This window comes from Paraburkholderia sp. GAS41 (assembly GCF_050436545.1).
Classification (GTDB): Bacteria; Pseudomonadota; Gammaproteobacteria; order Burkholderiales; family Burkholderiaceae; genus Paraburkholderia.
The window spans coordinates 114,122-162,369 of the sequence record NZ_JBNDMK010000019.1 but is presented as its reverse complement, the minus strand read 5'-3'; the positions used below and the strand labels follow the sequence as shown (position 1 = coordinate 162,369).

Below are 48,248 nucleotides of genomic sequence, written 5' to 3'. Positions count from 1 at the left end.
ACGCCGATGATAGTGCGGATTACCCGTGTGAAAGTAGGTAATCGTCAGGCTCCCTAGCAGCAACAGAAACCCCACCCCACAAGGTGGGGTTTCTGTGTTTACGCGCCAGAAAACAACCCATTCCTTCATCCCTCATCAAGATTCGTTTCTTCACAACGCAAGCTGGATGACCCCGCATGTTGCCAGCGTCCCGCTCCAAAGTAGATCAAAGTTGAGCCACTTGGTGCGCAGGCCGGCTACGCCGAAGTGGTCAAAAACGGCTAGCGCGATCACCCCGGTCGTCAAAAGCATTGCTGCGCTGTGCACACACAAAGCGGCCGCTGCAAGCGTAGCGGTCGATCCGCCGCTTGCGGATGCCCCCATCGCGTTGGGCAGCGCACTGCATATTGGCATGAGCGCGGGAATCAACATGAGGCCGGCGCCATGCGAACCTGCCATCGCAAACGACCAAACCGTCAGACCGGCAAAGCCAGTTTGCATGCCGACCAATGGCCGCATTCGATGTCCGCGCACGGCGTGCCATGCCGCCCAACCAATCAGCAAGGCGCCGCACATCCGATTCAGTATCGTGTGATCGACCACCATCCTCAGCGATAGCCCCGCCATCAACATGCTACCGGCAGCGAGTGCATGCCCCAGCGCGATCGGCACGAGCGAGAGCAAAACCACCCGGCGGCTACGTCGATATAAACCAAGGGCAACCGCGAACAACCATCCCATGGCCGGATTGAGGCCATGAAACGTTCCGAGTGCGGCTACTACGAGCCATGTCCACCATGACGAGGTCGGCAGAGTCATGCTGATCAGGGGTAGCAGTACGAATCGGATGAGCAGTCACCGCCTTGCAGACGAATCTGATGCGGTCTATGACCTTCGGGCCAGGCGAGGAAAAACTTGTCGTCGAAGGTGAGTCCGCCATCCGGTCCTGCATCCAGTTTGACCATCCAGCCATCAATGCCTTCCGGATAGAACTGCGTGTCGACCGCCCCGTAAAGCGAGTTCGTGAAGTAGATCCGCTTACCGTCGCGGCTGACTTCGACCATCTGCGGACCGCCGTTGAGCGCTCCGTTCGACGCGCCCGGATGCGTCGCCCGTGAAACGATGCCGCCGAGCCGCACTTTCCCCACCAGTTTCGGCGCGAACGGGTCGGACACATCGTATTGCAGCATGTCACCCGTGCCCCAGCAGGATACATAGAGAAAGCGATCGTCCATTGATAGATCAATGTCGCTCACCAGCGGCGGCACGGCACCGAACGATTTGAGTATGGGCGGCAGCAACGCGGGGTCGGCAGGCTCGGCCGGAATATCGATGATCTTGCGCACGGCCCACGTGTTCTTGTCGCGATACCAGGTCCAGATGGACGACGACAGGTCCTTCAGACTAATCACACAATTGACGAAACCATACGGCTTGGTCGGGTCGTGCGCCGGCCGCAGTTCAAAGACCAGCTGATATTCCGGTCCGAAGTCGATTTCCTGCAGATGCTTGCGGCGCGTGAAATCCCAGAAATGCAAGCGGCGGCCATACCGTGCTCCCAGAAGCACTTCCGGAATCAAGCCGTTTTCAAACGTATCCGGCGTGCCCCATTCGCTGGTCACGAGCGTGTCGTAGCCAAGGTGCCACCAGCCGTCGTAGGCCAACTGTTGTGGTCCGCGGTCGACTTCCCAACGGCCGAGCGGCTCGAAGCTCGTCGGATCGAGCAGGAAAATGCCACCCGGCGCACCACCGTCGACGCTCCCGAGCGCGGTCACGTAGATACCGCCTGGACCGCAGTGCACGGTATGCGGACGCGTATAGCCGGTGCGGCTCGCGATCGTCTCCGGTTCGATTACCTTGATGATGGTCGGATTCAGCGAGTCGGGTTTCGTATCGAGGATATAGATCCGCGAGGAGCGCAACCCTGGCACGACCAGGTAACGCCGCTCGGTATGCGGGTGCGGCGCGTTTGGGCAAAGGCATGAGGAACAGGCGTTCCAGCCGAAGTGATGCAGTTCGTCGTCCGAGTGCGGCATCGAAACGTTGCCGACGATACGCGCGTAGTCCGGGGAGGCGGGGTCGACATCGACCACGGCAATCGCATCCGGCCGAATGCGATCGGGATCGAACGCCGCAACATAAGCGAGCTTTTCGGGCGGCGCCTGCGATGCAAGGCGCGGTGACGGGTAAAAACTCGGGTCCGGCGTCCAGATGCCCATGATGTTCCTCCTCCGTATCGGTGCAAATTGCGAATCGGGGCGGTACAACTAGCCAACAAGAACTGTAGTTGCTTTAAATCTGGCGCAAAGTTAATTCCGGAATAAGCATATTCTCGACCGACGTGATTAAAGCCAGTTACAAGGCAATACGGACGACCGATACCTCAAGCTTCATACCCCAACGCATTGCAGGTCAACGCTCCAGCGGCCGGTCCGCTTCGACGATCGGGCCGCTGTGCGTCGCCGCCAGCCCGTCAATCGGATCGACCTGTGCCATTTCAGCGAGCCACGCCTCATCGCGGGCAATGACCTTCGGCATATGCGCGCGCAAGAATTCGACCCATGTGCGTGTCTTGGCGTCGATAAACTTGCGCGAGGGATAGAGCGCATAAATGTTCATCTGCTGCAGCGTGAATTCCGGCAGAACCCGCACCATCGACCCGTCGCGCAGCCCGTCGATTGCGGCATAGAGCGGCAGCGTGCCGATGCCCATGCCCTCGCGAATTGCCACCACCAGCGACTCCGCGATATTCACCTGCACCGACCCGCTGACTTCCATCAACTCAGTGCCGTTGGGGCCTTCGAGCAGCCAATCGTTGGCGGGAAAGGCCGGTGTCTGCAGGATCAGACATTCATGCTGCGCGAGGTCGCGAGGTTGCTTCGGCGCCGCATGCGCGCGCAGATAGGCAGGCGATGCACACAGGATGTTGAACGTAGCGCCCAGAAGGAGCGACACGAGATCCGAATTCGGCAAGCTCGAGGCCGTGACCACCGACACATCGCTGCTGCCTTCGAACAGGTCCGGCATACGTTGCGACAGCGTCAATTCGACGGTGACTTCCGGATAAAGCGCGCGATAACGTGAAATCGCCGGCAGCACGTAATGTTGACCGATGCTCGCGAAGCTGTGCATGCGCAGCGCCCCGGTAGGGCGTTCGTGCGCGCAACTCGCTTCTTCTTCCGCTGTGTCCACGTCAGCGAGAATCTGCCGGCAACGCTTCAGGTAGCGTTCGCCGGCAGTCGTCAGGGCGAGGCGCCGGGTCGAGCGGTTCATCAGGCGGGTACGCAGATGGGCTTCGAGTTCTGACACGGCTCGTGACATCGCGCCGGTCGTCGAATTAAGCGACTGCGCGGCGGCCGTAAAGCTGCCGGCTTCCACCACGCGTGCGAACACGCGCATATTTTGTAGCGTATCCATCAGTCCTTCTGGTTCGACATGTTCGAGTGAAGGCCGCTATTGTCCGCCCGTCGCGCAACATGATTGTTGTTCGATCTGCAATGGACGTTCCTGACCTGTGCCATTAATGTGCGCCCCCCAGGCTCCTACAATCGGGCCCTTGCCAGCCGGTCCGTGCAATGTCACCTCCGGCGTTCTTTCCAGTTTGAACAATAGTACGGGTCGTGGTTTTGTTTGCATGAAACGCCAGCATCTGCTCCAGCGAACGTCTCACCTGCATCGGCCATGGACACCGGCGTTGCGGGCGACCGCGGCAGCCGCCCGTGACTGGGCGACGGGCGACGGCCTCGTCTGGCTTCACCTGTTCAAGACGGTGTGCGCGGCGCTGCTTGCCCTGGGTATTGCCATGCTGCTGCAACTGCAGCAGCCGCGCACCGCCATGACGACGGTATTCGTACTGATGCAGCCGTTCAGCGGCATGGTGCTCGCCAAAAGCTTTTATCGGATCATCGGAACGGCGGCGGGAACCATCGCCGCGCTCGCGCTGGGGGCGATTCTCGTGCAGCAGCCTGAGCTCTACATGCTTGGGCTGACATGCTGGATAGGTGCCTGTATTGCGGCGGCGGTCCGGTATCGGCATTTTCAGTGGTATGGGTTCGTGCTGGCGGGTTACACCGCTGCCCTGATCGGCATTCCGACGGTGATGGAACCGAACAGTCTGTTTCTTGGCGCGCTCACGCGTGCCGCGGAGGTCGCAGTCGGCATTGTCTGTTCGAGCGCCGTCAGCGCGTTGATCGTGCCCCAAAGGTCGAGCCTCCTGCTGCAACGCGCCTTGCGCGACAGGTGTCTGGATATTACTGCGTTCGCCGCGCAGGTGCTGGCGGGTGCGGTCGAGCGGGGCGTGTTCGAGGGACGTTTTGCCGACCTCGTCGATGGGATTGTGGGCTTCGAGGCGAGCCGCAGCTTCGCCGCTTTCGAAGACCCGGGCATGCGGTCGCGCAGCCGGCAACTGGCACGCCTGAACAGTGAGTTCATGGATGTTTGCGCCCGCCTGCACGCCTTGCATCAACTGCTGAAACGACTAAACGGTGGCGGCCCGAGCCCGATTGTTGACGCAACGACCCCATATTTCGAGGAACTGTCGGGCATATTGGCGCGCGTGAATGCGCAGACTATCAACGCTTCGCATGCAGCGCGCGCGGCCGTCCACTTGCGGATCTTTCAGGCCATGCTGCCGCGTCGCATGCGGCAGACGCGTGAGCCACTGCGCGCTTTGGAGCCGGACATGCTGGCCGACTTCGATACTTCGGCCGAGCTGCTCTATCGCTTCGTGGGCGAGTTCATCCGTTATACGGAGACCTATGCATCGCTTGGGGAACGTACGCCTGGCAAGGAGCGGCAGACCGTTCGCTACGTCAGTACAACGAATGGCTTCGTGATCGGGTTCACGTTCCTGCGCACGGTGGTCGTCATGGCGATTGTCGGCGGGTTCTGGATCGAAACCAACTGGCCGAGCGGCGGGCTCGCAGTCATCGGCGCGGCGCTCGCGTGTGCATTGACGTCGACCGCGCCGAATGCCTCGAAGATGACACTGCAGATGGCCATTGGCGCAGTCTTCGCCTTGGTGGTGGGCTATCTGTTCACCTGCTATGTGTATCCGAACATCGACGGCTTTCCGCTGCTGTGCGCAACGCTCGCGCCTGTGCTGGCATTCGGCGGGTTCATGGCGATGCGCCCGGGCATGGCTGGCTACGGCGTGGGCTTTTCGGTGTTTTTCTGCTTGCTGGCCGGCCCCGACAACGTCGTGAGTTACCAGCCCGATCTCCTGATCAACAACGGCATGGCCATCGTGGCGGCGATGCTGGTCGCGGCCTTGGCGTTTGCCGTGATTTTCCCTGCGCAGATGCCGTGGCTGGTCGACAGGATCAAAGGCAGCTTGCGATCTCAGGTCGGGCTCGCCTGCAAGGGCGAATTACGTGGACGGAGTCAATATTTTCAGTCGAGTACTTACGATCTGATGGCGCAGTTGCGCGTGCTGCTGACGAAGCGCTCGCGCCAGCATCGCGAGGCATTGCGATGGATGCTCGTCACGCTCGAAGTAGGGCATGCGGTGATCGACCTGCGTAACGAAGCGGTTCACGCGGACTATGCGCAGGCATTGCAGCCGCGCTGGAACGCTTGCCTTGAGCAGATGAATAGCGATATCGCAGAGTTGTTCCAGCAGCCGCAGCCGCGCCGCCTGGAGCGCGTGCTGGCGTCGGTACGCGAGATGATCGCGGCGGCGCAGGCGCTGCTCGAAATCGTCCACGCAGAGCGCGAGCGCCGACATGATCTGCAGCGCATGCTCGGTTGCCTGCATTTCATTCGTACCGCCTTGCTCGATAAAGACGCGCCGTTCAACGCGCGCTAATCAATACCGGGTTCGATCCCTCTGCCAGTTGGAACAATGCCTTCCAGATGCGGCCGTTTATCCGTCCGCATTCCGGCCATATAGTTCGATCACTGCCTCGCAATCCTCCAAGCGGATTGCCCACGAGGCGCGATCGTCAGTGTCGAAATTGCCGGAGAAAACAGAATGAAAGTGTTAAAGATGGTCCTGATTGCCTGCTCCCTGTCCGCGGTGGCTGTGGCGGCTCAAGCACAAACCGCGGCGCCCGTGGGCGACGTACAACAGGTCGCGCAAGACCAGCAGCAATACCACGCGCAACCCTCGCGCGATGCCGCTCAGAAAGACCGCGCCGCTGTGCGGGCGAAAAGGGCAGCGGAGTGCGTCGGCCCGGTGAGCTTCTGCAACGTGTTCTTCGGCAGCTAGGAAACGCGTTCTGCGGTCGTTGATCTGTAGTGCGATCTATTCCTTGCAGGTGCGGCTCTTGTCGCGGGACACACCTACAAGGTGCGGCAAACTGACGCCTCATCCGGTCTCGTAGAAAACGTACGCGTGGCCAGGCTGGAGGGTTGTTCATGGAGAGAGGTGAATAGCATGTACGAAGACCGGATTCGTTGTGCCGCAGTACGCGGAAAAGTCACCTCGGCTGCTGCCGCGGCCTCGCTGATTCATGACGGTATGCGCGTAGGCGCGAGCGGCTTCACGCGCGCCGGCGACGCGAAAGCGGTGCCCATTGCGTTGGCCGAGCGGGCTCGTCAGGAGGACAAACCATTGCGCATCACGTTGATGACCGGCGCTTCGCTAGGCCACGACGTGGACCGCGCGCTGACCGAGGCGGGCGTACTGGCGCGGCGTCTGCCGTTTCAGGTAGACAAGACGTTGCGTGACGCCATCAATCGCGGTGAAGTGATGTTCGTCGATCAGCACCTCTCCGAAACGGTGGAGATGCTGCGCGCCAACCAGCTCGGCAAACTCGATGTCGCCATTATCGAAGCGATGGCGATCACGGAAACCGGCGGCATCGTCCCTACTACGTCTGTAGGCAACTCGGCGAGCTTCGCGATACTCGCCGACAAGGTCATCGTCGAGATCAATCTTGCGCAACCGCTGGCGCTCGAAGGGCTGCACGACATCTGGATCCCCGCTCACCGTCCGAACCGTGAACCACTGCCAATCGTTCATCCGCGCGACCGGGTCGGCACCACGGCCATCCAGATTCCGCCCGAGAAAATTGCCGCGATCGTGATAACGAACAAGCCGGACAGCACGTCGACCGTTTTGCCTGCGGACGAAGAAACCGAGCAGATCGCCGGCCATCTGATCGAATTTCTGCAGCACGAAGTATCTCGCGGCCGTATGCCGGCGCGACTGCCGCCGTTGCAGGCGGGCATTGGCACGATTGCTAATGCGGTGCTGGCCGGCTTTGTCAGATCACCATTCGAAGCGTTCGAAATCTATTCGGAAGTGCTGCAAGACTCGACGTTCGACCTGATGGATGCGGGCAAGGTCACCTTCGCATCGGGCGCGTCGATTACGCTGTCGGACGCGCGGCACGCGCAGGTGTTTTGCAATCTCGACCTTTACCGCGATCGTCTCGTGTTGCGCCCGCAAGAGGTCAGTAACCACCCCGAAGTCATCCGCCGCCTGGGTTTGCTTGCACTGAATACTGCGCTTGAATTCGACATTTACGGCAACGTCAATTCCACCCATGTAGGCGGGACACACATGATGAACGGGATTGGCGGCTCCGGCGATTTCGCGCGCAATGCGTCGTGCGCGATCTTCGCGACGAAGTCGATTGCAAAAGGCGGACGCATTTCAAGCATTGTGCCGATGGTGCCGCATTGCGACCACAATGAGCACGACGTGGACGTGGTGGTCACGGAACAGGGTCTCGCCGATCTGCGCGGGCTTGCGCCGCGTGAACGCGCCGTGCTGATCATGGAGAAGTGCGTGCATCCGCTCTATCGCGACATGCTGCGCGACTACTACCAGGATGCGTTGCTGCAGGGCGGCCAAACGCCTCACAGGCTGGACCAGGCATTTGCCTGGCATATGCGCCTGAATGAAACGGGTTCGATGTTGGAAGAGGTCGCTGCGCACACTTGATTGTGTGCGCAACAAAAACGACTTAGGGAGGTCAGGCGACGGTCGTCGCCTGACGCGACACGCGCTAGGCGCCTCGTCTGATCAGCCGGATGATGAACAGCAGGATCACTGCGCCGATCACCGCCGTGATGATCGAACCGATCCAGCCGCCGCCGAGCGAAATGTGCAGGACACCGGCAAGCCAACCGCCGATAAACGCGCCGACAATGCCGACGATGATATCGACGATCAACCCGAAACCGCCGCCCTTGACGAGGATGCCAGCCAGCCAGCCAGCGATTGCACCGATGATGAGCCATGCAATGATGCCGTGTTCCATAATCGAGACTCCATGGTTGAACGTGAAAAATTCACGGTGACAGAGCTTAGTCCAAGGGTGGGGTGCAGTCCATATTAAGGATACAGAATTAACATTGTCTCAATGTTTTGCGGCGAAACAGACCACGAGGCAGGCGATAGCGTGGAACGGGATGCACGGTGGCAACGGCCATGGCGGAACGCGGGGGCATAGATGGCGCAGTCGCTCGTTTCATTTCGTTCTCGGTGTCGGGCTGCACAGGCAGACGAAGCATCGGTTTGAGCCGCGCACTTCGTTCTCGTCGAGGCAAGACATTCAGCGACGCTTCGTCTACGGTTGTTATAGGTGAAGCCGTCGCCGCGCGCAAGGGCATGGACTTGCCGGTATGCGGCGTATGCCTCGCTGCTGGATGTCCGCAAGTGTAAAGCGCGGGACGTGCCGGGCGCGGCCGTCCACGAAAACAGTTGGCCGTGCTACTCCGGCGTCGGTTCCGCTTCTTTGGCGATCCAGCTGACGCTCGAGACGCTCGCTTCCATGCTGATGCGGCTTGCCATCAACTCGAGCCTGGACTGATCCTTCGGATGCAGTTTGATGGTTGCCGTGACGCGAATCCGGCCAGGCTGTTCAGTCACGTCCTCGCTCGTCAGACTTTGGAAAGAAAGCGGCATCGAATACATCGAGTTCGATAGCGCGGCGCGGATATGAACCTCATCCTCGTCCCGGCAGACCACGGTCAGCACGTACTCGCGCACGAGATCGGCATTCGCAACGGGCGTCGCGTTAATGGTGCGGCTGACTTCGCGCAGCACGGTATTGGTCAGCAGCACGACGCCGGTGCCGGCGAGCGCCGGGCCGAAGTGCCCCGCACCGCACAACACGCCGACGGCCGCCGAACACCACAAGGTAGCCGCCGTGTTGATGCCCTGGACGGAGCCCTTGTCGCGCATGATCACACCGCCGCCGAGGAAGCCCACGCCGGACACGACATAAGCGGCGATCTGCGTGACGCCGGCCGTGCCATTGCCGGTCAGGACACCGAGTGTGACGAACAGGCATGCGCCGCTCGCGACGAGCGTGATGGTGCGCAGACCGGCGGTGCGCTGCCGCATCTGCCGTTCAATGCCGATTGCCACACCGCAGGCGAAGGCGGCAAGCAGCCGCCATACAAATTCAAGCGTCATGGGATGAGTCGTCGAGGCGTGCCTGAACACATAGTTTGAACCTCTCGCATGACAGCATCGCGAATTCTCTGGAATTCTGCGAATCATACAAGAGCGGAAGATGTAAGGCTTTTCGAAGCCACAAGCGAGGGCCATCCTTGTGCCAATAACACGTCGGACGAACTAGCCGCCGAGTACCGAATCCGAATCCGTTCAGTTCAGTCTCAAAATAAATGCGGACTCCGAAGCTTGACAAGGTTCATCCCGGAAAACAAACTCGCCGATTCGTTGAATCATGTCCGTGCAGCCCATACGTCGTTTTACACGTGGCGACTGCACTTCAGTGCCCCTCGCTAACTTTGTGTGAGCGCTTCCAGTAAGTGGCGTGCGATCTGTACGCGCGCCTGCGGCGTGATTCTCTCTTCGTTATGACCTGATTGAGGATTGCATGAACAAGAAAACTCTCGGCATGGTTGCCGGCGCACTGCTCGCGGTAGCTCCGCTTGTTTCGTCGGCGGCTGACTCGCTGCCGGCACCGTTCGAAGGCAACAGCGTCTTGCAGGCCGAAGGCATCGTGAAGGGTGTCGAGCAGGCAAAGCACGCAGTCACCGTGGTCGACGCGCATGGCGGCGAGGCGTCGTTTACCGTGACCGACACCAGCAACCTTGCCCAGTTGCGCCAGGGCACCAAGGTCCACGTTCGTATGGTGCGTAGCGCGCTGGTAAGCCCGACGCATGGCGCGGCCGGCGTCCAGTTGTCACCGCAGAACGTTACCGCCGAAGTCGTGGCGCTCGATCGCGCTTCTGGCGTGATCGAATTGAAGGGGCCTAACGGGGCGGTGTTCCATATCCAGGGGCGTGACGCGGTGAAGGTTGGCAGCCTGCAGCCGGGGATGCACGTAGAAGTCGCCTATGCGCCGCAAGTGAGCGTTGCTGTGGCGCCTGTGGCGCAATAGAGCTTCCGGGTCGAGTAGGCATCACCGCGTGCGCGGAGCGCTGTTAGAGGCGCTGCGCGCATTTTGTTTTTCATGGCCGCGCTTTCTCGTTGTTTGTCCCCGATCTTTTCGCGGCTCGCATCGTTTGCTTCATCGTGTCTGTTTGCCTAAGGCAGGAAGAAGCGTTCCTATCTTTGCGCCTGGTTTCAGCTCATCTCACCCGGCACCAAACGCAGCCGGGTAATCTCCGAGGGCGCGCCAAGCCGCTTGGGCGGACCCCAATAGCCGGTCCCACGGCTCGTATAGACCCACAATCCGTTTAGCCGCGCGAGCCCTGCGGTAAAGGGTTGCTGCAGGCGCACGAAGAGATTCCATGGGAAGAACTGGCCGCCGTGCGTGTGCCCCGATAACTGCAGCGTGAAACCCGCTTCGGCGGCGGCTTCCGCCGAACGCGGCTGATGGGCCAGCAGCACCTTGATCAGCACGTCGCCCGGAGCACCTTCAAGTGCCGCGGCGGGGTCGCTGCGGTGGGCCGGATCGTAATGGGCGGCCGAATAGTCGGTTACGCCGGCGATCACCGCGCGGGCCCCTTCATGCTCAACCACCACGTGCTCGTTGAGCAGGACATGCAGGCCGAGTCGGCGGAATTCGTCGATCCATGCGTCGGCGCCTGCGTAGTACTCGTGATTGCCGGTAACGAGAAACGCACCGTGCCGGGCGCTGAGGCGCGATAGTGGCCGTGTGTGGTCGCGCAGTTGCGGCACGCTGCCGTCGACCACATCGCCGGTCACCGCAATCAGGTCGGGTTTGAGACGGTTGACGGCATCGACGATCGCGTCCACGTAACGCTGCTTGATAGTCGGCCCTACGTGGATGTCGCTGATCTGGACGATCGTGAAGCCGTCGAGCGCGGCGGGCAGATCATCGATCGGTACGTCGATTGTGACGACACGCGCCCGCCGCCGCGCGTTGAAAAGCCCGACCGCCGTCGACAACAACGCGAGCAGCGGCACCGCCGCGGCCGAATCCATGCGCCAGGTGGCCACGGGGATGGCGTGCGGCCAGATCGCGTCGACGGTCAGGAGGGAGGCCATGGCCAGATCGCGCACAAACGTGAGCACCAGCAACGACGAGAAGAAGCCCAGCGCCAGCAGGCCGACCCAGGCGAGCCGGTCGGCGAGCGGCTGGCGCTTGATGGTGCGCGCGAGCATGCCAAGCGGAATCAGCAGGCACGACAGCACGAGCCAGAGCGCCGCCAGCCATTTACCCGGGGCGTCGGTGGGCAGATCCGGTATGACGCGGAAACCGACGTACACGTGCAGCAGGACGCCAATGCAAATAAAGCGAACAAAGAACGATGAGCGGCGCATAGCAGGGGGCGAAAGCGGAAGGGGTGCCGGACCAACGCGCAAAGATTCTGGCGCGTTCTATGCAGAATTGCCGGCAGGGCAGATCATTCTACCGGCATGTGTTCGCCTCTGCCGACGCGTCCCCGGTGCGTGGCCAGATTCGGGCGGCGACGCGGGCGCAGCGGGCGTTTGCCCTGTGGGTGCCTTGTAGGTGCCGTGTCGGTGCCCTGACCGGCGCCATCATGTCGGGCGTCGCGTTGTTCACCGGAGGCGCGACCCGCCTTGCGCTCCGGGCCCTGAGTTTCAGACAATCCGGGCGGCTTCGTCGAACGTAAAGCGAGGACTGCGCGCGAACAGCTTCGACGGATCGCCGTAGCCGAGATTGATGAGGAAGTTGGACTTCACGGTCGTGCCGGCGAAGAATGCTTCGTCGACCTTGGCGTTATCGAAGCCCGACATGGGGCCTGCATCGAGCCCGAGTGCGCGCGCGGCCATGATCATGTAGCCACCTTGCAGTGTCGCGTTGCGAAACGCGGTGTCGGCAATAGTTTTTTCGTTGCCCGCAAACCAGCTGCGCGCATCGACGTGCGGGAACAGCTTGGGCAAATGGTCGTAAAAAGCCATATCCATCGCGACGATCACCGTCACGGGCGCCGCTATCGTCTTCTCGAGATTCCCGGCCGAAAGGGCGGGGCGCAGCTTTTCCTTGGCCTCGGGCGACTTGACGAAGACGAACCGGCCCGGACTCGAATTGGCGGACGTCGGCCCGAGCAGAACGAGTTCGACCAACTGTTCGAGAAGGGCGTCTTCGACCGGTTTGGCCTGAAAGCCGTTATGGGTACGTGCGTGGCGAAAGAGCTGGTTCAGGGAATGGTCGGAAAGCGTCATGATGGATGATTGGCTCGCTGAAGAAAGAAATCGGATCGCGGTGGGAGCGAAACCCACGATTGGCGGGGCGTGGGTCGGCTCAAAGAAAGCGCAAGCCGGATGCGTGACCCGCGGCGGCGACTGGCTCCATAATAAACACGCCATTTCCCACAAAAGCGTGCTGTTGCGCATGCAACATGCTATCTCATGAACGATCTGTTTGACGATCTCCCCAAGCCCGACGTGGCGTGGTATCCCGACTGGCTCGCGCCCGAAGCGGCTGAGCGCACGCTGCGGCAACTCATCGAAGAAGTCGCCTGGAAGCAGGAGTCGATGGGCACGCCGGGCGGCCGCGTGGCGCTGCCGCGTCTCACGGCATGGCAAGGCGAAGCGGACGCGATCTATGTCTATTCCGGAATTCGCAACGTGCCGCAGGCATGGACGCCAGCCGTCGCCGAACTGAAGACGGCGGCCGAAACGATCTGCGCATGCCGCTTCAATAGCGTGCTGCTGAACCGCTATCGCAACGGCATGGACAGCATGGGCTGGCACGCCGATCACGAGCGCGAGTTAGGGGCGCAGCCGGTGATTGCGTCCGTGAGTCTGGGCGTTGCGCGCACCTTCGATCTGCGCCACAACAAGACGGGAACCGTGCAGTCGTATCAGCTCAAGGGCGGAAGCCTTCTGGTGATGCGCGGCAACACGCAGGCGGAGTGGCGCCACCGGGTCCCTAGAGAGCCGCGTGTCAGCGGCGAGCGGATCAACCTGACGTTTCGCTGGGTCATGCCCGGGCGCCGCTAGCGGCGGCAATGTCCAGCGTCAATTGACCGCGGTGACCGGCACGCGGGAAACCCTGACCAACTGGTCCAGCACACTGCGGTTGACCAGTCGCGCGAGGTCGCGCAACAGGCCCCTGCGCGGCGCGGCGACCACGATCTCGTCGCAACCATGTTGATCCGCGCAATGCGCGATGGTCGGCACCACCAGCCCCGCGTGGATTTCTACGGAGTACTTGACGCCTGCATCTTCGAGAATGCGCCTGGCACGACTAAGGGCCGCTTCGGCGAAAGCATCTTCGTGCGCGCGGAACACGGAAGGCGAATAGAAGGCTTCGACACGCGTCGGTCCGAGCGGCGGCAGCACATTGACCAGCACGACTTCGGACGCACATTGTTCGTTGTAAAGGAAGGCGGCGTGCCGCACCGCTTGCAGCGAACGCGCCGAGCGGCTTACGGGAACCAGCAGTTTTAGCATGATCGGTTATCTACCTGATTGATCGTTGGATCTGTCCGCGGGTTGCAGCGGGATCGATCAAGCGTAGTGGCAGTGATGTTCCGGGCACCTAAAGAGTGTGAGCAAGCGCGTAAAAATCGCGTCAAAAACGCGTCGCCATACATGACGGATGACTGACTTCCGACGCTAGTCCGGTATGCGCGACTCTGCGCGTCAAATCGGGTCGCTATACCAAAATTGGTATCGGAAGCGCGAATCATATGATTGGACGCTGAAGGCGCCAACCACTACGCTTGAATACGATCCTTCGAGGGCTGGCTTCAGTCCGCCACGGATCGCCAACACAACAACGATCAGGAGACAGTCATGGCGAATTCACGACGCGCGGTATGTCGTGTGTTGGGCGCGCTCGCGCTCACAACGGGAATCGGGGCACTCAGCCTTACGGCGCCCGGCGCATATGCCCAGGACAAGCCCATTACCCTCGGTTTCGCGCAGGTCGGCGCCGAGAGCGCATGGCGGACCGCCAACACCGAATCGATCAAATCGGCCGCTGCCGACGCCAAGATCAACCTCAAGTTCTCGGACGCCCAGCAGAAGCAGGAGAACCAGATCAAGGCAATCCGCTCGTATATCGCGCAGAAAGTCGACGTGATCGCGTTTTCGCCGGTGGTGGAATCCGGCTGGGAGCCGATCCTGCTCGAGGCGAAGGCCGCGAAAATCCCGGTGATCCTGACCGACCGCAACATCGACGTGAAGGACACGTCGCTGTACGTCACGATGATCGGCTCTGACTTCATGGAAGAAGGGCGGCGCGGCGGTCACTGGCTCGAAGATAACTTCAAGAACAACCCAGGCCCCATCAACATCGCCGAACTGCAAGGAACGGTCGGCTCCGCGCCCGCGAACGACCGGCACTCCGGCTTGATGGAGGTCATCAAGAACGATCCGAAGTTCAAGATTATTGCCTCGCAAAGCGGTGACTTCACGCTGGCCGGTGGCAAGCAGGTCATGGAAGCGTTTATAAAAACTTATGGAAATAAAATAAATGTAGTTTATGCGCATAACGACGATATGGCGTTGGGCGCTATCCAGGCGATGGAAGAGGCCGGCATGCACCCGGGCAAGGACATCACCGTGGTCTCGTTCGACGCAACCAAGGGCGGCTTCCAGGCCATGGCCTCGGGCAAGATGAATGTCGACGTGGAATGCAGCCCGTTGCTGGGCCCGCAACTGATGTCGGCGGTGAAGGACGTCGTAGCCGGCAAGCAATTGCCGAAGCGGATTCTGACGCAGGAGACGGTGTTCCCCGAGAGCGTTGCGGCGCAGACCTTGCCGACGCGCAAGTACTGAACCTGAGGACGTAACTGAGACTGAGGCTGCACCGAATCGATCAAAGAATCGGTCATCTGACGCACAGGGCATAAAGAGTTTCTCCAGCGGTGCCTGGCCGTCTGGCTGCGGTTGCAGTCGACGGCCTCTTTTCCACCCATCGAGCGAGGTCTATGGCCCACCCGACACCTGATCCGTCCGACCCCGTCCGTGGTCGCGGCCTGGCGGCGCAGCCGCATGCCGATTCGAACACCCAAGCGGGAGAAATTGAGCCAATTCTGGCGACCGCGGGTGTCAGCAAGACGTTCCCTGGCGTCAAGGCGCTGCAAAACGTCAACTTCCGTCTGTTCCCCGGCGAGGTCCACACGCTGATGGGCCAGAACGGCGCCGGTAAATCCACCTTGATCAACGTACTGACGGGCGTTGTCGCGCCCGATAGCGGCGTCGTGCGTCTCGGCGGTCAAGCGGTGGCCTTTGGATCACCGCAGGAGGCGGAAGCCGCCGGCGTGCGGACGCTGTACCAGGAAGTCAATCTGTGTACCAATCTCTCGGTGGCGGAAAACGTCTTTGCGGGCCGTCAGCCGAAACGTTTCGGCGCCATCGACTGGCGCGAGATCCGGCGGCGCGCGCAGACGGCGCTGGCGCGTCTTGACGTCTCGCTGGATGTCACCAAGTCGCTCGATGCCTACCCGATCGCCGTGCAGCAGATGGTGGCGATCGCGCGGGCGATCTCGGTCGACGCGCGCGTGCTGATTCTCGACGAGCCTACCTCGAGCCTCGATGACAGCGAGGTCGCGCAACTGTTCAAAATACTTCGGCATCTTAAGCAATCGGGTATCGCGATCCTGTTCGTGACGCACTTTCTCGAACAGACGTACGCCATCTCCGATCGCATCACGGTGATGCGCAACGGCGAGTGCGAGGGCGAATACCTGGCGCGCGATCTGTCGGCGGATCAACTGGTCGCGAAGATGGTGGGACACGAACGTATGAGCACCCGGCTTCGCGAGGCAGAGCACGAAACGCCTGCGGAGCGCCAGGCCGTGCCGCCGTTCGTCGAACTGCGTGGTGTCGGGCGGCGCGGGATGATGCAGCCGGTCGACCTGGATGTGCAGCCGGGACAGATTCTCGGTCTGGCGGGCCTGCTCGGCTCGGGACGCACGGAGACTGCGCGCCTGCTGTTCGGTGCGGACCGTGCCGACAGCGGCACGATCACCGTCGGCGGACAAGCGGTGCGTCTGCGTTCGCCGCACGACGCGGTGGCGCTCGGCATCGGCTATTGCCCGGAAGACCGCAAGAAGGAAGGCATCGTCGCCGAGTTGTCGATCCGCGAAAACATTTTGCTGGCGCTTCAGGCGCAACGCGGCTGGCTGCGCAAGATCAGCCGCTCGCGGGCCCGTGAACTGGCCGATCTGTGGATCGAGCGGCTCGGCATCAAGGCGGCGGACGCCGAACAGCCGATCGGTCTGCTCTCCGGCGGCAATCAGCAAAAAGCGCTGCTGGCGCGCTGGCTCGCAACGGAGCCCAGATTGCTGATTCTCGACGAACCGACCCGCGGCATCGACGTGGCCGCAAAGTTTGACATCATGGACCGGATGCTCGCGTTGTGCGCGGGAGGTCTCGCGATTCTCTTCATTTCGTCGGAGGTCGGCGAAGTGTTGCGTGTGAGTCACCGCGTCGCGGTGTTGCGCGATCGTCGCAAGATTGCGGAAGTGGCGGGCAACGCATCCAACGAGGACAACATCTATCGACTGATCGCGGGGAGCGCCGAATGAAACTCTCGAACTGGTTCGCTCGCGATGGTGCGGAGCGACCGCTGCTCTGGCCGTGCGTGACGCTCGTCCTGCTGTTCCTGCTGGATTTATGGGTCAATCCGCATTTTCTGTCGCTGCGCATGCTCGACGGTCACCTGTTCGGTGCGCCAATCGACATTCTGAATCGGGTGGCTCCGCTCGTTCTGGTGGCGACTGGCATGACGCTGGTGATCGCCACGCGCGGCATCGATATTTCGGTGGGCGCCGTGGTGGCGATTGCGGGTGCCGCAGCGGCCACCATTCTCGCCACGCAGCCGTTCCCGAGTGCCGGACTGATCGGGGAGGCGCTCGGCGCGGCGGTGATCGTCGGGATCCTGAGCGGGATGTGGAACGGCATGCTGGTGGCTTTCGTCGGCATGCAGCCGATCATCGCCACCTTGATCCTGATGGTGGCCGGCCGCGGAGTAGCGCAATTGCTGACCGGCGGTCAGATCATTCCGATTGGCGCGCCTGGCTATCTGTTCGTCGGTGGAGGCTATTTGCTGGCGGTGCCGTTTTCCGTGTGGATTGCAACGGCTGCGGTGTTGCTGACCGCACTGCTTATCGAAGGTACGGCGTTGGGACTGTTTATTCGTGCGATCGGGGTGAATCCGGTGGCAACCCGGCTGGTGGGGCTGCGCTCGAAAGCCATCGTGTTTGCCGTGTACGGGTTTTCCGGGCTGACGGCGGCCATCGCGGGCATTCTGATCAGCTCGAATGTACGCAGTGCTGATGGTAACAACGCCGGCCTGCTGCTGGAGCTCGACGCCATTCTTGCGGTGACGCTCGGCGGCACTTCGCTGCTGGGCGGCCGTTTCAGTCTCGCAGGAACGGTACTCGGCGCGCTCATCATCCAGACGCTGACCTACACCACCTATTCCATTGGCGTGCCACCCGAAGCGACCCTTGTCGTCAAGGCGGTGGTGGTGCTGGTGGTTAGTGTGATCCAGTCGCCTTCAGCGCGTGCGCTGGCGATGTCGCTATTCAGCTCGCGCGGGGTGGCCCGATGAAACGGCTAGTCGAAATATGGGCTCGTATTTTCGATCCGCGTACCTTGCCGATCGCTGTCACCATCCTGCTGTTCTGCGCGCTGTTTGGTTTCGGCTCGGTGATGTACACCGGCTTTTTCTCGCTGCAGGTCCTGCTGGATCTGCTGATCGACAACGCGTTCCTGTTGATCGTTGCGATTGGCATGACGTTTGTGATCGTCTCGGGCGGGATCGATCTCTCGGTGGGGTCGGTGGTTGCGTTGACAACGATCGTCGAGGCGGTGCTGTCCGAGCACATGCATGTCTCGGTGTGGATCATCCTGCCGGTCGTGCTGGTGATGGGCGCGGTATTCGGCGCGGTGCAGGGCGCGTTGATCCACTTTTTCCGGTTGCAGCCGTTCATCGTCACGCTGGCCGGGATGTTCTTCGCACGCGGGTTGTGCTTCCTGATCACCACGCAGTCGATCACCATCACCGATCCGACCTTCAAGGTGATCTCGTCCTACCGTTTGCCGATCGGCAGCGGCTCGGTGAGCGCCAATGTGGTGATCGCGCTGGTGACGTTGTTTGCCGCGATTTTCATCGCGCATTTCACGCGCTTCGGACGCAATGTGTACGCGGTCGGCGGCAATCCACGCTCGGCGTTGCTGATGGGCTTGCCGGTGGCGCACACGCGGATCGGCGTGTACGCGCTGAGCGGCTTCTGTTCGGCGCTCGGCGGCGCGGTCTTCACGTTCTACGTGCTGTCCGGCTATGGATTGCAGGGGCAGGGCATGGAACTCGACGCGATTGCCGCAACGGTGATCGGCGGGACCTTGCTGACGGGCGGTGTCGGCTATGTGATCGGCTCGCTGTTCGGTGTCGGCATCCTCGGAACGATTCAGACGCTGATTACCTTCGACGGCACGCTGAGCTCGTGGTGGACACGCATTGTGATCGGCGCGTTGCTGTGCGCGTTCTGCCTGCTGCAGCGTTTGATCGAGCGTCACGCGCGTTCGGTGCGGCGGCCGGGCGGTCCGGCGGGTGCGGTGGTGGTGACGCCGTCGCGCGACCGTGCGCGGCACGACGCGGGCGCGACGGATTCGCAGACGGCGGGACGAGTGCCGCAGGAGGGCGGTGCGTAAGGCGAATGGGCCGTTGAGGGGAACGGCGCGGCCTGAGTGAAAACCGGGGGACTCACGCGTCAGCCGCGATGCCTCCCGGTGCGATTCGTCCTATGCCATTTGCCGTGCTATCATGTAATAACATTGTGTTTACTTTCTTTCGCTTACCCCTTAGCATTTTCCCTTCAGGTGACGCCATGAAAACGACCATCCGCAGAATGGGCAATTCCCATGGCGTACTGATTCCGAAACCCATCTTGACCCAACTGGGGCTGGAGGACGAAGTGGATATGCAGGTAGAGGGGAACACATTGGTATTGCGCCGCCCGCAGAAGCCGGCCCGCACGGGTTGGGCAGACGCGAGCCGTTCATTGGCGGCGGCAGGGGACGACGACCTCGTCATGGGCGAGTTTCCTAACGCGGATGACGCGGGGTTCGTGTGGTAGCGCGCGGCGAGGTCTGGCTGGTTGCGCTCGATCCTACGATTGGCAGTGAGATTCAAAAGACAAGGCCGTGCGTGGTGGTGTCGCCGCCGGAACTGCACGATCATCTGCGCACAGTGATCGTGGCGCCCATGACCACCGCGGGCAAACCTGCACCTTTCCGCGTACCGCTCACGTTTCTGCGCAAGAAGGGTTTGATCCTGCTCGACCAGATCCGCACCGTCGACAAGACGCGGCTGGTGAAGAAGGCCGGGACCGTGTCGGATCTGGCGTTATCGAATGCGTTGTCGACGCTGCAGGAGATTTTTGTCGAGTGATGTGATGGGTGCGCGCCGCGATGACCCATCGCCGCAACGTCATTCAGCTTTCGGCCGCGCCGCAGCGGCGGCGTACGGTCGCCGCCCAACGCTCCGGTGCGATGTTGCTTAAAGCCAGCACGGTGGTCTGCGGCCACTGCTCGCGCACGATGTCGGTCAATACCTGTCCAGGCGGCGCTTCCACCACGACCTGAGCGCCCATTTCGAGCATGACGGTCAGCGCGTCGAACCAGCGAACCGTCTGACGCATGTTGGTCGCGAGATCGTCGCGGATCGCTGCTGCGGTATGCAATGGCCGGCCGCCACGATTGCCGACATAGACACTTTGTGGCGCATGAAACGGCACATCGCGTGCGTAGTCGATCAATTCGGCGGCGGCGTCCGCGAGTAATTCGCAATGAGACGGCACACTCACCGCCAGATGCGTCGCCTTGCGGGCACCAGCGGCCAGTGCACGTTCTATCACGGCATCGAGCGCGGCGTCCGAGCCGGCCATGACGATCTGCCTGGGCGCGTTGACATTGCCGATATAGACGGGCGGCAGACCGTCCTGCGCCTGTTGTGCAGCCAACGTTTCCAACTGCCGCTCAGTCAGGCCGGAAATCGCGGCCAGGCCGTAGCCGGACGGATACGCGGATTCCATCAATTCGGCCCGTTTGCGCACCATGCGCAGCGCGTCGGCGAACTCGAGCGCGCCGCAGCTCACCGCGGCCGCGTAGGCGCCTACCGAAAGTCCCGCGCTGATATGGGGCGTGACCTGCGCATCGGCCAGCAGGCGAACCATCGCAACGCCTGCCACGACAAGCCCTATCTGGACTGCAATGGTCGAGCGCAGGGCGTCGGCGGTATCGAGCGTGAGAACGTCGAGGCCGAGCGCCTGCGACGCTTCGTCGACGGTGGCAGCGACCACCGCGTGCTGCGGCAATCGTTGCAAGAAGTCCGCCGACTGCGCGCCCTGGCCGGGGAACTGGAAAGCAAGCATCATGTGGGCGCGGCAGGTGCGGTCCACGGATCGGCAAGCAGCCGCGGACCTTGAGCATGACGCGCCATCACTCGCGGCTTGCCAGCGGCCCATTCCGCGAGCGCAATGCCACCTGCCGGCGTTTCGAGCTGAACGTCGACGCGAATTCCGGCCCGCTGTGCGTGCGATTCGAGTTCGCTCAGGATCTGCCCGGCATGCTCGCGCGCGAGTGGTCGCGGCGCGCGGATCAGCAGATCGAGATCGCTCGTCGCCGTGACGGTAGGCACGCCGCTCGCCAGTTCGAAACCCACACTTCCCGTCGGTCCCCACGCAAACGCGGCGAGGCTTTGTGCCTCACGACGCAAATCAGCGTACAGGGCGAAGGCCGGCAGGGCGAGGCGTTCGGTGTCGGCAGGCAAGCTGTCTGCGAGGTCCTCGGGGGCGATCACCGCCTCGACATCAGCCGCTTCGGCCCATGTGCCATAACGCTGTGCGCGGCCGTGGCCGCGCACGCCAATGGCGATCACGCCGAACGCCGACTGCGCGCGCCTGACCACCGCGAACGGCGCCGCTGCGAAGGCGGCGCGAACCCAGTCGGGCTCGCTGTCGAAGGAAGCGAGACGACGCAAGCGCAACAGATCGTGCGGCCGCCAGCGCACATTGCATGGACGCTCGTCGCCGGCTGCAAACGGCGGTGCCGCGCAAGTCCGGGTGCCAGTCTCCATCAGGCGGCGTCCCACTGTTCCGCCAGACGCAGCCGCACTTCGACCGACGCCGCCCGCGTCTTCTTCGCGGTGTCGGATTGAAGCCGGTGCGAGAGGCCCGGCTTGTCGTCGCGTGCGCTGCGCACCGAAGCGCTCAGCGCTTCGCGCACCTGCTCGATCTGCGCTGCGCTCGGTGCATCGGCATCGACACCTTGAATCAGTTCGTCGAGCAGGCCGAGCCTGGCGAACGAGGCCATTGAATACGACATTGGCACAATGGTCTCGCCGAGTTCCTCGAGTGCCTCGACGGTCCGGCGCGTGACGCGGGCGGCCGCTTCCTTGCCCATTGCGTGCACCATCGTGCCGGGCGCATCCAATGCGAGGATCCGGTTGGCCTGATAACCGTGCGCGAGGAACGCGCCGGACATCGCCGGCCCAACAATCAGGGCGATCACCGGATGACCGGCGTCGCGTGCCGCTGCATAGGCGTCCACGGCGGCGGCGCAGGCGAGGTGAATGCCGAGCGTCTCTTCGCGGTAGCCATAGGCCTGGCTTTTCACATCGACGATCGCGACGATCGGGCGCCGCGTGCCGCTTTGCGCGTCCTCGGCCATTGCCTTGCGCACCGCGCGGGCCAGCAGCCAGCCTTGTTCCAGGCCGACGACGTTGTCCGTTGCGCGCGGAAAGCGGTTCTGCGGATCGGGGACGATGGCAAAGAAGTGCGCGCTTTCGTTGCCGAGTGCCGCATCGGCGCTCCACGCCGGCGCAGCAGTGGAAGAATCACCGGCAAGCGCGCGAAACCAGCGGGCGCCGCGCGTGAGAGAGGGTGAGTTCATGATTGCTCCGTGGAGGATGGGGTTGCCGAGGTCGCATGAAACACGGCCCGCATGGTTTCAGGTGTGACGTGCGCCGGGTCCATCTGCGCGAGCCGGTCGAGGTAGAGGTCGACCTGCTCGGTCCGATGCGCCGCCGGGACACCTTGAGCAAAGGCGCGTTGTACGGCTGCGCGCAGCGCATTGGGATCGTCCTCGACGAGGGCATCCGCGAGACCCGTCAGGGCCCGCTGTTCGCCACCGATCAGTTGCCAGATATGGCGGCGATCGCTGGAATCGAGTTCGTCGATACCGGCTTCCTGTTCGATCACTTCGGGTCCGTTCATGCCGAGCCGGCCCTGTTTGGTGACGACCAGATACGAGCACAGCGCGGCGGCCAGCGACATGCCGCCGAAGCAACCCACCATCCCCGAGATCACGCCAACCACCGGCACATGCCGGCGCAGCGCGACGATCGCCGCCTGGATCTCGGCAATCACGGCGAGGCCCAGGTTGGCTTCCTGCAGACGGACGCCGCCGGTTTCGAACAGCACCACCGGACGAACCGGTTTGCCGCGTTCGCAGTCACGCAGCGCGAGTTCAAGCGCCGCGGCAATCTTGCTGCCGGAGACCTCGCCGATGCTGCCGCCCTGGAAGGCGGACTCGATCGCGGCGATCACGGCGGGTTCGCCGTCAATCGTGCCACGGGCGATCACGCAGCCGTCGTCCGCCTGGCAGACGATGCCTTGCAACGGCAGCCACGGTGATTCGATCCGGTCGAACGGTCCCAGCAGTTCACGAAACGTGCCGGCATCGAGCAGCGCACGCGCGCGTTCACGCGCGGGCAGTTCGATGAAGCTGTCATGCAGCACGAGCGACGGTTGAAGAGGTGTCGCGGAAGTGGCAACGGTGCTCATGTCTGATCTCCCTGTTCGGCTTCTTCGATCGCTTCCGCAAGGCGCAACGCTACGACGCCAGGTGTCGCGCCGAAGTCGTTGATCTCGATCTGCGCGGCGCCGTCATAGCGCGTGAAGAAGCGGTCGAGCACGCTCTTCCAGATATGGCTGTAGCCGTCGACGCTGGTCCGCACGATCACGTGCGCCGTCATTGAAGCGGCCGGCGACAGCAACACTTCGAGGTCGCCCGAGCCCACCACGCCGACGTGCGCGCGGGTCGTAACGGCGCGTTGCGCCGGGTAATCGAATGTCAGATTTTCCATGAGGCTTGGCTCCCGCCGGTGCCGCGATGCACCAGCATGTCGATAAAGAGAGTGGCGGCGAGCAGATCGGCTGCACCGCCGGGGGATGCGTTCAGGGACAGCAGCGCTCGGTCGAGTTCGGCGAGCGCGGCGCGGCCGGCGACGGTACTGCTGCCACCCAGTTCCAGCACGCGGCGTGCGCCGTGCTGGCCGGCTTGCAGGCCGGGCAGACCAGCGCGATGCAGCAGACAGGTGTCGTCGAGCGAGGCCATGATCGCGAGCAGCGCGTCGAGGCGGGCTGCGTCTTCCGGTGCGCCGTGAGCGCGTGCTTTGTGCAGCGCTGGGAGGCCGATGGCGACGACGTGCGGAAAACCGTCCTGCGCTTCACGCCGCGCACCGCCTACCTGATAGCGCTGGCGTGCGCGTTCGCCATGGCTATCCGAGGGCGCGGCGAAGCGGTCGGGGAAGCAGGCAATCTGGGCGGCCAACGCACAGACCGTCGAGGCGAGATCGAAGCCGGCCGTCCCGACGGGCACGCGGCTGTCGACCAGCGCCGCGCCGGCCACCAGCAACCCGACGATCCAGATTGCGCCACGATGCGCATTGCTGCCGCCGGTGGCCTGCATCATGACCTGCTCGCCGGCGCGGCCAATTTGCGCCAGCTCGGCGCGCAGCGTGGCTGACGGCGCGCTGTGGCGCGCGGCGCGGGACAGCGCCGCGAAGGTCGGCTCGAGCGCGCGCGCGGAGCACAGCATGAGGTCCAGATCGAGATCGCGATGCGCGCCGCTGCCGCGCCGATCCACCAGCGCGGGCTTCGGGGTGAGTTGTGCCTCGTCGATCAACGCAGTGGTGGCGAGCCGGGCAAGCCACGTATCGGCAAGCGTTGGTCCGACCGGCAGCACCTCAGCCGCCGCCAATCTGGCAACGTTCAATAGTCGTTTAGCCGCTACCGGCCTGAGCGCGGGCGTGGCCATGCTTACCAGCTCCGGAAACGTGCCGGCGGCGAGTACAGCCCGCCAGACCAGGTGACCAGATCGTCGATGCTGCGCGCGGCCAGCAGCGAGCGCTTGGCTTCGCCGCGCCGGATACCGAGATCCTCGGGATACGCGACGATGCCGCGCCGGCGCAATTCAGCGGTCTTCTCCGGCTTCGCCCGCAAACCGATCGGCGTGACGCCCGCCACCGCCGCAATCGCGGCGCGCCGTTCGTCGATGCCTTCGGCCTTGTGCAGATGAGCGATGCCTTCTTCGGTGACGACATGGCTGACGTCGTCGCCATAGATCATCACCGGCGCGATCGGCATGCCGCTCTTCGCGCCGACGGCGACCGCGTCGAGTTCGTCCACGAAGGTCGGCTCGCCACCTTTCTTGTACGTCTCGGCGAGCTGGACGACCAGCTTCTGGCCGCGCGAAACCGGCCCCTGGTCTTTCAGCAGCTTGAGCCAGGCAGCGCTCGAATGACGGCGTCCGCGCGGATCGTGTCCCATGTTCGGCGCACCGCCGAAGCCGGCAAGCCGGCCGCGCGTCACCGTCGACGAATTCGCGTCCGCGTCGATCTGCAGCGTCGAACCGATGAACAGATCCACGCCATATTGCCCGGCCAGCTGGCACAGCACGCGGTTCGAGCGCAGGCTGCCGTCGCGGCCGGTGAAGAAGACGTCAGGACGCGCCTCGATGTACTGCTCCATGCCCACTTCGCTGCCGAAGCAATGCATGCTTTCGACCCAGCCCGACTCGATGGCCGGAATCAGCGTGGGGTGCGGGTTGAGTGTCCAGTTGCGGCAGATCTTGCCCTTCAGACCGAGGGCTTCGCCGTAGGTCGGCAGCAGCAGTTCGATCGCGGCGGTATCGAAGCCGACGCCGTGATTGAGCGACGTCACTTCATACGCTTCGTAGATGCCGCGAATCACCATCATGGCGGTCAGCACCTGCAGGTCGCCGATATGGCGCGGGTCGCGCGTGAACAGCGGCTCGACCGCGAACGGCCGGTCTGCCTGCACGACCAGGTCCACCCACGAGCCCGGAATATCGACGCGCGGCAATTCGTCGACAATTTCGTTGACCTGAACGATCACGATACCGTGCCGGAACGCAGCGGCTTCGGCAATCGTGGGCGTATCTTCGGTGTTCGGTCCGGTGTAGAGATTGCCGTGGCGGTCCGCTTTTTCCGCGCACAGCAGTGCGACGTTCGGCGTGAGATCCACGAACATCCGCGCGTACAGCTCGACGTAAGTATGGATCGCGCCGATTTCGAGCTGGCCGTCTTCCAGCAGTTGCGCGACGCGCAGGCTCTGCGGTCCGGCGAAGGCGAAGTCGACCTTGTGCGCGATGCCGCGCTCGAACAACGTCAGATGCTCAGGGCGGCTGATGCTGGAAAGCAGCAGGTGCACGTCGTGGAGTTTTTGCGGATCGACTTTGGCGAAAGAGCGCGACAGAAAGTCGGCCTGCTTCTGGTTGTCACCTTCGAGCGCGACGCGGTCGCCGGGACGGATCAGCGTTTCCAGCGCATCGACGATACGCGCGGCCGGCAGCACGCCGTCTTCGAGCCACGTTGCGACCGTTGCAAGCCGGCGGGCTTTCTCGTCGCGCAGTGTGGTCCACGAGCGCGCGGCAGGGGCGGCTGGGTGAAGGGATGGTTCGGCTTGTGGATTCATCAGCGGATTCAGCTCCCGGTGGTTGGAGTGCGCGCGCGCGTTGCGCGCAGCTTGCGGCCGTTGGCTTGCGCGGCTTCAGCCTGCGCGCGCTCGGTCAGGAAACGATAGAGCAGCTCGCCCGTGCCGAGCAGATGCTCGGTGACGAGCGAACGTGCAGCGGGGATGTCGCCGCTGCGCACTGCATCGAGGATGGCGGCGTGTTCGCGATCGGACTCGTCCTTGTACAAGGGGTGGCCGAATTTGAGCCGCAAATAACGCTCGCCGCGTCGGTGCAGCGTGGCGATCATCTCTTCGAGTTGCGGACGCGCGGCAGGCGCATACAGGCTCATATGGAACGCCTCGTTGCGGGCCACATAGCGCGACGGGTCTAGCTCGGCTTCGGCGGCGTGACACAGTTTTTCCGCCTCGCGCAGCGTGGCTGCCGTGTGCTGCGGAATGGCTAGGCCGATGGCAAGACTTTCCAGCGCCGAGCGGATTTCATAGATCTCGCGCGCTTCCTGCGCCGACAGCGGCGCGACCGTGGCGCCCTTGTTCACGGCGACTCTCGCCCAGCCTTCACTTTCCAGCTGCCGCAACGCCTCGCGCACGGGAATTGCGCTGACCGAGAAGTGACGGGCAATCGCGTCTTGCCGCAAGGGGGCGCCGGGCGCCAGCGTGCCTTCGACGATCGCGGTGCGCAAGGCGTCCGCGATGACGCGTGAAGTGCTGGCCCGCGGCGTCACCGCTTCGGGCAGAAAAGGGACGCGCGAAGCGCTGTCCAGGGGAAAACCATCGGTTGCGTCGTTCATAAGTTCAAATATTATATATGAAATGGCGCGTTTTGCACGAGGGTAAATCTGAGGTTCGGGCAGCGAACGGATTTTGATCCGCGTGCGGGACGAGTCCAGGGCTTTCTGAAGGGGGCCCGCTGTAGCCGTCGCACGCACGCTAACTCGTTGTTAAGAATAGGCAATACGTAGTTCAACCGTAGGGCTGGAGGAGCATGATGAACACAATTTCGGACCGCGCGCGTGCCGCGCGGCATCGCACACCACTCAACCGCTCGCAGATTGCAGGCTTCTGGGGCGCATGGGCGGGCTGGACGCTGGACGGGATGGACTCGTTCATCTACGCGCTGGTCCTGACGCCCGCGCTCACTGAATTGTTGCCGCGCTCGGGATACGCGGCGACGCCGGCCAACGTCGGACTCGCCGGATCGATCCTGTTCGCGCTGTTTCTGATCGGCTGGGGGCTGTCGTTCATCTGGGGACCGCTGGCGGACCGCTTTGGCCGTACTAAAGTCCTGGCCGGTACGATCTTCACGTTTGCAATATTTACGGGCCTTTCGGCGATCTCGCAAAACGTTTGGGAACTGGCTATTTTCCGGTTTATCGCGGGCGTCGGGATTGGCGGTGAATGGGCGCTGGCGGGGACCTACGTGGCGGAGGCATGGCCGGAAGACCGTCGCAAGATGGGCGCGGGCTATCTGCAAACCGGTTATTACGCGGGCTTCTTTCTGGCTGCCGCACTCAACTACACGATTGGGGTGCATTACGGCTGGCGCGCCATGTTCCTGACCGGCGCGGTGCCGGTCGTGGTCGCGATCCTGATTCTGCTGCGTGTGAAAGAGCCGGAAAAATGGCAGAAGGCAGAGCCGAACGCCGTACACAGCAAGCCGCTTCGTGAGATTCTCGGACCGAAATACCGGCGTAGGACGTGGGTCGCGTGCGCCTTGCTGACGATTGCGATCATTGGATTGTGGGCCGGCGCGGTGTACGAACCGTCAGCGGTGATCCAGCTGGCGACGCGCGCCGGCATGGGCAAGCCGGATGCGATGCGCACGGCGTCGATAGCCACCGGATTGCTGTCCATTTCGACGGTTCTCGGTTGTCTCGCCCTGCCGCCGCTAGCCGAACGGATTGGCCGAAAAAAGACGCTGGCAATCTATTTCGGGGGCATGGCGGTGGCAATTTTCGGCAGCTTCGGCTGGTCGTTTTATATGCCTGACGGACTGGTGCCGTTTATTGCGTGGCTGTGTGTGCTGGGGTTCTTCGGTGGCAATTTTGCGCTGTTCAGCCTGTGGTTGCCGGAGCAGTTCGAAACCCGCGTGCGGGCGACGGCATTTGCCTTCTGCACGTCGTTCGGGCGTTTCGTCGGGGCGGGCGTCAACTTCCTGCTGGGCGCCGCGGTGCTGCATATGCATACGCTCGGCATACCGGTTGCGCTGACCGCGCTGGCGTTCGTCGTCGGGCTGTTCATTATTCCGTTTGCACCCGAAACGAAGGGGGAAGCGCTGCCGCAGTGAGGAGGCTTTAGCGGTGCGCGCTCTTGCGTGCGTCGCGGGTCGGCCAGGTGGCGAGCTGGCATAGCGGCGCGTTACGCGGCATGCCTTGTTATGGTCAGGCGGTGTTGGCAAGCGGGCGGTCTCACGCCCGGCAACGCCTCCACGCCTCAATCCGCCGGATGCCTGACCCGCGCGCCGCGCCGCAGCAGCGACAGCAGCGGCCAACCCAGATTGACGCCGAGACTCGCCGTCACGATCAGCGCCATACCGGCCAGTTGCGGCGCCGACAGCGCCCGTCCGTAGACCACCGCATCGACGACGATCGCCGTGAGCGGATACACGAAGAGCAACACGGCGATGACAGGCGTCGTCAGCTTGGGCAGCGCGCCGTAGATCAGCACATACGACAAGCCCGTATGCAGTACGCCCATACCGATCAGCCAGAACCATTGCGATGGCCCGATGTGCGCCACCGAATGCAGCGGCGCGATAAACGCCAGACAGATCACGCCGACCAGACACTGCGCGAGCGTCAGCAGATGAGGGCGCAACTGGCCGAGACTCTTGGCGATCAGCGTCACGCTTGCGTAGAGCACCGAACCGGCTAGCGCCTCGCCTACCCCGAACAGATAGCTGCCGTGCCCCTGGAGGTTTTCGCTCGTGGCCACGCCGGAGGCGAGCACAAGTCCGATGAACGCGGTCGCAATCCAGCCGAGCCGGTCGCCACCAAGGCGTTCGTTGAAGATCGCCGCGCCCATCAGCACGACCCAGAAGGGCTGCACGTGAAACACCACCGTCGCGACCGCGATGCTGGTGCGGTGAATCGCGTCGAAGAACCAGACCCATTGGGTCACCATCAGCAGGCCGGACAGGACGGCGAGCAGCACCATGCGCGGCGTAAAACGCTGGGCCCTGAAGAATCCTTTCCAAGCGCAATAACCCGCCAGCGACAGAAAACCGAACAGGCAGCGGAAGAACACCATCGTCATGGCGTCGAGGCGCGCTTCCTCGACGAAGATGCCGATCGTTCCCATCAGCAAGCCGCCGCTGGCAAGGGTGACGGCGCCCTGTTGGCGCGTGGTGAGTGACATGCGAAAGGCTCCTTGACGATGACAAGGTCAAGTATCGGAGACTTGCCAGCTAACGACAAACGAATAAAATTGAGAAATTCGATAAGCTGGACTTATGAATCATGCACCCAGAATTCGACGTGGATCTGCTGCGCACGTTTGTCGCCGTGGTCGAGGCGGGCAGCTTCACGAAAGCTGCGGCAACGGTACACCGCTCGCAAGCGGCCGTCAGCATGCAGATCAAGCGGCTCGAAAGCATGCTCGGCACTACGCTGTTCGCACGCAATACCCGCAACCTTGCGCTGACGCGGCCGGGCAACACGCTGCTCGAATATGCCCGGCGGGTGATCGATCTGCATGAGGAGGCGTGGTCGGCGATCGTGCGGCCCGAGGTCACCGGACGGGTGGTGCTCGGCGCGCCGGACGACTACGTGTCGTCGTTGTTGTCGCCGGTGCTCAGGCGCTTTTCGAATCTGTATCCGCACGTGGAGATCGAGATTGTCTGCGCGCAAAGCACGGCGCTCGCGCCGATGCTGGCGGACAACAAGATCGACCTCGCGTTCGTCACGCGCGATCGCAAGCTGCGCGGCGACTTCGTGCGCAGCGAGCCGATGGTGTGGGTGGGGGCGTCGGAGGAAACCCCGGTGCTGGCGGCCTCGCCATTGCCGGTCGGGTTATACGAGCCGGGCTGCGTGGCCCGCACCCATACGCTCGCCGCACTGGACGCCGCGCGAATCCGCTACCGCGCCGCGTATAGCAGCGCCAGTCTGCTCGGTCTCGTAGCGACCGTGGACGCCGGGCTGGCTGTGATTGCGCTCACCCGCTGCAGCGTGCCGTCGCGCCTCGCGATCCTCGGGGATGCGCAGGGTTTGCCGAAAATCGAACCGCTGGAAATCGTGGTGGCGCGCAGCGCCAAATCCGACCGGCCGACCTGCGACTATCTCGCCGCCCAGATGATTCAGGACTTGTCGGTGCGAGCGCAGCCGCGCGCGTCGAGCGCGCCGCGCGACGCGCGCGGGTCCGACGTTCAGGCGCGCGCGTAAGCCGTGACGTCGCCGTCGATGGCGAGCCGGACGCGCTCGCCGGGTTGCGGCGTCCGGTACCCGGGCACGCGGGCACGTACCACGGTGCGCGCCGCCGATTGCAGTTGCAACCCCACACCTGCGTCCTGCCCCTGGAAGATCACGTCCTGCACGATGGCATCGAACGACGCCGTCCCTTCGGGCGTGGTTTCGTCGGCGCGCCACAGACGGATCTGTTCGGGACGCACCATGACGTCGACGGCGCCGTCTTTCGCAGGCGCCGACAGCGTCAGTTCGCCGAGTTCGCAGCTCACGCGGTCGCGTGCGGCGATGCCTTGCAGCAACACCGCCTCGCCGATGAACGACGCCAGTTCGCGCGTCACCGGCCGCCGGTAAATCATCTCCGGCGTCGCCGTCTGGATCAGTTTGCCGTGCCACAGCACCGCGACCTCATGGCCGAGCGAGAGTGCTTCCGACTGATCGTGCGTCACCAGCACGGCAGTCGCGCCGGCTGCCGCCAATGCGCTCGCCACGGCCTGGCGGGTCTCGAGACGCAGCGCCGCGTCGAGCGAGGAGAACGGCTCGTCGAGCATCACCAGCGTGGGCGAGGGTGCCAGCGCACGCGCAAGGGCCACCCGTTGCTGCTGGCCGCCGGAGAGCTGCTGCGGGGCGCGCCCGGCAAACGAGGCGGGCAGGCCGACCAGTTCCAGCAATTCGGCGACGCGATGCCGTGCGCGCCGTTGCGCGCGCGGCAGACCGAAGACGATGTTGTCCGCCACCGACAGATGCGGAAATAGCGCACCTTCCTGCGGCACATAGCCAATGCGGCGTTGTTCCGAGGGCACGTGCAGTGCGTCGCCGGCGACGCGCCGGCCGTCGATTTCCACGGTGCCGCGGTCCGCGCGTTCGAAGCCGCACAACACCCGCAACAGCGTGGTTTTGCCGCTGCCGGACGGACCGAGCAGGGCGAGCAGCGTGCCGCGCTCGACGGACAGATCGATGCCGTGCAGCACCGGGTTGCCATCGAACGATTTTTGCAGGCCGCAGATACGAAGTTCGCTCATGAGAATCCGATGGAATAGCGGGGAGGTCGGCGCAGCCTTAGCCGCGATCGCCGAGCAGCGCGGAGCGGCCGAGCAGGGCAAACAGCAGGCCGGAGGCGCACAGCGAAATGCCCGTGAGCAGCGCGGCGTAGGGCGCGGCGGCGGCAAACGCCATGGTCGACGTATCGGACCAGACCTGGGTGGCGAGCGTCTGGGTGCCGATAGGCGAGAGCAGCAGCGTCGCGTTGAGTTCGGTGACCACCGAGATGAATACCATCGACGCCGCCGCGCCCAGACCCGGCCCGGCGAGCGGCAACAGCACGCGCACGAGCGTCTGCCGCCAGCCCAGTCCGAGCGCCCGCGCGGTTTCTTCGAGACGCGGCTGCGCCTGCATCAGCGCGGCGCGCACGCTGACGAGCGCGAGCGGCAGGAACAGGATGGCGTAGGTGACGATCAGCAGCGTGGTGCTCTGATAGAGCGGCTGCAGCGAATGCACGGCGAGCGAGACGATTGCGAGCGCGATCACGAGACCGGGGATGCCTTGCGCGAGAAACACGCTGCGTTCGAACAACGTGGCAAGACGCCCAGGATAGCGCACCAGCAGGAACGCGAGCGGCACGATCAGCAGGGTCGTCAGGATGGCCGCGCCGAGTCCGAAACCGAGCGACGAGAGCGTCGCATTGAACAGCAGTTCGGGCGAAACGTCGGCCGGCGTGACGGCGGCGGCGCCCGGCTGGGTGAGCCAGTAGCCGATCATGCCGAGCGGCACGCCGAGCGTCGCAATGGTCAGCGCGCCGAAGCCCGCCACCACCAGCCAGCGCCACCAGCCGAGGTCATAGCGCAGGATGGCGCGGCGCGCGCCTCGGTCGACGCGTTCATAACGCGCGGCGCCGCGCACGCGGAATTCGAACGCCAGCACCACGAGGCACATCACGATCAACAGACAGGCCAGCAGCGAGGCGCCGGGGCCGTCGAAGCTGGTGCGGTATTCGGCGTAGATTTCGGTCGTGAACGTGCGAAAACGCAGCAGCGTGAACGCGCCGAACTCGGACATCACGCCGAGCGCGACCAGCAGCATGCCGCCCAGCAAGGCAGGGCGCAGTTGCGGGAGGATCACGCGGGAAAAAGTGGTCCAACGGCCGCAGCCGAGGGAGCGGGCGCTTTCTTCGAGCGCCGGGTCCATGCTGCGCAAGGCAGCGGCCACCGGCAGGTAGACCAGCGGGAAATAGGCGGAGGTAATGACCAGCAAGGCGCCGTTGAAATCCTGCAGATCCAGGCTGAACGACACCCACGCATAGCTCGTGATGAACGGCGGCATCGCGAGCGGCGCGGCCATCGCCACGGCCCAGAAGCGGCGGCCGGGCAGGCGCGTGCGTTCGACGAACCACGCGGCCGCCGTACCCAGCACCGCCGCCGCGAGCGTGGCCGATACCGTGATCATCAGCGTATTGACGAGCAGTTCGCCGACGAGCGGCCGGAACACCAGTTCGGTCGCCTCGGCGAAACCAAAACTGGCCGCTCGCCAGACAGTAAACGCGAGCGGCAGCAACACCAGCAGCGCGCTCAGCGCCGCACCTGCAAACAGACCACGCGGCGCGCGCTTACGGCCGCGCGCCGGTTCCGAGCTAGCAGCCGGCGAAGCGGCTGATACAGCGTCGCTCATTTACAGCAGTCCGGCCTGACGCAGCAGTTTGCCGGCCTGGCTGTCGTCACCGAGTTGTTGCACCGTCAGCGTCGGCGGGCTCAGTTCGGCGAACGGTTTGAGGATCGGGTCCGGTGCGACGCCGCCATGCAGCGGGTACTCGAAATCGACATGGCTCTTCGCCAGCAGCGTCTGGGCGCGTTCGCTGACCAGATAGGCCAGGAATTTCTGCGCGCCGTCTTCGTTGTGCGCCGACTTCAGGACCGCGGCACCCGACACGTTCACCAGCGCACCCGCGTCGCCGTTGGTGAAGTGATAGAGCGCGCTACGGGTTGCCTTGTCGCCGATTTCAGCATTCAGGCGCGCCCAGTAGTAATTGTTGATGAGGCCGGTTTCGACTGCGCCGCGATTCACGGCGGCTACCACGCCTTCGTCGTCGTCGAAAATCTGCGAGTTGGCTTTCAGGCCCTTCAGCCATTCGAGCGTCTGTGCTTCACCCTTCAGGGCGATGACGGCGCTCACGAGCGGCAGGAAGTCGCCGTCGCTCGGGGCAATGCCGACCTTGCCTTTCCATTGCGGCTTGGCCAGATCGAACAGCGATTGCGGCAACTGCTCAGCCTTGAGTTTGGCCGTGTTGTAGGCCAGCACGTTTTCACGCGCGGTGACGCCGACCCATGCGCCGGTCGGCGAATCGAAACGCGCCGGCACGGCCGACAGCGTCGCGGCATCCACCTTGCCGAGCAGGCCCTTTTCTTCGAGCAGCATCAGTTCCGGCGAGTTTTCCGTGAAGTACACGTCGGCCGGGGAGGCGGTGCCTTCTGCGACGAGCTGCGCCGCGAGCGCCGGGCCTTCGCCGGTGCGGATCTTGACCGAGATGCCGGTTTGCGCCTGGAAATCCTTCGCGAGCATGTTGACGACCTGCTCGTGCTGCGCGCTATACAGCGTGATCGATGCAGCGTTCGCGGCGAGCGGCGCTGCGCCCAGCGTCGCCAGCAGAAGAGCCGCCGCGCCGCTGATTGCGCGGACACGGCTGCCAAGCCAGGAATGAGTCATGATTCAGAATTCCTTTTGTGATGGTGTCGATCTACTGCTCCGCGAGCGCCGCCTGTGCGGCGCTCGCGTCTTACGTTTCGAACAGCCCCGCGCCGATGTACGAACCCGGTCTCGCGCCCGGCGGGCAGGCGAACACCGCGCTGCCGACGTGCGTCGTGAACTGGTTCATCATGTCGAACTTCGAGAGCTTCTCGTTGATGGGGATGAAGCCGGTACGCGGGTCGCCCTGGTAGGCAATGAAAATCAGGCCCGCGTCGTACTCGGTTTCCTGGCGCCATGGCGGCCAACGCTCGATATAGAAATTCGAGCCGTCGTTGTACGAGTACGAACGGCGCAGAATCTGCGCGCCATTGTTGGTGGCCTGGTTCGACAGCCGGACGTGCGAGTTCTCCGGAATCACCGGATTGCCGTCCTTGTCCTGCGCGTCGAGATCCAGCGGCTCGAATTCGTTCTTCTTGCCGATCGGCGCACCGCTGTACTTGTGCCGGCCGAACACCTGCTCCTGGAAATCCGCTTCGGTCAGGTCCCAATGTTCGAGCGTGATACGGATGCGACGCACCACGCTATACGAGCCGCCTTGCATCCACGGCGCATCCGCGCCGTTGGCCCAGACGAACTGGTTCATCAACTCGGGCTTTTTGGTCGACGGGTTGTTGGTGCCGTCCTTGAAGCCCATCAGGTTGCGCGGCGTCTGACCGCGCGGACCGGACACGAAACCGGCCTGGCCCCAGCGCATCGTCGCGATGCCGTAGCACTGGCGCGCCAGTTGACGTACGGCGTGGAAGGCCACTTGCGCGTCGTTCGCACAGGCCTGGATGAACAGGTCGCCACCGGTTTTTTCCGGCAGCAACTGGTCGCCGTTAAAACGCGGCAGATCGACCAGTGCCGCGGGACGGCGAGCGGCGATGCCGTAGCGGTCCTTGCCGTCCGAGGTGAAGAGCCCCGGGCCGAAGCCGAAGGTCACCGTGAGGCCGGCCGCGCCGAGGCCGAGCACGTCGCCGGAATCCGGCGCAGCCTTGCCGTCGGCGCCGGGCAGCGCGCCTGCGGGCTGACCCTGCGTCATACGCGCGGCGGAGTCGGTCCAGGTGCGCAGCAGGCCGATCACGTCTTCGCGTTTGGTCGTGGTGAGATCGAGCGCCGCAACGTAGATATGCGATTGCTGCGGCGTGACGATGCCGCCCTGATGCTCGCCGAAGAACGGTTCGACCGCCAGGTAGGGATCGACGGCGTGGGCCGGCGACTTGCTGAGCGCGGCCTGGGCGACGCCGGTCGCGCCCAGACTTGCGCCTGCTGCGACCGCCGCACCCCCGGCTTTCAGAAACCCGCGCCGGGTAGGCCGCTTGGGGGGACTTGTATCGTTTGCCATGATTACTTCGCTAGTACCAACGTGTTCACGTCGTCCTGCACATAATAAAAACCATCGCCCGCCGGCGTCATGACGATGCCGAACAGGTCGCCGTTGCCCGGAGGCGATTGCGCCTTGTCGGTATCGATCCAGCGTGCGTAGATCTGCTTGCCGGCAGCAGGGTCGATCTCGACGACCTGGCCGTTCAGCGCATTCGTCACCAGCAGGTGGCCGTTGGGCGCCGTGACCATGGCCAGCGGCCGGCGCAGCAGGCCGTCGGCGGTGAGCTGGCGGCCCACGCCCGCGCTCGTATCGCGCGTCATCGGATCTTCGATCGCGTTGACGCGATTACCGATAGCGTCCGAAACATACAGGAGTTTCTGGTCGGACGACAGGGCAAGGCCCGTGGGTCCGACGAGGAACACGCCCTTGTCCGCCTGCGCGCCGAAGCCGCTGCCGACCACGGTTTCCTTCTTCACGACCGGCGGCTTGCCGTCCGGAATGTCGACGTCGAGGCGCAGCACGGTGGCCTGCTTGAACACCGGCGGCTCGCCGTCCGGGCCGACTGCGGTTGCCGGGCCGACGCCGAAGCCGGCGTTGCTGACGAACAGCGTGGCGCTATTGCCGTTGTCGACGACCGCCATGTTGCCCCACGGGTCGTTGATGTTCGGGCTGTTGATGGTCGAGACCACCTTGCCTTGCGGATCCAGCACGATCAGGCAGCCGGCGCCCTTGGTGCCGGTGGTGCCGTCGTTGCTCGGCGTGCTGCCGACGATCACCCAGCCCGACTTCAGCATGGTCATCGCGGTCGACAGGCCGACGCCGCCCGGGCATTCCTTCAGATCGCGCGGAATCGTCGCGAACAGCGTCATCTGTTTGGTGTCCGGATGGTAATCCACGATGGTGGAGCCGGTGCCTTGCAGGTTGGTCGAATTGTTGAAGTTGTCGATCAGCACATCGTCTTTCTTCACCGTGCCGGCCGAAACCGGCGCGACGACGAGCGCGTACGGATTCTGGTCGCCGTTCTCGGGCACCGTGTTGATGAGCGTGGTGTGTTTATGCACCGTCTCCAGAAAGCCTTGCGGATCGGCGTATGCGGTGCCGGCCGCGAGCAGCGCAGCGGCGCCCGCCGCCGCTGCCATCAGTGCCCGCGTAGCGCGCGGCAAAGTCTTGCGCTTGGGGTAATTCATGATTGAGCCTCCGTGCCTGCGCACAAAGCGTTGAATGCGGTCATGATCGAAAGCATGGTGTCCAGGTTATGAAGTCGTTCAGAACGTGATGTTGGTTCGCACGCCGACAACAAACGTGTTGCGCAGCGCCTGGGTCGGGTCGTTCGGGTTCTGTCCGGCGCCCGCGTTGAACGTGTATTGTGCGTCGGCCTGAATCTGCCACCACGGGTTGACCTGATACTGATAGGTCGCTTCCAGTGTGGTTTCCTGGGTGCGCACGCCATACGGGCCGTTGGAGAACGCACGACTGTCCAGATCGAGGTCTTCCACGCTATTGCTGACCTTGATGTAGGTCAGTGCAAGGCCGACGGTGTCGTTGTCGCGGCCAGCGAACGGCGCCTTCATCACCACGCCCAGGTTGGCCGAGAAGTTGACCAGGTTGCGGTCGCCCGGCGCGCCCATCACGCGGGTGAAGACGTTGATGCTGCGCGGCTCGTCCGGGTCGGGACGCCACACCATCTGGTCAGCCACGGCATAGAAACTGTAGTTGCCGCGATGCTGGGCGGCAACACCGGTCGAATTCGGGTTCGCCAGCGACAGGCCGGTGTTGTCGTAGTGCTGATCGGCGAAGCTGCCGGTGTTGTACCAGAAGCCGATCTTGTAGCTGCCGGGCAGGCCGGTGTTGGCGACTCCGACCATCTCGCCGTCGCCCGGCTGGTTCAACGCGTACTGCAACTCGCCGATATACAGCGCGCCGGTATGCAGGTTGAAATTGGTGCCGCTGATGTTGTTCGGATTGTTGCCAAGCGGGTCGCCGTCGAACACGCCTGCAAGGGCCGTCACGGTTGGCGTGATCTGGCCGCGCACGCGAATGCCGAGGTCGGCGAGCGGATAAGCGGGGCCACCCGAGGGCATGTCGTACGACGGCAGCGCGGGCCAGCCGAACATCGTGTTGACGAAGAGGCCGGCGCTCTGGCTGCCGATGAATTCCTGGTCGAGACTCTGCTGACCGACCTTGACGTCCATCTTGTTGTTCAGGAACGACTGCTGGTACCACAATTCCCACAGGCGGGTCGTATCCTGCGCTTCGATCCCGCTCGCCGTATTGAGCGTACCGAGGTTGTCCGCACTCAGATTCTGGCCGTGGATATTCAGCGCGCTCACGTTGAAGAGGCCGCCCTGCAGGCCGAACGCTTTCTTGGTATCCAACTGCACGGTGGCGGTTGTCAGGCCGTCATAGGTGCCGCCGGTGTTCAGGCCGCCGCGCGTGTTGTACAGATATTCGCTGGTCTCGGTGAGGCCGAACGTGATGCCGTATTTGCCGAGCCACGGACGCAGACCGCCGATATCGCCGAGCAGGGTGCCGCGGTTCCAGAAACCGGTCCACTGGCTGGTTTGCTGGGCCTGAATGTTCAGGTCCGCCTCGGGCGTGTCTTTCGGTGCGGCGTCGGGATTGGTGATGGTGGCGTCGGCCATCGCCGTGGCGGCGGTCAGCGAAGCCCATGCGAATGCTGTGAAAAGTGCCATGCGGCGCATCGAAGGCATGCGGAGCGTGCGTGCGGCGCGAGCGTGCGGTGTAGCATTCTTGAATGGACGCACGGCTGACGCGCGACCTTTGGACTGGGCGAACTTCATCGAAATCCTTGTTTGTGTTGTATCCGACCGTTCCGGCTGTCCGCATCGTGTGTAGATGGGTGGACCTCCGCACATTGCTGCTGCGGTTCGCGACGCCTAAGAAGCAATGACAAGATCGTACGCATGCGAAATAGGTGCGTCAATACAAATGAGAACGATTCGCAACAATATTACTGGGATGTAATTGATATATTTACGGTAAGCAGCGCGTATTGGTCTATTGGTCATTTAAACGTAATTAAAATGTAAGTAAGTTGTATTTTATAAGGATTGATTCCATTTCAATGAGTCCGCGCAGAGGTGTAACCAGTGAGCTTTTCCGGGAGGGGGGACAGTTCGCTTTCCGTTCAGGTGGCCGCACGTGCCGCAGACAATCGAACTCGTGCCAGGCTGCGCCGCCGGACGGCATGAATACAACGAAAGCGTATTGTCAGAAAATGCATCCCCGAATCGACAGATTCTTTACGGTCGGCAAGGGCCCAAAACCCGGAGCCTCACACGATGCTCAAGAACCTCTTCATTCAACTGACGGTCTGGTTCGTCTTCATGGCGGTCCTGCTGTTCGGCGCGGCCGGGACGCTGCATTGGGCTGCGGGCTGGTGGTTTCTGCTCGAATGGGCGGTGCTCGGCCTGTGGTTGGGTCTGTGGCTCGCCCGGCATGACCCCGCCTTGCTCGTCGAACGCCTGAAACCTATCGTCCAGCGCCAGCAGAGCCGTTGGGATCAAGTCTTCATGGCGTTCGTGGGCGCCTTCTGGATTGGCTGGCTGATCCTGATGGGGCTCGACGCCGGCCGCTTTCACAGGTCGTCCATGCCAGGCTGGCTGCATGTCGTCGGCGCGCTCGGCATTTTCCTGTGCATTTATGCGTGCCGCTCGGTGTTCCGCGCCAACAGCTTCGCTGCGCCGGTCGTCAAGATCCAGTCCGAACGCGACCATACGGTCAGCGATACCGGGCCATACGCCTACGTCAGGCATCCGATGTATGCCGCCGCGCTGCCGTTCCTCGTGGGTGTGCCGTTGCTGCTCGGCTCGTGGTGGGGGCTCGTCTGCGTGCCGCTCCTGATAGTCGGCGTTGGCTACCGTGCCGTGCAGGAAGAGCGCTTGCTCGCCGCTCAACTGCGTGGCTATGCGGAATACGCGGCACGCGTGCGGTATCGGTTTGTGCCGTATATCTGGTAGCGGTCTCGCCGCACAGCGCTCGGTGGACGACTCAGCCGGCTAGCTTCAGCCACCGATGTGCGCACCTGCACCGACAAGGCGCATCGCTCTCCGTTTTGGTGAACCTGTCTAGACAAAATGCACCAGCGAGGCGTGCCGACACGATATCTTCCAATCGCCTTTCGCGCGGAGAGCATGCCTGAAAGCCTTTACATATAGGGCTTACCCGATGATTGATGCGAAATCTCACATTTCCGCTTGCGACGATTTATTTACTCATGCAGACTTGTCTAGTCAATTTAGGCGAGTGAATCAATCGCTCGGCTAGCTGGATGGTGTTCCCTCAATCAAAGGAGTTTCGACGTGAAGGTAAAGCGCACTACGTTGGCTAAAGCATTGATCGGTGCCGTCCTCGGCGCCGCGACCATCCTCGCCGCCCCTGTGCAGGCCAAAGAATGGAAGACGGTGACCATCGCTCTCGAAGGCGGCTATGCGCCCTGGAACCTGACGCTGCCGGGCGGCAAGCTTGGCGGATTCGAACCCGAACTGGTGGCGAACCTGTGTGCGCGCATCCAGTTGCAATGCAATCTCGTCGCGCAAGATTGGGACGGCATGATTCCGGGTCTGCAGGCGGGTAAGTTCGATGTCCTGATGGACGCAATCTCGATCACGCCGGAGCGCGAAAAGATCATCGCGTTCTCGCGTCCTTATGCTGCAACGCCGGCCACCTTTGCCGTGACCGACACCAAGATCCTGCCGAAGGCCGGCCCAACCAGCGCCGTCCTCAAGCTGACCGGCGATGCGAAAACCGATCAGCCCACCGTCGACTCGCTGCGTAAAGAGTTGAAGGGCAAGACCATCGGCATCCAGTCGGGCACGGTGTACACGAAGTTCATCAACGACGGCTTCAAGGACGTCGCCACGATTCGCGTCTACAAGACCTCGCCGGAGCGCGATCTCGATCTGGCGAACGGCCGCATCGACGCATCCTTCGACGACGTGACGTACTACGCCGCCAACACCGACAAGAAAGAGACCGCGTCGATCGTGATGGCTGGACCGAAGATCGGCGGCCCGATCTGGGGTCCGGGTGAAGGCCTCGCGTTTCGCCAGCAGGACGCCGATCTGAAGGCCAAGTTCGACACCGCGATCAGCGCGGCGCTCGCCGACGGCACCGTGAAGAAGCTCTCAGTGAAGTGGTTCAAGACTGACGTCACGCCTTGAGCGGCGACTCGGCGGCTGGCTGGGCGTGACGCGTGACTGCGTGAAGGGGGCGCGGCCGCTGCGCGCGGCACGTCCCAGATGAAATGCAGTCTTGTGACGCAATGGCAGCAAGGTCCTGGCAGCAAACCGCTGTAACAGCAGGTGTACCAGCACGCGCAGCAACGCTCGCGCGTGCTGGCTGATTGATCCAACGGATTGGACGAGGGGTAGGTTATGGCTCTGATCGGGATGCTCGGCTTTGGGCCGGATGGCTGGGGTGGCGTCGTGCTGCTGGCGGCCTTGATGACCGTCGCATTGACGCTCGCGGCGCTCGCCGTCGGTGCGGTGTTCGGCGCCCTGGTGGCTGCGGCGAAGCTGTCGCGCTTTCGCAGCTTGCGCATCGTCGGCGATTTCTACACGACCGTGTTTCGTGGCGTGCCTGAACTGCTCGTCATCTATCTGTTCTATTTCGGTGGCTCCACGCTGGTGACGACCATCGGCCAGTGGTTCGGCGCCGATGGCTTCGTCGGCGTGCCGCCTTTCGTGATCGGTGCGCTGGCGGTCGGGATGATCTCCGGCGCGTATCAGGCCGAGGTGTACCGTGCCGCGGTGCTGGCCGTATCGCGCGGCGAACTCGAAGCGGCCCGTTCGATCGGCATGCCCACGCTGACGATGGCGCGCCGCATCCTGATCCCGCAAGTGCTGCGCTTCGCCTTGCCGGGCGTCGGCAATGTGTGGCAGTTGAGCCTGAAGGACTCCGCACTGATCTCGGTCACGGGTCTCGCCGAACTGCTGCGCGTGAGCCAGGTGGCCGCGGGCTCGACCCATCAATATTTCACGTTCTTCGTCGTGGGCGGCGCGTTGTATCTGCTGATGACGAGCATCTCGAACCGGGTCTTCAACCACGCCGAAGCGCGTGTGGGCCGGTCCTTCCGCCGCAATTTCGCCCGCAACTGACGAGGCCGCGCCATCATGCATATCGACTTCGCTTTCCTGCTCGACACGCTGCGCCAGTTACTTGGCGCCGTGCCGACCACGCTCGGGCTGTTCTTCTCTTCGCTGGTGCTGGGCGGACTGTTGTCGCTCGTGATCGTCACGATGCGCGTCTCGCCGCACTGGCTGCCGAACCGCTTCGCGCGGGCTTACATCCTCGTGTTTCGCGGCTCGCCGCTGCTGATCCAGATGTTCCTCGTGTACTACGGACTCGGCCAGTTCGGCGTGATCCGCGAGAGTTTCCTGTGGCCGGTGCTGCGCGAACCGTATATGTGCGCGGTGCTTTCGCTGGCTCTGTGTACGGCGGGATACACCGCCGAGATCATCCGCGGCGGCTTGATCGCCGTGCCGGTCGGGCAGATCGAAGCAGGCTATGCCATCGGCCTGTCGGGCTTCGCGTTGCTGCGTCGCGTGATCGGACCGATTGCGCTGCGCCAATGCCTGCCCGCGTATTCCACGGAAGCCGTCTTGCTGGTGAAGTCGACGGCGCTTGCGAGCCTTGTCACCGTATGGGAAGTGACCGGTGTCGCGCAGCAGATCATCCAGCAGACCTATCGGACAACTGAAGTTTTCATCTGCGCCGCGCTGATCTACCTGTTCCTGAATTTCGTCATCGTGCGTCTCCTGGGTCTGCTTGAAGTGCGGTTGTCGCGCCATCTGCGCACGGCACCCGTCCAGGCCGCCCCGCGCGCGGTTTCCGCTACTACCGAAGCACGTCGTGCCGCGCACTGAACGGCCGCTCATTCTGGAGAACTACATGAACGCTACGGCACCCGTTGCATTGTCGGTCAAGAACATTCACAAGTCGTTCGGCGACCATCACGTCCTCAAAGGGATCTCGCTCGACGCGCACCAGGGCGACGTGATTTCGATCCTCGGCGCGAGCGGCTCAGGCAAGAGCACCTTTCTGCGCTGCCTGAACCTGCTGGAAACGCCGGATGACGGTTCGGTCGCGCTGTCCGGCGAAGAGCTGAAGATGAAGCGCCGCGGCGACGGCAAGCTGCAGCCGAGCGATCGCCGCCAGGTGGACCGCATCCGCTCGCAACTCGGCATGGTGTTTCAGAATTTCAACCTGTGGTCGCATATGACGGTGCTCGAAAACCTGATCGAAGGTCCGATGCGCGTGCAAAAGCGCAGCCGCGCCGAGGCCGTGGAAGAGGCCGAAGCGTTGCTCGCCAAAGTGGGACTGGCGGAAAAGCGCGGCCACTATCCGGCGCATCTGTCCGGTGGCCAGCAGCAGCGCGTGGCGATTGCCCGGGCGCTGGCAATGCACCCGAAAGTCATGCTGTTCGACGAGCCGACCTCGGCGCTCGATCCTGAACTGGTAGGGGAAGTGCTGCGCGTGATGCGTTCGCTCGCCGAAGAAGGCCGCACCATGCTGGTTGTCACGCACGAAATGGGTTTCGCGCGCCACGTGTCGAATCGCGTGATGTTCCTGCATCAAGGCCAGGTGGAAGCCGACGGCACGCCGGATGAAGTGTTCGTCGAATGCAAGTCGGAGCGCTTCCGGCAATTCGTCTCGAGCCATCAGGACCGCAGCGCCCACTAATACCTCAAGGATAACTATCATGGCCGTGATCCGTTCCGATCGTCCTCTCGACCTGGCCCAGATGGCCGCGGTCGCTGCCGGCGAGCCGCTCCATCTGTCCGCCGAGGCCCGCGCCGGTATCGCGGCGGCGCGCGCACTCGTCGAACAGATCGTCGAGCGTGGAATTCGCGCCTATGGCGTGAACACGGGCGTCGGTGCGTTGTGCGACGTGACCGTTTCGCGCACCGAGCAACGCGCGCTGTCGCGCAACATTCTGATGAGTCACGCGGTAGGCGTCGGCGCGCCGCTCGGGGTCGCCGAAACGCGCGCGATCATGGCGGCAGCAGTCAACAATTTCGCGCACGGGCATTCGGGCATTCGTCTCGAAGTGGTCGATCAGCTCGTCGCGCTGCTGAATGCGGATTGCCTGCCGGAAGTGCCGGCCTTCGGCTCGGTCGGCTATCTGAGCCATATGGCGCATATCGCGCTCGTGTGTATCGGCGAGGGCCATGCGCGCTATCGCGGCGAGCGCCTCAAGGGACGCGACGCGCTGCAGATGCTGGGTCTCGAGCCGCTGGTGCTCGAAGCGAAAGAAGGCCTGAGCCTCGTCAACGGCACGCCCTGCGTGACGGGACTGGCGGCGCTTGCGCTGGCGCGTGCCGAACGTCTGCTCGACTGGACCGACGTGGTCGCCGCGATGAGCTTCGAGAATCTGCGCGGCCAGCTCGCCGCCTTCGACGCCGATTCGTTGGCGTTGCGCATTTCGCCGGGGCTGACGCTGGTCGGCGAACGGATGCGCGCCGCGCTCGCCGACAGCGGTATTCTCGCCGCCGTGGTCGGCCAGCGCACGCAAGACCCCCTGAGCATGCGGACCATCCCGCACGTCCACGGTGCCGTGCGCGATGTGCTGAGCGCCACCGCTGTGGTGGTCAATCGCGAACTCGCCTCGATTACCGACAATCCGATTGTCGCCGGCACGCCCGAGGACCCGCGGGTCTATTCGCAGGCGCATGCCGTGGGCGCTTCGATCGCGCTGGCGATGGACAGCCTCGCGACCGCGATTGCGCAGGTCGCGGCGATGGCCGAGCGCCGTCTGGACCGGCTGGTCAATCCGCTGGTCAGCGGCTTGCCGGCGTTTTTGGCCGAACCTGGCGGCACCTGTTCGGGCTTCATGATTGCGCAGTACACGGCGGCGTCGCTGGTCGCACAAAACCGGCGCCTCGCCCTGCCAGCGAGCCTCGACGGCGGGATCACCTCCGGCTTGCAGGAAGACCATCTGTGCCACGCCACCCCGGCTGCCTTGAAGGCGCTCGAAATCGTCGATAACGCTGGGCGGATCGTCGCAATCGAACTGCTGGCCGCGGCCCAGGCTTATGATTTGCAGACTGGCGACGTACCGCGCGCGCCCTATACGGATTCGTTATGGCGTAGCGTGCGTCGCGTGGTACCGACGTATTGCGACAACCGGCCGCTCGCGGAGGACATGGCCCTAGCATTCCGGATGATTGCCGATGCCGCGCCGCCGCCCTTGCCGAACCCCGGTAAGATGCGGCCTGCGGTCGTCGGTGCAGGAGGAGACTCCGACGACCCGTCGCGCGAGGCCATGCTGCAGATGGCGGGCGTCATCCGCGACGCCGCGGCGAACGAGCAGCAATCGGCGGCATGATGGGACGATGAGTCCATGAACGTCGCATAAGCGGCCTACGAGCCGGTGCGCCAGGCCCATCCGCCGGCGTGCCGGGATATTGCGTACCACCCACGAGGTCGACGTGAATATGAATATCAATGCGCCACTGGAAAGCAGCCCCGCAGCGCGCATGGGCAATGGCACCGAGACGCCTGCGAAAGCCATGCCGGCCTACGAACAGATCAAGCGCTATGTGGTGAAGCGGATCGCGGAAGGGGACTGGAAACCGGGCGGTCTGATTCCATCGGAGACCGAACTGGTCAAGGAATTCGGCGTGGCGCGCATGACGGTATCACGCGCGCTGCGCGAGCTGACTGTCGAGCGGGTGCTGACGCGCGTGCAGGGCTCGGGCACGTTTGTGGCGCCGCAGCGCTATGAATCGACGGTGCTGGAGATTCGCAACATCGCCGACGAGATCGCGGCACGCGGTCATCGGCATCGGGCCCAGGTGCTGGCGCTCGAACCGAGCGAGGACGCGCAGGCGCTCGATGCGCTCGGCCTGTCGGCAGGGCCTGCTTTTCACTCGCGGATCGTGCATAGCGAAGAGGGCGAGCCGATTCAGTACGAAGACCGCTACGTCAATCCCAAGGTGTTTTCCGAGTATCTGCAACAGGATTTCACGCTCGAGACGCCGAATCACTACATGGTGCGGCTTGCGCCGATCCAGCGCGCCGAGTTTCGCATCTACGCGCAGAAGCCGGACGCGCATGTGCGGCGGTATCTGGCGATGGAAATCGGCGAGCCGTGTCTGTTGTTGTGGCGCCGCACGTGGGTGGGTGAAGCGGTGGCGACCTCGGTGCAGCTGTGGCATCCGGCGTCACGCTTTCATCTGGCGGGCAACGTCTGATTGGGTAGCGGCTTGAGCGGCTCGAGCGGCTCCGGTTCAGCCCTGTCGTTGCGAGACGGCCGGCCCGAACCGGCAGCCCAGCCGGTAGCGCGAACCTGGATGCACAAAGCGGGCGAACGTCACCGCTACGCCGCTCGTCCACGTCCGCCTCACCAGCGTCAGGCACGGCTCCTCGGCGCGGATTTCCAGTTTCGCAGCCTCGTCGAGGGTCGGCAGACCCGCGTCGACGACGTGTTCGACATCGTGCAGCGGCACGACGTTGTAGAGGTACTCTGATGGCCGGATCGTTGCGAAGTCCTGCTGAAGAAACTCGGGTGCCGTGGCCGGATTGACGTAGCGGTCTTCGAGTTGCACCGGTAGCCCGTTTTCGCGGTGGACGCAGATCACATGAAACACCGAGGTGCCAGGTGCGAGGCCCAATGCGTTCGACACCAGAACCGGTGCGGTCTCCCGCTGCTTGAGCAGCGTTTCGTAGCTGTATTCATGGCCGCGTGAGCGAATCTCGTCGCCGATATGAGCGATCATCAGCAGCGTCGATTGCGGCTTCGTTTCCGCGACAAAAGTCCCTACACCCGAGACGCGCGTGACGAGGCCTTCCTCCGCGAGTTCTCGCAACGCGCGGTTGACGGTCATGCGCGACACGCCTAACGCCGCGACGAGGTCCAGTTCCGAAGGGATGCGGTCGCCGGGCTGTCGCGCACCCGAGTCGATGGTGCGGCGGATGTGGCTCTTGACCTGTTCGTAGCGCGCGGTGGGCGGGTCAGGGACGTCCGCGTCGCGGGGAGCCTGAGCATTCATTGCGGCTCCGCCTCATTGGCACCTTGTGTCCAGAAGGCGTTGCGGTCGAAGTAATTCTGCAGAAATTGCCGCAGGCGCGGCTGTCCGGCATCGTGAAAGACTTCGCGCGGCTTGCCTGCGACTGCGATCCGTCCTTGATCGATAAAGACCACCTTGTCCGCGACCTGTGCGGCAAAACCCATTTCGTGCGTAACGACGGCCATGGTCATGCCGTCGCGGGCGAGTTGCTTCATCACCTGCAAAACCTCGCCGACCAGTTCCGGGTCGAGCGCCGAGGTGGGCTCGTCGAACAGCATGATGTGCGGCTCCATGGCAAGCGCTCGCGCTATCGCCACGCGTTGCTGCTGGCCACCGGATAGCCTGGCCGGATACGCGTCGGCCTTGTGGGCGAGCCCCACGGTCTCGAGCATCGCATTGGCGCGGCGTCGCGCGTTGTCGCGCGACAGATGCTGCACGCGCAAGAGCGCCTCCATCACATTGCCGAGCGCCGTCATATGCGGCCACAGATTGAACTGCTGGAACACCATGCCTACATTGCGCCGCACGCGGTTGATCTCGGCTTGCGAGGCGCGCATGCGTTTGCCATTGCGCTCGGTGTAGCCGAGCAGTTCGCCTTCGATGCGCACGTCGCCCTGATCGTAGGTTTCCAGCGCGGCGAGACAACGCAGCAAGGTGCTCTTGCCGGACCCCGACGGGCCGATAATGCAGACCACTTCGGATTTGGCGATCTCCAGGTCGACGCCGCGCAGCACGTCGACCTCACCAAAGCGCTTGCGCAGATCGCGCACTTCGATCAACGGAGCGCTGCTGGCTTGGGTTGCGGCGAGGGTGGCGGTGGACTGGGAGGCTGGCATATCGGCAAGGGCGTTCATCGATGGATCCGGGATTCGTTCATGCCATGAATCGCGCAATGCGGGCTTCTGCCCACATGCCGGCACGCGAGGTCAGTTCGACCAGCGCGAGATAACACACGCATAGCGCCAGCAGCGTTTCGACGAAGGCGAAGGTGGCCGACCCAATGCCGGTCAGGACGAAGGTCAATTCGGGCACCGTGACGATCGACAGTACGGCGGTTTCCTTGCTGAGCACGATAATCAGATTGGTGAGCGCCGGCACGATCAGCACCAGCATCTGCGGCACCTGGATGCGCAACACCGCCTGCCAGCGCGACAAGCCCAGACACGACGCCGCTTCGAGGTGTCCCGGCGGCACCGACTGGAACCCGGAGCGGAACGCCTCGGCAAAATACGCACTGCCGTACAGACCGAGCCCGAGGACGCCGGCGGTCATCGGTTCGAGTGTGAGGCCGATTGAAGGGCCGCCGTAGTACAGCAGAAAAAGCTGCACGAGAAACGGCGTGCCGCGAAACAATTCGATATAGAAGCGCAATAGTGCGCGCACCCAGCGCCCGCAGAACAGTTGCAACACGGCGATCAGAAAGCCGATCAGGATGCCGATGGCGACGCCCGCGGCCCATGTGCCGATGGTCGTGGCGAGGCCTGCCGCAATCGGCTGCAGGTTGTGGGTAATGACGGTAGGGTCGAATTGCTGCATCGTTGGGTCCCGGATGAGCCCTGAGGCGGGTGCCACCGTTCGCGCTCAGGCTTGCTGCAAGCGGTATTCGGCGCCATGCGCCACCAGCGCGAGCGTCCCGCAGATGACGAAGTAGATCAGCCCCGCGGCGAGGTAGGCCTCGAGCGGACGATAGGTGCTGGCGGCAATGTTCTGCGCGGTACGCGTGAGTTCGGCCACGCCGACGACCGATATCAGCGAGGA

The 48,248-nt window shown here is 63.4% G+C and carries 48 protein-coding genes (1 of these 48 cut by a window edge); 21 read left to right on the top strand and 27 right to left on the bottom strand.

The annotated features are described in order from the left end of the window. Nucleotides 1–150: 150 nt before the first annotated feature. The 3 genes from P3T43_RS24220 to P3T43_RS24210 form a co-directional block, all read right to left on the bottom strand. On the bottom strand, nt 151–798 hold the full coding sequence (locus P3T43_RS24220; RefSeq protein ID WP_429283574.1) for a hypothetical protein: 648 nt from the start codon (nt 796–798) through the stop codon (nt 151–153). Between the two features lie 5 nt (nt 799–803). Then, nucleotides 804–2,198, bottom strand: coding sequence for a selenium-binding protein SBP56-related protein (locus tag P3T43_RS24215; RefSeq protein WP_429283573.1), 1,395 nt, complete (start codon nt 2,196–2,198; stop codon nt 804–806). A 193-nt stretch (nt 2,199–2,391) separates the two neighbouring features. Further along, nucleotides 2,392–3,396, bottom strand: a complete 1,005-nt coding sequence (locus P3T43_RS24210; RefSeq protein ID WP_429283572.1) for a LysR family transcriptional regulator — start codon at nt 3,394–3,396, stop codon at nt 2,392–2,394. A gap of 217 nt (nt 3,397–3,613) precedes the next feature. On the opposite strand from P3T43_RS24210, the gene P3T43_RS24205 reads away from it, so the two are divergent. The 3 genes from P3T43_RS24205 to P3T43_RS24195 all read left to right on the top strand — a co-directional run bounded on the left by P3T43_RS24205 (nt 3,614) and on the right by P3T43_RS24195 (nt 7,870). Then, on the top strand, nt 3,614–5,785 hold the full coding sequence (locus tag P3T43_RS24205; RefSeq protein WP_429283571.1) for an FUSC family protein: 2,172 nt from the start codon (nt 3,614–3,616) through the stop codon (nt 5,783–5,785). Nucleotides 5,786–5,950: 165 nt separating this feature from the next. Continuing rightward, nucleotides 5,951–6,187 carry a hypothetical protein gene (locus P3T43_RS24200; RefSeq protein ID WP_429283570.1) on the top strand — a complete coding sequence of 79 codons (237 nt, stop codon included), beginning with the start codon at nt 5,951–5,953 and terminating at the stop codon, nt 6,185–6,187. A gap of 168 nt (nt 6,188–6,355) precedes the next feature. After that, a complete protein-coding gene (locus tag P3T43_RS24195; RefSeq protein ID WP_429283581.1) occupies nt 6,356–7,870 on the top strand; it encodes an acetyl-CoA hydrolase/transferase family protein in 1,515 nt (504 codons plus the stop codon). Between the two features lie 64 nt (nt 7,871–7,934). Here the strand turns inward: P3T43_RS24195 and P3T43_RS24190 are convergent, their stop codons facing one another. Beyond that, nucleotides 7,935–8,189, bottom strand: a complete 255-nt coding sequence (locus P3T43_RS24190; protein WP_429283569.1) for a GlsB/YeaQ/YmgE family stress response membrane protein — start codon at nt 8,187–8,189, stop codon at nt 7,935–7,937. A gap of 452 nt (nt 8,190–8,641) precedes the next feature. Then, nucleotides 8,642–9,349: an MgtC/SapB family protein gene (locus P3T43_RS24185; protein ID WP_429283568.1), complete on the bottom strand. Its 708-nt coding sequence runs from the start codon at nt 9,347–9,349 to the stop codon at nt 8,642–8,644. A 427-nt stretch (nt 9,350–9,776) separates the two neighbouring features. Here P3T43_RS24185 and P3T43_RS24180 point away from each other — a divergent pair, with 427 nt between their 5' ends. Further along, on the top strand, nt 9,777–10,283 hold the full coding sequence (locus P3T43_RS24180) for a hypothetical protein (protein ID WP_429283567.1): 507 nt from the start codon (nt 9,777–9,779) through the stop codon (nt 10,281–10,283). Nucleotides 10,284–10,468: 185 nt separating this feature from the next. On the opposite strand, the gene P3T43_RS24175 is transcribed toward P3T43_RS24180, so the two are convergent. Next, entirely contained in the window at nt 10,469–11,632 is a 1,164-nt protein-coding gene (locus P3T43_RS24175) for a metallophosphoesterase (RefSeq protein WP_429283566.1), read from the bottom strand. 282 nt (nt 11,633–11,914) lie between these two features. Beyond that, entirely contained in the window at nt 11,915–12,499 is a 585-nt protein-coding gene (locus P3T43_RS24170) for a malonic semialdehyde reductase (protein WP_429283565.1), read from the bottom strand. Here P3T43_RS24170 and P3T43_RS24165 point away from each other — a divergent pair. Both P3T43_RS24165 and P3T43_RS24160 read left to right on the top strand, forming a co-directional pair. Continuing rightward, entirely contained in the window at nt 12,498–12,689 is a 192-nt protein-coding gene (locus P3T43_RS24165; RefSeq protein WP_429283564.1) for a hypothetical protein, read from the top strand. The genes P3T43_RS24170 and P3T43_RS24165 overlap by 2 nt on opposite strands. Beyond that, complete coding sequence (locus P3T43_RS24160; RefSeq protein ID WP_429283563.1) at nt 12,686–13,279, top strand: alpha-ketoglutarate-dependent dioxygenase AlkB family protein; 594 nt, start codon at nt 12,686–12,688, stop codon at nt 13,277–13,279. Before P3T43_RS24165 ends, P3T43_RS24160 begins: the two co-directional genes overlap by 4 nt. A gap of 18 nt (nt 13,280–13,297) precedes the next feature. Here P3T43_RS24160 and P3T43_RS24155 read toward each other — a convergent pair whose 3' ends face one another. Further along, nucleotides 13,298–13,732: a universal stress protein gene (locus tag P3T43_RS24155; RefSeq protein ID WP_429283562.1), complete on the bottom strand. Its 435-nt coding sequence runs from the start codon at nt 13,730–13,732 to the stop codon at nt 13,298–13,300. A gap of 345 nt (nt 13,733–14,077) precedes the next feature. On the opposite strand from P3T43_RS24155, the gene P3T43_RS24150 reads away from it, so the two are divergent. The 6 genes from P3T43_RS24150 (at nt 14,078) to P3T43_RS24125 (ending at nt 19,688) form a co-directional block, all read left to right on the top strand. Then, nucleotides 14,078–15,064, top strand: coding sequence for an ABC transporter substrate-binding protein (locus tag P3T43_RS24150; protein ID WP_429283561.1), 987 nt, complete (start codon nt 14,078–14,080; stop codon nt 15,062–15,064). A gap of 152 nt (nt 15,065–15,216) precedes the next feature. Further along, the gene (locus P3T43_RS24145; RefSeq protein ID WP_429283560.1) at nt 15,217–16,818 is read left to right on the top strand and encodes a sugar ABC transporter ATP-binding protein; all 1,602 of its coding nucleotides are present in this window, start codon (nt 15,217–15,219) and stop codon (nt 16,816–16,818) included. Then, complete coding sequence (locus P3T43_RS24140; RefSeq protein WP_429283559.1) at nt 16,815–17,846, top strand: ABC transporter permease; 1,032 nt, start codon at nt 16,815–16,817, stop codon at nt 17,844–17,846. Before P3T43_RS24145 ends, P3T43_RS24140 begins: the two co-directional genes overlap by 4 nt. Next, entirely contained in the window at nt 17,843–18,949 is a 1,107-nt protein-coding gene (gene yjfF, locus P3T43_RS24135; protein ID WP_429283558.1) for a galactofuranose ABC transporter, permease protein YjfF, read from the top strand. Before P3T43_RS24140 ends, yjfF begins: the two co-directional genes overlap by 4 nt. A 176-nt stretch (nt 18,950–19,125) precedes the next feature. After that, on the top strand, nt 19,126–19,374 hold the full coding sequence (locus tag P3T43_RS24130; RefSeq protein WP_429283557.1) for an AbrB/MazE/SpoVT family DNA-binding domain-containing protein: 249 nt from the start codon (nt 19,126–19,128) through the stop codon (nt 19,372–19,374). After that, complete coding sequence (locus tag P3T43_RS24125; RefSeq protein WP_429283556.1) at nt 19,368–19,688, top strand: type II toxin-antitoxin system PemK/MazF family toxin; 321 nt, start codon at nt 19,368–19,370, stop codon at nt 19,686–19,688. The genes P3T43_RS24130 and P3T43_RS24125 overlap by 7 nt, the downstream gene beginning before the upstream one ends. Nucleotides 19,689–19,731: 43 nt before the next feature. On the opposite strand, the gene mdcH is transcribed toward P3T43_RS24125, so the two are convergent. Genes mdcH through P3T43_RS24085 form a run of 8 tightly spaced genes read right to left on the bottom strand, consistent with a single transcriptional unit; the run spans nt 19,732 to nt 26,804 of the window. Next, the gene (gene mdcH / locus P3T43_RS24120) at nt 19,732–20,670 is read right to left on the bottom strand and encodes a malonate decarboxylase subunit epsilon (protein ID WP_429283580.1); all 939 of its coding nucleotides are present in this window, start codon (nt 20,668–20,670) and stop codon (nt 19,732–19,734) included. Further along, nucleotides 20,670–21,374, bottom strand: coding sequence for a malonate decarboxylase holo-ACP synthase (locus P3T43_RS24115; protein WP_429283555.1), 705 nt, complete (start codon nt 21,372–21,374; stop codon nt 20,670–20,672). Before P3T43_RS24115 ends, mdcH begins: the two co-directional genes overlap by 1 nt. After that, entirely contained in the window at nt 21,374–22,189 is an 816-nt protein-coding gene (gene mdcE, locus P3T43_RS24110; RefSeq protein ID WP_429283554.1) for a biotin-independent malonate decarboxylase subunit gamma, read from the bottom strand. The genes P3T43_RS24115 and mdcE overlap by 1 nt, the downstream gene beginning before the upstream one ends. Next, nucleotides 22,186–23,082 carry a biotin-independent malonate decarboxylase subunit beta gene (locus P3T43_RS24105; protein ID WP_429283553.1) on the bottom strand — a complete coding sequence of 299 codons (897 nt, stop codon included), beginning with the start codon at nt 23,080–23,082 and terminating at the stop codon, nt 22,186–22,188. Before P3T43_RS24105 ends, mdcE begins: the two co-directional genes overlap by 4 nt. Further along, nucleotides 23,079–23,384, bottom strand: coding sequence for a malonate decarboxylase subunit delta (locus P3T43_RS24100; RefSeq protein WP_429283552.1), 306 nt, complete (start codon nt 23,382–23,384; stop codon nt 23,079–23,081). The genes P3T43_RS24105 and P3T43_RS24100 overlap by 4 nt, the downstream gene beginning before the upstream one ends. Further along, the gene (locus tag P3T43_RS24095; protein WP_429283551.1) at nt 23,372–24,337 is read right to left on the bottom strand and encodes a triphosphoribosyl-dephospho-CoA synthase; all 966 of its coding nucleotides are present in this window, start codon (nt 24,335–24,337) and stop codon (nt 23,372–23,374) included. Before P3T43_RS24095 ends, P3T43_RS24100 begins: the two co-directional genes overlap by 13 nt. Before the next feature lie 2 nt (nt 24,338–24,339). Continuing rightward, nucleotides 24,340–26,016 (bottom strand): malonate decarboxylase subunit alpha, encoded by a 1,677-nt coding sequence (mdcA, locus tag P3T43_RS24090; protein ID WP_429283550.1) that lies wholly within the window; start codon nt 26,014–26,016, stop codon nt 24,340–24,342. 8 nt (nt 26,017–26,024) lie between these two features. Next, nucleotides 26,025–26,804: a GntR family transcriptional regulator gene (locus tag P3T43_RS24085; protein WP_429283579.1), complete on the bottom strand. Its 780-nt coding sequence runs from the start codon at nt 26,802–26,804 to the stop codon at nt 26,025–26,027. 197 nt (nt 26,805–27,001) lie between these two features. On the opposite strand from P3T43_RS24085, the gene P3T43_RS24080 reads away from it, so the two are divergent. Further along, nucleotides 27,002–28,300: an MFS transporter gene (locus tag P3T43_RS24080; RefSeq protein ID WP_429283549.1), complete on the top strand. Its 1,299-nt coding sequence runs from the start codon at nt 27,002–27,004 to the stop codon at nt 28,298–28,300. A 146-nt stretch (nt 28,301–28,446) separates the two neighbouring features. Here P3T43_RS24080 and P3T43_RS24075 read toward each other — a convergent pair whose 3' ends face one another. Further along, a complete protein-coding gene (locus tag P3T43_RS24075; RefSeq protein ID WP_429283548.1) occupies nt 28,447–29,370 on the bottom strand; it encodes a DMT family transporter in 924 nt (307 codons plus the stop codon). A gap of 101 nt (nt 29,371–29,471) precedes the next feature. Here P3T43_RS24075 and P3T43_RS24070 point away from each other — a divergent pair, with 101 nt between their 5' ends. After that, nucleotides 29,472–30,392, top strand: a complete 921-nt coding sequence (locus P3T43_RS24070) for a LysR family transcriptional regulator (protein ID WP_429283547.1) — start codon at nt 29,472–29,474, stop codon at nt 30,390–30,392. Here P3T43_RS24070 and P3T43_RS24065 read toward each other — a convergent pair. From P3T43_RS24065 to P3T43_RS24040, 6 genes are all read right to left on the bottom strand, one after another. Beyond that, a complete protein-coding gene (locus P3T43_RS24065) occupies nt 30,377–31,435 on the bottom strand; it encodes an ABC transporter ATP-binding protein (protein WP_429283546.1) in 1,059 nt (352 codons plus the stop codon). The two genes, P3T43_RS24070 and P3T43_RS24065, sit on opposite strands and share 16 nt — an antisense overlap. 37 nt (nt 31,436–31,472) lie before the next feature. Further along, nucleotides 31,473–33,077 (bottom strand): ABC transporter permease, encoded by a 1,605-nt coding sequence (locus P3T43_RS24060; protein ID WP_429283545.1) that lies wholly within the window; start codon nt 33,075–33,077, stop codon nt 31,473–31,475. Beyond that, on the bottom strand, nt 33,078–34,109 hold the full coding sequence (locus tag P3T43_RS24055; RefSeq protein WP_429283544.1) for an iron ABC transporter substrate-binding protein: 1,032 nt from the start codon (nt 34,107–34,109) through the stop codon (nt 33,078–33,080). A 70-nt stretch (nt 34,110–34,179) separates the two neighbouring features. Then, entirely contained in the window at nt 34,180–35,475 is a 1,296-nt protein-coding gene (gene efeB, locus P3T43_RS24050) for an iron uptake transporter deferrochelatase/peroxidase subunit (RefSeq protein WP_429283543.1), read from the bottom strand. A 2-nt stretch (nt 35,476–35,477) separates the two neighbouring features. Then, nucleotides 35,478–36,644, bottom strand: coding sequence for a hypothetical protein (locus P3T43_RS24045; protein WP_429283542.1), 1,167 nt, complete (start codon nt 36,642–36,644; stop codon nt 35,478–35,480). Between the two features lie 78 nt (nt 36,645–36,722). Then, nucleotides 36,723–38,258 carry a carbohydrate porin gene (locus tag P3T43_RS24040; protein ID WP_429283541.1) on the bottom strand — a complete coding sequence of 512 codons (1,536 nt, stop codon included), beginning with the start codon at nt 38,256–38,258 and terminating at the stop codon, nt 36,723–36,725. Between the two features lie 501 nt (nt 38,259–38,759). Here P3T43_RS24040 and P3T43_RS24035 point away from each other — a divergent pair. The 7 genes from P3T43_RS24035 (at nt 38,760) to hutC (P3T43_RS24005) (ending at nt 45,674) form a co-directional block, all read left to right on the top strand. Beyond that, the gene (locus P3T43_RS24035; RefSeq protein WP_429283540.1) at nt 38,760–39,437 is read left to right on the top strand and encodes a methyltransferase family protein; all 678 of its coding nucleotides are present in this window, start codon (nt 38,760–38,762) and stop codon (nt 39,435–39,437) included. 342 nt (nt 39,438–39,779) lie between these two features. After that, the gene (locus P3T43_RS24030) at nt 39,780–40,640 is read left to right on the top strand and encodes a transporter substrate-binding domain-containing protein (protein WP_429283539.1); all 861 of its coding nucleotides are present in this window, start codon (nt 39,780–39,782) and stop codon (nt 40,638–40,640) included. A 213-nt stretch (nt 40,641–40,853) separates the two neighbouring features. Next, nucleotides 40,854–41,576, top strand: coding sequence for an ABC transporter permease (locus P3T43_RS24025; RefSeq protein ID WP_429283538.1), 723 nt, complete (start codon nt 40,854–40,856; stop codon nt 41,574–41,576). A 15-nt stretch (nt 41,577–41,591) separates the two neighbouring features. Next, on the top strand, nt 41,592–42,344 hold the full coding sequence (locus P3T43_RS24020) for an ABC transporter permease (protein ID WP_429283537.1): 753 nt from the start codon (nt 41,592–41,594) through the stop codon (nt 42,342–42,344). A 25-nt stretch (nt 42,345–42,369) separates the two neighbouring features. Next, the gene (locus P3T43_RS24015; protein ID WP_429283536.1) at nt 42,370–43,161 is read left to right on the top strand and encodes an ABC transporter ATP-binding protein; all 792 of its coding nucleotides are present in this window, start codon (nt 42,370–42,372) and stop codon (nt 43,159–43,161) included. Between the two features lie 19 nt (nt 43,162–43,180). Then, nucleotides 43,181–44,806, top strand: coding sequence for an aromatic amino acid ammonia-lyase (locus P3T43_RS24010; protein WP_429283535.1), 1,626 nt, complete (start codon nt 43,181–43,183; stop codon nt 44,804–44,806). Between the two features lie 109 nt (nt 44,807–44,915). Next, nucleotides 44,916–45,674 carry a histidine utilization repressor gene (gene hutC / locus P3T43_RS24005; protein ID WP_429283578.1) on the top strand — a complete coding sequence of 253 codons (759 nt, stop codon included), beginning with the start codon at nt 44,916–44,918 and terminating at the stop codon, nt 45,672–45,674. 36 nt (nt 45,675–45,710) lie between these two features. Here hutC (P3T43_RS24005) and hutC (P3T43_RS24000) read toward each other — a convergent pair whose 3' ends face one another. The 4 genes in view from hutC (P3T43_RS24000) to P3T43_RS23985 are tightly spaced (at most 45 nt apart) and all read right to left on the bottom strand, a layout consistent with a single transcriptional unit that may run on beyond the window. Next, nucleotides 45,711–46,472 carry a histidine utilization repressor gene (gene hutC / locus P3T43_RS24000; RefSeq protein WP_429283534.1) on the bottom strand — a complete coding sequence of 254 codons (762 nt, stop codon included), beginning with the start codon at nt 46,470–46,472 and terminating at the stop codon, nt 45,711–45,713. Then, complete coding sequence (locus P3T43_RS23995) at nt 46,469–47,344, bottom strand: amino acid ABC transporter ATP-binding protein (protein WP_429283533.1); 876 nt, start codon at nt 47,342–47,344, stop codon at nt 46,469–46,471. The genes hutC (P3T43_RS24000) and P3T43_RS23995 overlap by 4 nt, the downstream gene beginning before the upstream one ends. A gap of 19 nt (nt 47,345–47,363) precedes the next feature. After that, on the bottom strand, nt 47,364–48,026 hold the full coding sequence (locus P3T43_RS23990) for an amino acid ABC transporter permease (RefSeq protein WP_429283532.1): 663 nt from the start codon (nt 48,024–48,026) through the stop codon (nt 47,364–47,366). 45 nt (nt 48,027–48,071) lie between these two features. Continuing rightward, nucleotides 48,072–48,248, bottom strand: partial view of an amino acid ABC transporter permease gene (locus P3T43_RS23985; protein ID WP_429283531.1) — the 3' portion only. Its footprint extends 474 nt past the window's final position; only the last 177 of its 651 coding nucleotides appear in the window; the start codon falls outside the window, past its right edge — the gene reads right to left on this strand; it ends in the stop codon at nt 48,072–48,074.

Excerpts from the sequence above, each read along its gene's own strand:
- P3T43_RS24220 (WP_429283574.1), bottom strand. The coding sequence starts at position 798 with ATGACTCTGCCGACCTCGTCATGGTGGACATGGCTCGTAGTAGCCGCA.
- P3T43_RS24215 (WP_429283573.1), bottom strand. The coding sequence starts at position 2,198 with ATGGGCATCTGGACGCCGGACCCGAGTTTTTACCCGTCACCGCGCCTT.
- P3T43_RS24210 (WP_429283572.1), bottom strand. The coding sequence starts at position 3,396 with ATGGATACGCTACAAAATATGCGCGTGTTCGCACGCGTGGTGGAAGCC.
- P3T43_RS24205 (WP_429283571.1), top strand. The coding sequence starts at position 3,614 with ATGAAACGCCAGCATCTGCTCCAGCGAACGTCTCACCTGCATCGGCCA.
- P3T43_RS24200 (WP_429283570.1), top strand. The coding sequence starts at position 5,951 with ATGAAAGTGTTAAAGATGGTCCTGATTGCCTGCTCCCTGTCCGCGGTG.
- P3T43_RS24195 (WP_429283581.1), top strand. The coding sequence starts at position 6,356 with ATGTACGAAGACCGGATTCGTTGTGCCGCAGTACGCGGAAAAGTCACC.
- P3T43_RS24190 (WP_429283569.1), bottom strand. The coding sequence starts at position 8,189 with ATGGAACACGGCATCATTGCATGGCTCATCATCGGTGCAATCGCTGGC.
- P3T43_RS24185 (WP_429283568.1), bottom strand. The coding sequence starts at position 9,349 with ATGACGCTTGAATTTGTATGGCGGCTGCTTGCCGCCTTCGCCTGCGGT.
- P3T43_RS24180 (WP_429283567.1), top strand. The coding sequence starts at position 9,777 with ATGAACAAGAAAACTCTCGGCATGGTTGCCGGCGCACTGCTCGCGGTA.
- P3T43_RS24175 (WP_429283566.1), bottom strand. The coding sequence starts at position 11,632 with ATGCGCCGCTCATCGTTCTTTGTTCGCTTTATTTGCATTGGCGTCCTG.
- P3T43_RS24165 (WP_429283564.1), top strand. The coding sequence starts at position 12,498 with ATGATGGATGATTGGCTCGCTGAAGAAAGAAATCGGATCGCGGTGGGA.
- P3T43_RS24170 (WP_429283565.1), bottom strand. The coding sequence starts at position 12,499 with ATGACGCTTTCCGACCATTCCCTGAACCAGCTCTTTCGCCACGCACGT.
- P3T43_RS24160 (WP_429283563.1), top strand. The coding sequence starts at position 12,686 with ATGAACGATCTGTTTGACGATCTCCCCAAGCCCGACGTGGCGTGGTAT.
- P3T43_RS24155 (WP_429283562.1), bottom strand. The coding sequence starts at position 13,732 with ATGCTAAAACTGCTGGTTCCCGTAAGCCGCTCGGCGCGTTCGCTGCAA.
- P3T43_RS24150 (WP_429283561.1), top strand. The coding sequence starts at position 14,078 with ATGGCGAATTCACGACGCGCGGTATGTCGTGTGTTGGGCGCGCTCGCG.
- P3T43_RS24145 (WP_429283560.1), top strand. The coding sequence starts at position 15,217 with ATGGCCCACCCGACACCTGATCCGTCCGACCCCGTCCGTGGTCGCGGC.
- P3T43_RS24140 (WP_429283559.1), top strand. The coding sequence starts at position 16,815 with ATGAAACTCTCGAACTGGTTCGCTCGCGATGGTGCGGAGCGACCGCTG.
- yjfF (WP_429283558.1), top strand. The coding sequence starts at position 17,843 with ATGAAACGGCTAGTCGAAATATGGGCTCGTATTTTCGATCCGCGTACC.
- P3T43_RS24130 (WP_429283557.1), top strand. The coding sequence starts at position 19,126 with ATGAAAACGACCATCCGCAGAATGGGCAATTCCCATGGCGTACTGATT.
- mdcH (WP_429283580.1), bottom strand. The coding sequence starts at position 20,670 with ATGCTTGCTTTCCAGTTCCCCGGCCAGGGCGCGCAGTCGGCGGACTTC.
- P3T43_RS24115 (WP_429283555.1), bottom strand. The coding sequence starts at position 21,374 with ATGGAGACTGGCACCCGGACTTGCGCGGCACCGCCGTTTGCAGCCGGC.
- mdcE (WP_429283554.1), bottom strand. The coding sequence starts at position 22,189 with ATGAACTCACCCTCTCTCACGCGCGGCGCCCGCTGGTTTCGCGCGCTT.
- P3T43_RS24105 (WP_429283553.1), bottom strand. The coding sequence starts at position 23,082 with ATGAGCACCGTTGCCACTTCCGCGACACCTCTTCAACCGTCGCTCGTG.
- P3T43_RS24100 (WP_429283552.1), bottom strand. The coding sequence starts at position 23,384 with ATGGAAAATCTGACATTCGATTACCCGGCGCAACGCGCCGTTACGACC.
- P3T43_RS24095 (WP_429283551.1), bottom strand. The coding sequence starts at position 24,337 with ATGGCCACGCCCGCGCTCAGGCCGGTAGCGGCTAAACGACTATTGAAC.
- mdcA (WP_429283550.1), bottom strand. The coding sequence starts at position 26,016 with ATGAATCCACAAGCCGAACCATCCCTTCACCCAGCCGCCCCTGCCGCG.
- P3T43_RS24085 (WP_429283579.1), bottom strand. The coding sequence starts at position 26,804 with ATGAACGACGCAACCGATGGTTTTCCCCTGGACAGCGCTTCGCGCGTC.
- P3T43_RS24080 (WP_429283549.1), top strand. The coding sequence starts at position 27,002 with ATGAACACAATTTCGGACCGCGCGCGTGCCGCGCGGCATCGCACACCA.
- P3T43_RS24075 (WP_429283548.1), bottom strand. The coding sequence starts at position 29,370 with ATGTCACTCACCACGCGCCAACAGGGCGCCGTCACCCTTGCCAGCGGC.
- P3T43_RS24070 (WP_429283547.1), top strand. The coding sequence starts at position 29,472 with ATGCACCCAGAATTCGACGTGGATCTGCTGCGCACGTTTGTCGCCGTG.
- P3T43_RS24065 (WP_429283546.1), bottom strand. The coding sequence starts at position 31,435 with ATGAGCGAACTTCGTATCTGCGGCCTGCAAAAATCGTTCGATGGCAAC.
- P3T43_RS24060 (WP_429283545.1), bottom strand. The coding sequence starts at position 33,077 with ATGAGCGACGCTGTATCAGCCGCTTCGCCGGCTGCTAGCTCGGAACCG.
- P3T43_RS24055 (WP_429283544.1), bottom strand. The coding sequence starts at position 34,109 with ATGACTCATTCCTGGCTTGGCAGCCGTGTCCGCGCAATCAGCGGCGCG.
- efeB (WP_429283543.1), bottom strand. The coding sequence starts at position 35,475 with ATGGCAAACGATACAAGTCCCCCCAAGCGGCCTACCCGGCGCGGGTTT.
- P3T43_RS24045 (WP_429283542.1), bottom strand. The coding sequence starts at position 36,644 with ATGAATTACCCCAAGCGCAAGACTTTGCCGCGCGCTACGCGGGCACTG.
- P3T43_RS24040 (WP_429283541.1), bottom strand. The coding sequence starts at position 38,258 with ATGAAGTTCGCCCAGTCCAAAGGTCGCGCGTCAGCCGTGCGTCCATTC.
- P3T43_RS24035 (WP_429283540.1), top strand. The coding sequence starts at position 38,760 with ATGCTCAAGAACCTCTTCATTCAACTGACGGTCTGGTTCGTCTTCATG.
- P3T43_RS24025 (WP_429283538.1), top strand. The coding sequence starts at position 40,854 with ATGGCTCTGATCGGGATGCTCGGCTTTGGGCCGGATGGCTGGGGTGGC.
- P3T43_RS24020 (WP_429283537.1), top strand. The coding sequence starts at position 41,592 with ATGCATATCGACTTCGCTTTCCTGCTCGACACGCTGCGCCAGTTACTT.
- P3T43_RS24015 (WP_429283536.1), top strand. The coding sequence starts at position 42,370 with ATGAACGCTACGGCACCCGTTGCATTGTCGGTCAAGAACATTCACAAG.
- P3T43_RS24010 (WP_429283535.1), top strand. The coding sequence starts at position 43,181 with ATGGCCGTGATCCGTTCCGATCGTCCTCTCGACCTGGCCCAGATGGCC.
- hutC (WP_429283578.1), top strand. The coding sequence starts at position 44,916 with ATGAATATCAATGCGCCACTGGAAAGCAGCCCCGCAGCGCGCATGGGC.
- hutC (WP_429283534.1), bottom strand. The coding sequence starts at position 46,472 with ATGAATGCTCAGGCTCCCCGCGACGCGGACGTCCCTGACCCGCCCACC.
- P3T43_RS23995 (WP_429283533.1), bottom strand. The coding sequence starts at position 47,344 with ATGAACGCCCTTGCCGATATGCCAGCCTCCCAGTCCACCGCCACCCTC.
- P3T43_RS23990 (WP_429283532.1), bottom strand. The coding sequence starts at position 48,026 with ATGCAGCAATTCGACCCTACCGTCATTACCCACAACCTGCAGCCGATT.